42 protein-coding genes and 4 pseudogenes (1 of these 46 running past the window's edge) are annotated in these 57,671 nt (G+C 59.8%); 24 read left to right on the plus strand and 22 right to left on the minus strand.

Annotated elements, in window-relative coordinates:
- Positions 1 to 34 precede the first annotated feature (34 nt).
- From YUO_RS0130335 to YUO_RS0130380, 6 genes and pseudogenes are all read left to right on the plus strand, one after another.
- On the plus strand, positions 35 to 262 hold the full coding sequence (locus tag YUO_RS0130335; RefSeq protein ID WP_028350619.1) for a hypothetical protein: 228 nt from the start codon (positions 35 to 37) through the stop codon (positions 260 to 262).
- A gap of 445 nt (positions 263 to 707) precedes the next feature.
- Positions 708 to 1,550 (plus strand): electron transfer flavoprotein subunit beta/FixA family protein, encoded by an 843-nt coding sequence (locus tag YUO_RS0130345; RefSeq protein WP_028350621.1) that lies wholly within the window; start codon positions 708 to 710, stop codon positions 1,548 to 1,550.
- Between the two features lie 17 nt (positions 1,551 to 1,567).
- Positions 1,568 to 1,970: pseudogene (locus YUO_RS46640) on the plus strand (electron transfer flavoprotein subunit alpha); the annotation flags it as partial.
- A gap of 80 nt (positions 1,971 to 2,050) precedes the next feature.
- Positions 2,051 to 3,352 (plus strand): FAD-binding protein, encoded by a 1,302-nt coding sequence (locus tag YUO_RS0130360; RefSeq protein WP_028350624.1) that lies wholly within the window; start codon positions 2,051 to 2,053, stop codon positions 3,350 to 3,352.
- 768 nt (positions 3,353 to 4,120) lie between these two features.
- Positions 4,121 to 5,596 (plus strand): M16 family metallopeptidase, encoded by a 1,476-nt coding sequence (locus YUO_RS42240; RefSeq protein WP_235782879.1) that lies wholly within the window; start codon positions 4,121 to 4,123, stop codon positions 5,594 to 5,596.
- A 59-nt stretch (positions 5,597 to 5,655) separates the two neighbouring features.
- On the plus strand, positions 5,656 to 7,023 hold the full coding sequence (locus YUO_RS0130380) for a M16 family metallopeptidase (protein ID WP_235782888.1): 1,368 nt from the start codon (positions 5,656 to 5,658) through the stop codon (positions 7,021 to 7,023).
- 1,035 nt (positions 7,024 to 8,058) lie between these two features.
- Here YUO_RS0130380 and tcuC read toward each other — a convergent pair.
- Positions 8,059 to 9,501, minus strand: coding sequence for an MFS transporter (gene tcuC / locus YUO_RS0130390; RefSeq protein ID WP_430649572.1), 1,443 nt, complete (start codon positions 9,499 to 9,501; stop codon positions 8,059 to 8,061).
- 322 nt (positions 9,502 to 9,823) lie between these two features.
- Between tcuC and YUO_RS0130395 the strand changes: the two genes are divergently transcribed.
- The gene (locus YUO_RS0130395) at positions 9,824 to 10,084 is read left to right on the plus strand and encodes a hypothetical protein (RefSeq protein ID WP_028350628.1); all 261 of its coding nucleotides are present in this window, start codon (positions 9,824 to 9,826) and stop codon (positions 10,082 to 10,084) included.
- A 336-nt stretch (positions 10,085 to 10,420) separates the two neighbouring features.
- Here YUO_RS0130395 and YUO_RS0130405 read toward each other — a convergent pair whose 3' ends face one another.
- The gene (locus YUO_RS0130405) at positions 10,421 to 10,744 is read right to left on the minus strand and encodes a hypothetical protein (protein WP_028350629.1); all 324 of its coding nucleotides are present in this window, start codon (positions 10,742 to 10,744) and stop codon (positions 10,421 to 10,423) included.
- Between the two features lie 1,931 nt (positions 10,745 to 12,675).
- On the opposite strand from YUO_RS0130405, the gene YUO_RS48080 reads away from it, so the two are divergent.
- Positions 12,676 to 13,359 (plus strand): GFA family protein, encoded by a 684-nt coding sequence (locus YUO_RS48080; RefSeq protein ID WP_235782880.1) that lies wholly within the window; start codon positions 12,676 to 12,678, stop codon positions 13,357 to 13,359.
- 37 nt (positions 13,360 to 13,396) lie between these two features.
- Positions 13,397 to 14,062: a 2OG-Fe(II) oxygenase family protein gene (locus tag YUO_RS0130420; RefSeq protein ID WP_035727989.1), complete on the plus strand. Its 666-nt coding sequence runs from the start codon at positions 13,397 to 13,399 to the stop codon at positions 14,060 to 14,062.
- Between the two features lie 607 nt (positions 14,063 to 14,669).
- On the opposite strand, the gene YUO_RS47325 is transcribed toward YUO_RS0130420, so the two are convergent.
- The 13 genes from YUO_RS47325 to YUO_RS0130490 form a co-directional block, all read right to left on the minus strand.
- The gene (locus YUO_RS47325; protein WP_235782881.1) at positions 14,670 to 15,968 is read right to left on the minus strand and encodes a preATP grasp domain-containing protein; all 1,299 of its coding nucleotides are present in this window, start codon (positions 15,966 to 15,968) and stop codon (positions 14,670 to 14,672) included.
- Between the two features lie 189 nt (positions 15,969 to 16,157).
- A complete protein-coding gene (locus tag YUO_RS0130430) occupies positions 16,158 to 17,693 on the minus strand; it encodes a class I adenylate-forming enzyme family protein (RefSeq protein ID WP_028350634.1) in 1,536 nt (511 codons plus the stop codon).
- Positions 17,694 to 18,746: 1,053 nt separating this feature from the next.
- Positions 18,747 to 18,968 carry a hypothetical protein gene (locus YUO_RS42255; RefSeq protein ID WP_235782882.1) on the minus strand — a complete coding sequence of 74 codons (222 nt, stop codon included), beginning with the start codon at positions 18,966 to 18,968 and terminating at the stop codon, positions 18,747 to 18,749.
- Between the two features lie 117 nt (positions 18,969 to 19,085).
- The gene (locus tag YUO_RS45285; protein ID WP_083754776.1) at positions 19,086 to 19,610 is read right to left on the minus strand and encodes a flavin reductase family protein; all 525 of its coding nucleotides are present in this window, start codon (positions 19,608 to 19,610) and stop codon (positions 19,086 to 19,088) included.
- 293 nt (positions 19,611 to 19,903) lie between these two features.
- The gene (locus tag YUO_RS42260) at positions 19,904 to 20,143 is read right to left on the minus strand and encodes a hypothetical protein (RefSeq protein ID WP_035727991.1); all 240 of its coding nucleotides are present in this window, start codon (positions 20,141 to 20,143) and stop codon (positions 19,904 to 19,906) included.
- Positions 20,144 to 20,162: 19 nt separating this feature from the next.
- Positions 20,163 to 20,357 (minus strand): hypothetical protein, encoded by a 195-nt coding sequence (locus YUO_RS0130450; RefSeq protein WP_028350636.1) that lies wholly within the window; start codon positions 20,355 to 20,357, stop codon positions 20,163 to 20,165.
- Positions 20,358 to 20,632: 275 nt separating this feature from the next.
- Entirely contained in the window at positions 20,633 to 21,451 is an 819-nt protein-coding gene (trpC, locus tag YUO_RS0130455; RefSeq protein ID WP_028350637.1) for an indole-3-glycerol phosphate synthase TrpC, read from the minus strand.
- 16 nt (positions 21,452 to 21,467) lie between these two features.
- Positions 21,468 to 22,481 (minus strand): anthranilate phosphoribosyltransferase, encoded by a 1,014-nt coding sequence (gene trpD, locus YUO_RS0130460; protein WP_028350638.1) that lies wholly within the window; start codon positions 22,479 to 22,481, stop codon positions 21,468 to 21,470.
- A 1,113-nt stretch (positions 22,482 to 23,594) separates the two neighbouring features.
- The gene (locus YUO_RS46650) at positions 23,595 to 23,771 is read right to left on the minus strand and encodes a hypothetical protein (protein ID WP_156434855.1); all 177 of its coding nucleotides are present in this window, start codon (positions 23,769 to 23,771) and stop codon (positions 23,595 to 23,597) included.
- A 138-nt stretch (positions 23,772 to 23,909) separates the two neighbouring features.
- Positions 23,910 to 24,452, minus strand: coding sequence for a hypothetical protein (locus YUO_RS0130475; protein WP_028350639.1), 543 nt, complete (start codon positions 24,450 to 24,452; stop codon positions 23,910 to 23,912).
- A 516-nt stretch (positions 24,453 to 24,968) separates the two neighbouring features.
- Entirely contained in the window at positions 24,969 to 26,576 is a 1,608-nt protein-coding gene (locus YUO_RS0130480) for an acyl-CoA carboxylase subunit beta (RefSeq protein WP_028350640.1), read from the minus strand.
- Position 26,577: 1 nt separating this feature from the next.
- Positions 26,578 to 27,081, minus strand: coding sequence for an acyl-CoA carboxylase biotin carboxyl carrier protein subunit (locus YUO_RS47330; protein ID WP_198028124.1), 504 nt, complete (start codon positions 27,079 to 27,081; stop codon positions 26,578 to 26,580).
- A 1-nt stretch (position 27,082) separates the two neighbouring features.
- Positions 27,083 to 28,558, minus strand: coding sequence for an acetyl-CoA carboxylase biotin carboxylase subunit (locus YUO_RS0130490; protein WP_028350641.1), 1,476 nt, complete (start codon positions 28,556 to 28,558; stop codon positions 27,083 to 27,085).
- A gap of 1,526 nt (positions 28,559 to 30,084) precedes the next feature.
- Here YUO_RS0130490 and YUO_RS0130500 point away from each other — a divergent pair.
- On the plus strand, positions 30,085 to 30,546 hold the full coding sequence (locus YUO_RS0130500; RefSeq protein ID WP_028350642.1) for an acyl-CoA dehydrogenase family protein: 462 nt from the start codon (positions 30,085 to 30,087) through the stop codon (positions 30,544 to 30,546).
- Here YUO_RS0130500 and hemN read toward each other — a convergent pair whose 3' ends face one another.
- Positions 30,547 to 31,899: an oxygen-independent coproporphyrinogen III oxidase gene (gene hemN / locus YUO_RS0130505; RefSeq protein ID WP_028350643.1), complete on the minus strand. Its 1,353-nt coding sequence runs from the start codon at positions 31,897 to 31,899 to the stop codon at positions 30,547 to 30,549. It lies immediately after the preceding gene.
- 946 nt (positions 31,900 to 32,845) lie between these two features.
- Between hemN and YUO_RS0130515 the strand changes: the two genes are divergently transcribed.
- The gene (locus YUO_RS0130515; protein WP_198028125.1) at positions 32,846 to 33,733 is read left to right on the plus strand and encodes a DMT family transporter; all 888 of its coding nucleotides are present in this window, start codon (positions 32,846 to 32,848) and stop codon (positions 33,731 to 33,733) included.
- A 309-nt stretch (positions 33,734 to 34,042) separates the two neighbouring features.
- Here YUO_RS0130515 and YUO_RS42270 read toward each other — a convergent pair whose 3' ends face one another.
- Together YUO_RS42270 and YUO_RS0130530 are read right to left on the minus strand one after the other, a co-directional pair.
- The gene (locus YUO_RS42270; protein WP_083754779.1) at positions 34,043 to 36,073 is read right to left on the minus strand and encodes a DUF885 domain-containing protein; all 2,031 of its coding nucleotides are present in this window, start codon (positions 36,071 to 36,073) and stop codon (positions 34,043 to 34,045) included.
- 869 nt (positions 36,074 to 36,942) lie between these two features.
- Positions 36,943 to 37,392 (minus strand): VirK family protein, encoded by a 450-nt coding sequence (locus YUO_RS0130530; protein WP_028350646.1) that lies wholly within the window; start codon positions 37,390 to 37,392, stop codon positions 36,943 to 36,945.
- Positions 37,393 to 39,008: 1,616 nt separating this feature from the next.
- Here YUO_RS0130530 and YUO_RS0130540 point away from each other — a divergent pair.
- The 9 genes and pseudogenes from YUO_RS0130540 to YUO_RS48090 all read left to right on the plus strand — a co-directional run.
- Entirely contained in the window at positions 39,009 to 40,211 is a 1,203-nt protein-coding gene (locus YUO_RS0130540) for a cytochrome P450 (protein WP_028350648.1), read from the plus strand.
- A gap of 91 nt (positions 40,212 to 40,302) precedes the next feature.
- Positions 40,303 to 41,592 carry a cytochrome P450 gene (locus YUO_RS0130545; protein WP_028350649.1) on the plus strand — a complete coding sequence of 430 codons (1,290 nt, stop codon included), beginning with the start codon at positions 40,303 to 40,305 and terminating at the stop codon, positions 41,590 to 41,592.
- A gap of 1 nt (position 41,593) precedes the next feature.
- On the plus strand, positions 41,594 to 41,902 hold the full coding sequence (locus YUO_RS0130550; RefSeq protein ID WP_028350650.1) for a ferredoxin: 309 nt from the start codon (positions 41,594 to 41,596) through the stop codon (positions 41,900 to 41,902).
- On the plus strand, positions 41,889 to 42,734 hold the full coding sequence (locus tag YUO_RS0130555; protein WP_028350651.1) for an SDR family oxidoreductase: 846 nt from the start codon (positions 41,889 to 41,891) through the stop codon (positions 42,732 to 42,734). Before YUO_RS0130550 ends, YUO_RS0130555 begins: the two co-directional genes overlap by 14 nt.
- Positions 42,734 to 44,077: a cytochrome P450 gene (locus tag YUO_RS0130560; protein WP_028350652.1), complete on the plus strand. Its 1,344-nt coding sequence runs from the start codon at positions 42,734 to 42,736 to the stop codon at positions 44,075 to 44,077. Before YUO_RS0130555 ends, YUO_RS0130560 begins: the two co-directional genes overlap by 1 nt.
- Before the next feature lie 149 nt (positions 44,078 to 44,226).
- The gene (locus YUO_RS0130565) at positions 44,227 to 45,225 is read left to right on the plus strand and encodes a polyprenyl synthetase family protein (RefSeq protein WP_028350653.1); all 999 of its coding nucleotides are present in this window, start codon (positions 44,227 to 44,229) and stop codon (positions 45,223 to 45,225) included.
- A gap of 241 nt (positions 45,226 to 45,466) precedes the next feature.
- Positions 45,467 to 47,017, plus strand: coding sequence for a hypothetical protein (locus tag YUO_RS0130570; protein ID WP_028350654.1), 1,551 nt, complete (start codon positions 45,467 to 45,469; stop codon positions 47,015 to 47,017).
- On the plus strand, positions 47,014 to 47,916 hold the full coding sequence (locus tag YUO_RS0130575; RefSeq protein WP_028350655.1) for a terpene synthase family protein: 903 nt from the start codon (positions 47,014 to 47,016) through the stop codon (positions 47,914 to 47,916). The genes YUO_RS0130570 and YUO_RS0130575 overlap by 4 nt, the downstream gene beginning before the upstream one ends.
- A gap of 28 nt (positions 47,917 to 47,944) precedes the next feature.
- Positions 47,945 to 48,163: pseudogene (locus tag YUO_RS48090) on the plus strand (type 2 isopentenyl-diphosphate Delta-isomerase); the annotation flags it as partial.
- Between the two features lie 222 nt (positions 48,164 to 48,385).
- Here the strand turns inward: YUO_RS48090 and YUO_RS46660 are convergent.
- Positions 48,386 to 48,562 carry a hypothetical protein gene (locus tag YUO_RS46660; RefSeq protein ID WP_156908832.1) on the minus strand — a complete coding sequence of 59 codons (177 nt, stop codon included), beginning with the start codon at positions 48,560 to 48,562 and terminating at the stop codon, positions 48,386 to 48,388.
- Positions 48,563 to 49,622: 1,060 nt separating this feature from the next.
- On the opposite strand from YUO_RS46660, the pseudogene YUO_RS48095 reads away from it, so the two are divergent.
- Positions 49,623 to 49,818 (plus strand): annotated as a pseudogene (locus YUO_RS48095) (IS5/IS1182 family transposase); the annotation flags it as partial.
- A 196-nt stretch (positions 49,819 to 50,014) separates the two neighbouring features.
- On the opposite strand, the gene YUO_RS0130590 reads toward YUO_RS48095, so the two are convergent.
- Complete coding sequence (locus YUO_RS0130590) at positions 50,015 to 50,434, minus strand: hypothetical protein (protein ID WP_235782884.1); 420 nt, start codon at positions 50,432 to 50,434, stop codon at positions 50,015 to 50,017.
- Between the two features lie 576 nt (positions 50,435 to 51,010).
- A complete protein-coding gene (locus YUO_RS0130595) occupies positions 51,011 to 51,874 on the minus strand; it encodes a hypothetical protein (RefSeq protein ID WP_028350658.1) in 864 nt (287 codons plus the stop codon).
- 781 nt (positions 51,875 to 52,655) lie between these two features.
- On the opposite strand from YUO_RS0130595, the gene YUO_RS0130610 reads away from it, so the two are divergent.
- The 3 genes and pseudogenes from YUO_RS0130610 to YUO_RS46670 all read left to right on the plus strand — a co-directional run.
- Entirely contained in the window at positions 52,656 to 53,531 is an 876-nt protein-coding gene (locus YUO_RS0130610) for a hypothetical protein (RefSeq protein ID WP_028350660.1), read from the plus strand.
- Positions 53,532 to 54,919: 1,388 nt separating this feature from the next.
- Positions 54,920 to 55,339, plus strand: a complete 420-nt coding sequence (locus tag YUO_RS49065) for a DUF7694 domain-containing protein (protein WP_156908833.1) — start codon at positions 54,920 to 54,922, stop codon at positions 55,337 to 55,339.
- 1,314 nt (positions 55,340 to 56,653) lie between these two features.
- Positions 56,654 to 56,787 (plus strand): annotated as a pseudogene (locus YUO_RS46670) (IS5/IS1182 family transposase); the annotation flags it as partial.
- Positions 56,788 to 57,197: 410 nt separating this feature from the next.
- Here the strand turns inward: YUO_RS46670 and nopM are convergent.
- Positions 57,198 to 57,671 carry the final stretch of a T3SS effector NEL-type E3 ubiquitin ligase NopM gene (gene nopM / locus YUO_RS0130635; RefSeq protein ID WP_028350662.1) on the minus strand. The gene runs 1,266 nt beyond the window's last position, so only the last 474 of its 1,740 coding nucleotides appear in the window; the start codon falls outside the window, past its right edge; it ends in the stop codon at positions 57,198 to 57,200.

Below are 57,671 nucleotides of genomic sequence, written 5' to 3' on the forward strand. Positions count from 1 at the left end.
CCGCGTCGGTGCCCTGCACTCAGGCGGCATAGCCATGCACGTCAACAAAGTTCATGCCGTCTTCACAATCGGTCGCGTCGCAAACGACCTCGGCGAAGACGAGGACTGGCTCTGGGACGTGGCCAACGGAATGGACACAGAGGACGGCGTTATCTGGGTTTATGGCATAGGTGACGACGGCGTCATGGCGTTCACCGACTTCGGCATCGAGAACCTGATCGAGCTCATCAGGATACACAAGGAAAACCCCGAGCCCCAATAGGTGATCCGCTCTCCGCGGCTTAGCTCGGATGGATACGCTGCGCGATGCGGCGCCTGCGCTCGAAAGCGACCGCCATGTGCCTCGCGATCGCAGGCGCCGCAAGCTTATTGCGGCGCTGATGCGAAGCATAGTCCCGTGCAAGTCGGCTCAGGGCTCCCGTGAGCGCAGCGGCCGCTGCGAAGACTCGGGATCGCGTATGGATCAACTCAAGCAAAGCGCATCTCGTCTTTGGGCCGCTCTCCTTGATACAATTAACGGCAGATCACGCCGCGCCAACCTGGCTGTCGTAGTCACGACGAATGTCGCAATTCCGTCGGCGAACGTCAGGCTACAGTGACATCAAGCATCCCAAAAGCCATTAAATTGCTGCCTGATTTTGAAAGTCGCGCAATGGTACGACACTTGCTGTTCTCTTCGCCAGCCGTTGCAACGTCTGGAGAAGCACATGCACAACGTCGTCTGCATCAAGCAGGTTCCCGACTCCGCGCAGATCCGCGTGCACCCCGTGACCAACACAATCATGCGTCAGGGCGTGCCCACCATCATTAATCCATACGACCTCTTCGCGCTCGAGGCCGCGTTGGAGCTGCGCGATAAGTTCGGCGGCGAGATCACCGTCCTTACAATGGGGCCGCCATCAGCCGAGGACTCATTACGCAAAGCGCTGACCTTTGGCGCCGATCGCGCCGTACTGCTCACCGACCGCTGCTTTGCGGGCGCTGATACGCTGGCAACGACTTACGCGCTGGCAACCGCCATCCGCAAAATCGGCAAGGAGTATGGCCCGCCGGATCTCATCTTCACCGGTAAGCAGACCATCGACGGCGATACCGCGCAGGTTGGGCCCGGCGTCGCGAAGCGGCTCGGTGTGCTGCAGCTTACCTACGTCGCAAAGATCAGAGCCCTGGATCTCACCGCACGCACAATTGAAACGGAACGGCGCTCCGAAGGTGGCGTCCAGGTGCTCCGCACCAGGCTGCCGTGTCTCATTACCATGCTGGAGGCAACCAACCAGATACGCCGCGGCGCCATGGCCGACGCATTGCGTGCCGCCCGGGCGCCGATCGTGAAGTGGAGCGCGCAGGAGGCCGGTGTCGAGGACATCTCCAAATGCGGTCTCAAGGGCTCGCCGACCGTCGTCAAGCGTGTCTTCGCGCCGTCCGCGCGCGCTGAGAAGGCGGTGCTGGTAGAGGCCGGCGAGCAGCCGGCGCAAGCATTGATCGATGCCATCTTCAAGCACCAGCCCAAGCTTGAAACCGACCTTGCGGCGCTAGCCCGCGATGCCTGATCTCAAGGGTCTTGGCGATGAGCGATGTGATGAGAGCTCCCGTGTTGCCCGCGGAACGGCGCGCCGTCAAGAAGGCGCTGCCGGGACATTTCAGCGCTGACAAGCATGTCTGGGTCTTCATCGTACAGGAGCCCGGGCAGGTGCATCCAATTTCCTGGAAGCTGACGGGCGCGGGCCGCAAGCTCGCCGAGAAGCGCAAGCTTGATCTCGCGGCGGTCGTGATCGGTCCGGAGGGCGACGCAGCGCCGCGGTCGAATTCTTCTCCTACGCCGAGACCTTGTCCATCTCGTCGCCGACAACATGCTCGCAGATTACCGTAACCAGTCCTACAGCATGGCGTTGACCGATCTTGTCAACACCCACAAGCCGGAACTCCTGCTGTTGCGAGCCACGATCTTGGGCCGTGAAGTCGCCGCCTCGAGCGGTCACTGCATTCACGCGAGCACGTCGCAGGCGAGCGCACGTTTTGAGGACATGCGCACTAAACAAAGGAGAGGCTCATGATCGAAGAGAGGTTCGATGCCATCGTGGTTGGCGCAGGAATGGCCGGCAACGCGGCGGCGCTGACCATGGCCAAGCGTGGCATGAAGGTACTGCAGCTCGAGCGCGGCGAATATTCCGGATCAAAGAACGTGCAGGCTGCCATGCTCGATGCCGACATCCTGGAACAGCTGACCCCCGATTTCCGCGAGGACGCGCCGCTCGAGCGCCGCCTTGTCGAGCAGCGCTTTTGGTTAATGGATAGCCGCTCCCATATCGGGCTGCGATACCGCTTCAACCACTGCAACGATGAGCGACCGAACCGGTATATCGTTATCCGCGCGCTATTCGATAAATGGTTCTCGGGGAAGGTGAGGGAGGCCGGCGCCACCGTCTTGTACCAAACTACCGTTACGGAGCTGGCGCAGAACCGCCACGGCCGCGTCATTGGGGTGCGTACCGACCGCCAGGATGGCATAATCCACGCCGATGTAGTGGTGCTCGCCGAGGGCTTCAATGGCTTCCTCGGGACGCGTGCGGGCTGGCGCGAGCGGCCGAGGCCCGATCAAGTTGCGCTGCAGGTCAAGGAAATGCACCTTTTGCCGCGCGAGACCATCGAAGCCCGTTTCAACCTAAATCGCGACGAAGGGGTCGTGATCGAGGCCGCCGGCTCCATCTCTCGCGACATGACAGGCATTGGTTTCATCTATGCGAATAGGGAGTGCATCTCAGTCGGCATCGGCTGCCTCGTCTCCGATCTCCAGCGAACGGGCGAAACGCCTTACGGGCTACTCAATCGCTTCAAGCGTCATCCGTCAGTGGTGTCGCTAATCAACGGCTCAGAGCTTAAGGAATATTCCGCGCACCTCATCCCGAAACGCGGCTACAGCACCATACCCCAGCTCTACGGCAAGGGCTGGGTGGTGGTTGGGGATGCCGCCGAACTCAATAATACTAGCCATCGCGGGCATCTGAACGTTGCGATGATCTCTGGACGAATTGCCGCGGAAGCGATCTTTCGTGTGAAGTCGCGCGGCGGTCGCAGCACCTCGAATAGTTTTTCACTGTACAAGAAGATGTTGCATGAGTTGTATGAGGATCTGAAGAAGTACAAGTATATGCCGGCGCTGATGCACACGCAGCCGGACAACTTTCTCCTCACCCATCCCCAGCTCGTCTCGAAGGCGATCCTGAACTTCGCGCGCACTGGTGGCAGGCCAAAGGCGGGGGAGCAGAAGTCGGACTCAAAACCCTTTGGCGATGTGTGGTCATGGACCGGACTCTTCGGCGATGGGTTCCGCTTGCCGCGCGCCTGGCGCTGAATCAGCACTGGCTCAAGCGAAAACATGGACGCCAGAAACATGAACTTCGAGCATTCGGTGGTACGCTATCCGGCGTAGGCCGCAGGCTGATTGGATTAATCGGGCGACCAGCGCCAGCCAAGTCGGATCTTCTTTGTGCATCCGGACGAGCTCGATCAGGTTTTCGATTCCGAAGTCGGTGAAGTCCAGGGCGCTGTGTTCGCCGGCGCCATAGACCCAGACGACGCCGTCCTCGGGATTTGGTCACTCCGGCCCCTGAAACCGGGAGGCCTGTTTAGGAAATAGTCTCGCAAACGCTTTCTCCGCATATTGATCGACCGAAACGATGATCGCTTGGACATGCTGGTGGCAGGCGTCGAAGCGCGGCCGGGTACTCCTGGTACGCCGGCGCCGCGACAAGCTATGGATGTTTCCTGGCGGGCGCCGGCGCGGCCGCGAAACAGCGGAGCAGAGCCTCTGGCGCGAGATCAAGGCTCTACGCGGTATGTCGCGTCGCAGGATTTAGCCAGCGCGAGGCGGCGAGTTGTCGTGGGTTTTCGTGTGCAACGTCGTGTTCGCAACATGTTGGCGGATACTGAGCAAATGCGGCTTTGGCTTTCGGGGAGAAAGAACGCGCGGCGCTTCGTTTTGCATCCAGCTGCCCGTGCGCGGAAGCATCAGGCGATTGGCCCGGCTTTTGCTCCTTGTTTGCCAACGGCGTGCGTCTCTCTGCTTTGTCAGAATCGTGCGCTGCAGAATGTGGATCTCTATGCGACCAAAGGCGATGCCATGAAGAATTGGAGTTCGGTGACAACCAGGGTGCTAGGCACGGCAACTATTGCAATGGCCTTGATGACGCCCACCGCGCTGGCGGTCGAACACAAAGTCGAATACAAAAAGGATAATAGCAGCAATCCCAGGCTTCGAGACGTTCCTGAAAACAGGAGCGTCCTAGCCCAGATCGCAGTCGCTTCGGAGCGACCTGCAAGCTTCACGCTTGCGAACGGCCTGCAAGTGGTAGTGATCCCCGATCACCGCACGCCCGTCGTAACGCAGATGATCTGGTATAAGGTCGGTTCCGCCGACGAAACGCCGGGCAAGTCGGGGCTTGCGCATTTCCTCGAACACCTAATGTTCAAGGGCACGGCCAACCATCCGGCGGGTGCCTTCTCCCAGACCTTGCTGCGCGTTGGCGGCGACGAGAACGCCTTCACCTCGACCGACTACACTAGCTATTACCAACGCGTGCCGCGCGAGCAGCTGACGAAGATCATGGAATTCGAGGCCGACCGCATGACCGGTCTCGTTCTCCAAGATGAGAACGTGCTGTCCGAGCGCGATGTTGTGCTCGAAGAATTCAACATGCGCGTCGCCAACAATCCCGATGCGCGGCTCACCGAGCAGATGATGGCGGCGCTTTACCTCAACCACCCCTACGGCCGCCCCATTATCGGCTGGCGCCAGGAGCTCGAGAAGCTCGACCGCGTGGACGCGCTCGCCTTCTATAAGCGCTTCTACGCTCCGAATAACGCGATCCTGATCATCGCCGGCGACGTCAATCCCAATGAAATCCGCCCGATGGTGGAGAATAATTTTGGCGACATTCCCGCACAGCCTTCAATCTCTGCAAAACGCCTGCGGCCACAGGAGCCGACGGCGGCGGCCCCGCGCACGGTGACATTGTCCGATCCGCGCGTCGAGCAGCCGACCCTGCACCGCTATTATCTCGTGCCGTCGGCTTCAACTGCGACCGCCGGCAAGAGTCCTGCGCTGGACGTGCTCGCGCAATTGATGGGCGGCGGTGCCAACTCCTATCTCTATCGTTCGCTGGCGATCGACAAGCAGCTAGCCATCAGCACCGGCGCGAGGTACGAGGGCACCTCGCTCGATTCCTCGCAATTCATGATTTGGGCCACGCCGAAGCCCGGCGTCGAGTTCTCTCAGCTCGAGGACGCCATCGGCAAGGTGATCGCCGATCTCGCGCAGAACCCCGCGCGCGCCGAGGACCTTGAACGCGTCAAGACCCAGCTGATCGCAAGGGCGATCTACTCGCAGGACAATCAGGTAATGCTTGCGGTCCGGTATGGCGGCGCGCTCACCACGGGGCTCAGCGTCGACGACATCCGGAGCTGGCCGGATCGCATCCGCGCCGTCACCGCCGAGCAGGTGCGCGAGGCGGCGCAGAAATGGCTCGACAAGAAACGTTCGGTGACCGGTTACTTGATCAAGGATGTTGCGCCCAAAAGCGAGGAGAAGCGCTCGTGACCAATTTTCTGACACGGCGTTCGGTTCTGATCGGCGGCAGTGCGCTCGCGCTGACGACGATGCTCGCTTCCCGGCCGTCGCAGGCCGCAATCAAGATCCAGCGCCTAGTCTCGCCCGGCGGCATCGAAGCCTGGTTCGTGCAGGACGCCACCGTCCCGCTGATCGCGATGGAATATGCCTTCGGCGGCGGCGCCACCCAGGACCCCGCCGACAAGCCCGGCGTCGGTCACCTGGTCGCCGGCCTGCTCGACGAGGGCTCTGGCGACCTCGATTCCAAGTCCTTTCACGAGCGGCTTGACAGTCGCGCCATTGAGCTGAGCTTTCATTCGACCCGCGACCAGTTCGGCGGCTCCTTGCGCATGCTCAAGGACAACAAGGACGATGCCTTCGACCTGCTGCGGATGGCGCTGACCTCGCCGCATTTCGACGGGCCGGACGTCGAGCGGATCCGCGCGCACGTGCTCTCGAGCTTGCAGCGCGAGTCCACCGACCCGAGCTCGCTCGCCAATCGCAAGTTCCTCGAGGTGGCGTTCGACGGCCATCCTTACGGGCGGCGTTCTCATGGTACGCTGGACAGCGTCCCGAAAATCGACATAGCCGATCTCAAGGACTATGTCCGCCGAGTGATCGCGAAGGACACGCTCAAGATCGCCGTCGTCGGCGATGTCGATCCGGAGGCCCTCGGCAAATTGCTCGACAAGACCTTTGGCAGCCTGCCGGCCAAGGCGGAGTTGACACAGGTAGCCGATGTGGTCGCGGCAAAGCCGCCGCAGCTCGTTGTCGTTCCGCTCGACGTGCCGCAGACGGTCGTGACATTCGGCGGCCGCGGCGTCCGCCGCAGCGAGCCGGATTTCATGGCGGCCTATGTCGTCAACCACATCCTCGGCGGCGGCGGTCTGTCATCGCGGCTGTTCCGCGAAGTCCGCGAGAAGCGCGGGCTCGCCTATTCCGTCCATGAGACGCTCTTGTGGATGGATCATTCCGCCCTGTTCGTCGGCAATACCGGCACCCGCGCCGATCGCGCGGGCGAGACCGTGGAGGAGGTCGAAAAGCAGGTCCGTCGCATGGCTGAGGAAGGCCCGACCGAACAGGAACTCGATGATGCCAAGTCGTACCTGAAGGGCTCGCAGATGCTGGCGCTCGATACCTCGTCAAAGCTTGCGCGGGCGCTGCTGCAGTATCAGCTCGACAAGCTGCCGATCGACTATATTGAAAAGCACAACGCGCTCGTCGATGCGGTGACGCTGGAGGATGCCAAGAAGGCGGCGCAGCGGCTGTGGGGCCAGGGTTTGCTCACTGTCATCGTCGGCCGCTCCCCACTGGCCGCAGCCCAGTCGACCACCGCGCCATCGGGCGCGACGCCGCCGCCAGCGGCAGGGCAGCCAGGCGCCACGCCATCCGCCGCAACGCCGGCAACACCCAATTAGCTTTGTGTTCGTGAGGTGACTTTCGGTACGCTAAGGACAAGCTGTCCTACAGCCGTTATTTGCGGACGCCCGACCTGCCTACATCAAGGTGCGGCCTCACGAAAGTCCGTCACTGCAGTCGCTCCTGCTGAATGCTGTTGCCACTCCGCTACGTGTCGAACACCAAGGCCGAGACTGCCGCTGACGGTCGCATCGAATGCGGCCCTCCCGGGTCACCGGCGAACCGCGCCCGCGACACCGAATGGAGCTAGCGACATTGGCCGCTATAGCGAGCTATTCAAGTTTCGGTGACGATTGGGCAGTTGCCATGGCGCCGCTAACAAGGATCTTCGTTGGTTCGATCCATCTGGCCGCGCACTCCAATCCCGCTCCCCCCGTCGCGCCGTTGCGGCAAGTGAAGCTAAAAAGATGTTTAGCCCAACTTTTCGCAGAAATTGGTCAATGTCCTTATTCGGGAGCTGTTTGGCCGCTCTGCTGAACTGCTGGAGTGGTATGATCGGGCATTTTGTCATCGTCGCCTGAACGGGAAGCGAAGCGGAGCGAACCGCTACGAATATGTTTGCCAGTTCAGCTGCCATCACAACACTGCGCTCGGCATTGTTGGCATGGCCACGTGGCTCTTCAATAAGCAGGCGAGGTTGAGAGAGTTGGCCGAGCTGAAAAAGAAGCTCCATGATCTTAAACCCTCTCACCTGAACACCAGTTAGCGCACCTTACACTTCAATGTCATAGAGCATGAAGTTTTTCTCATTTCGGCTCTGGATCAAGCGACCATAGCGGGAGCGCCCATCACAACGGCGATGACTACACTGTGATCATTCTGGTGGTGCCGGAAATCACAACTGATCATGTGTAAGAACTAGATCGAATACAGCCATTTTAATCTCGTCGTCGAGCCGCACCTTTCGTCAATGAAGTAGTCCGGCCGTACTCCCGCCCTGCCAGCAACGAATGCTGGCAGGGGCACCGAAGACAAGGAGAACGCGATGTCACAGAAGCTCGACGCTTCGCCCGGTCAGCGGTTCGGACCGCCGGCTAGTGCGGTGTGGCTTGCACGCCTAAAACGCTGTTGGGCCGCTCAGGCCGCGACGGCTTCGCAACTCTCGACGGCTTGGCGGTCCCGGGATAGACGGTGAGTGCCGCGATGATGCCGAGCACGGCTGCGAACATCAGCCAAAAGCCGGGTGAAGCCTTATCATCGGTCCGGTCGATCAGCCAAGTCGAGGCCAGTGGCGTAAAGGTGCCGAACAAGGCGGCCGCGAGTGCGAAGGCCAGGGAGAAGCAGGTTGTGCGCACATGCTTCGGCACGATCTCGACAAGAGCGCCCAGCATAGTGCCGCTATAGATGCCGAAGTAGAACGAGAACATCATACCCACCACGAGCATCTTGCCGAAAGTAGGGGAGCTTACCAGCCAGTGCAATGCCGGATAGGCGGTCACTAACGCAAGGCCGGCAATTGCTAGCAGAACCGGCTTGCGGCCGATTCGGTCAGAGACGGCGCCGCCAATTGGATTCCATATAAAGTTCGTAACTGCCACCAAAAGCGTCACCAAAAGCGCATCCTGGGAGGACAGCTTCAACATGTTCTTGCCGAATGTGGGCGTGTAAACGGTGACGAAATAAAAGGTCGTTGTGGTCAGGATCGCCATCATCATGCCGAGGATGACGATCCGCCAGTTGGCGAGTGCCGAGGCAAAGACCTCGCGGGCCGTGGGATGCTTCTTCATCGCTAGAAATTCCGGCGTTTCCTCCAGCGTGCGGCGGAGGAAAAAGATAAGCGGAATGATTAGGCAGCCGAGAAAGAACGGGATGCGCCAGCCCCAGGCGGCTACTGTTTCGACCGGCATCGATTCGTTCAGCACATAGCCCACGATCGCCGCGACAAAGATCGCGACCTGCTGGCTGGAGGACTGAAACGAGGTGTAAAAACCGCGCTTGCCCGGGGTTGCGATCTCCGCCAGGTAGACCGAAACGCCGCCGACTTCGACGCCGGCGGAAAAGCCCTGTAGCAGCCGTCCGAGCAGCACGATAACGGGTGCGGCAATGCCAATTGTCTCGTAACTGGGACAGAAGGCGATGATTACGGTGCCGATTGCCATGATTGAGAGCGTGACGATCAGGCCTTGCCGACGGCCTATTTTGTCAATATAGGCTCCGAGCACGATCGCGCCGACCGGACGCATCAAGGCGCCCAGCCAGAACACGCCGAACGTGTTGAGCAGCGAAGCGGTTTCGCTCTCAGACGGGAAGAACGCCTTCCCAATGGCGCTGGCGTAAAAGCCGAACAGAAAAAAATCGAACTGCTCGAGGAAATTGCCGCTCGTCGCACGCAAAATCGCGCCGATGCGCGATTTGACCGTTGGTGCGTGCGGGATGAATGTTTGTGACACTGTGAGTTTCCTCCCCGTCTGAAATGGCCGGTTGCGGAAAACCTCACGCCAGCCCAACTGCAATTCAGGCCGGGAATCTGCCATCATGGACACTACCGACCAGCCGGAAAGCGCCTTATCTTTTCGGCATATTTTCGGCGACTGGCGGACTGTTGCACAGGTTTTCAGGGTCTGTTTTGCATGTTCAGCGAGGAGCCAATCGCGGAGCAATCGTGACCTTGACCGATCTTTCGGCGACAACATCCATCCGCCGGCAGCGCCATCTTCAGGGCTGCACGGGTAGGAACGAGAACGACCGCGAGTCGAATTGCAACATCCGCATCCATACCGCAGGATGCGACGCGAGCCTGCGAAAGGACGTCGTGCAGATAGGTCGCGCCGAGATTCTTGTAAGTCCAAAGACAAGCTCGTGATCCCGATCGGCGGCCTGGAGCGCTCGCATATCACCGCGATCCCCGCGCTCGCCTCCGGCGACGAGCTGACGACATCGACGCGCGTGCAGGCCGGGCGAAATTCATGGTTCACTACGTTCCAACCAGAAAGGATATGGTGCTGGATCGTAGATTCGAATGCGATCGGACCGATCCCTGGCGCCGATGTCGAGCACCCCGCCCAAGCCGAGCGGTATCATTGCCTGCGCAAGCGCTACACGAGCAGGATCGTGCTTTGAGGTTATAGCCAATACCGCATCCCACTGCGCTCCTCCATTGAAGGAAATGGATTGTCGGTAAATGGTCGCGCATTATTGATGAGGATCGCAACCATCCCGAGCTGCTCGGCCACATCGGTGGCAACCTGTTGGACTTCAGCGGCAGCAGAAGGCGCTCGCCGCATGTCCCTCCCGCCGAGTGGCCCTGACGACTTACTGCGCGGCTTCGAAATGGTCCGACAGTCGACGGACACATGCGCTCCGAGCGGTGCGAATTCACGCGCGAGCTCCTCCCGGCGTCCGAGGAAGAACCGATGACGAGCGCCACGTTTCCGATGAAGCCCGCCCCCGCCAAACTCATGGTTTGATGCGTTCCGTCCAGACCGACACTGTCTTGGATCTGCCGAGATACTTCTCGTAGAGTTCGTCGATCATTTCCTTGCCGACCACAGCCAATTCAGCTTGATAGGCCACACGATCCGTCACCTCAATGCGCTCGACATAATCCCACGGGCCGCCCGATAGGCCAGTTCCGGTTTCGGTGATGCGGTGCGTACAATAGTTGACAATAGTTTTCATCTTGGCGGCGGTGACATAGTCCACCTCGCGTTCGAAGCGTTCATAGTCTGCCGCGCTGACACCCGGCTTTAATGCGGCAAATACAAATCGGACAACAGCCATAATTCATCCTTCTCCTTGTTGTGACGGACCAGAAGTCAAGCGACCGGCTCTGACCCAAGATGACAGGCGACGAATCGCCCGGACGCGACCTCCTTCACGGGCGGTCTTTCTGCTCAGATGGGCTTCTCAAATGAGAACGCCCCCGCAGCCTGCATCCGGGCGCGGAATCCATAGAGTTTGGGATTCCGCCCGGCTACGGTGAAGTCGCCTCGCTTTGCCTCGCTATCGGGCACGCGACGGCGATCGGTCAGGCTCGCGTAAGGATGCAAGGCGTCGCGAACAATCGCGTGTGTTAGACATCTCCACGACGCTGCCGAGATACGTCACTGCAATGCGGCTCGCGAGGTACTTCATCCGCGACATCGTGCCAAAGCCCGTGCTGGGCGAACGACAGCGGCACCCGCGAAGGATGCTGCCAAGCTTCAATCGGCGGGACCGCACTCAACACGGCAGCGTCTATGGCATCGATTTGGATCGATCGAGCGAGTTTCATCTGAACTCCGAGGCCGTTTCTGCGAAACCGGCCGTGGTCGTAGTGTATCCCCACCGTGTCCCAGCAATAGGGGTGCCAAAAAAGGCGTTGTGCGAGCTTGGTGCAGAGGGGCGAAACCATGTGCTTGGCGACGCGCCGGTGGAATAATTGCGCCTTCCTGTCGGGTTCCGCACATAGACGTCTCCAGCCCGACGGCTGAAAACGACAACGCGCAGGCACGATGGGGGCCGACTTGATGCAGTACAAGCAGCGACTTATCGGAGAACCCGAGGAGAGCGGCCCCCCGCTCATTGCCATTTCTAGCGGCTGTTCCTGACCAGCTTGAGTCCTTCCACGAGATCTTGTCACACGAGGAGCCGACACCTCAACGTCGAGCAGGTAATTGATCTTACCGAGGCCGGCGAGATAGGCGAAAAATGGAGATGTCCGGCGAAAGGCGCAATCGCGATTTCGCCTTCCGGGCAATGATCAACACGTACTGGACGAATAGTCTTGCGCGCGTTCTTCGTCTGCGGTCTGCGTCTGAACTGCAGCGTGATGACGTCGCGAAGCCTGAGCCGGCCGGACTCCCTCGTTCCGCTCTTGGTCACGGTGAGAGGCGTTCCTCTTGTCCAGCGGGCCGAGCGCGGTGTTCTCGATTGCAGTCTTTAAAATCGCGCTCGATCTAAGCCAAGCTCCGGGCTGATCGGCGGGCGCGAAGCGCGATGCAATTGCGGCGGGCGTCATGCTTGATCAGCGCGATCCGCAACAAGGCAGCCGATCAATCGCCGCGATCCTGGCGTATCGGGGGCCCGACACGCGTAAGGTCAACGGCCGCGTCTCGAAAAGCAGAACATTATCGATTCGCTGCGTGATGGCATGCAAATTGCCTGACTGTGGTCAACAAATAGTATGCCGGACGAAGAACCGGTGAGTCTCTCTCTCTCTGCATGCCCGGGTTCGAATGACGTTGTCCCAAGCTTCTCCTTCTAAGCTGCAACAACCTTCAGAGATACCAGTTGGCGAGCACTTGGCTAGCCGAGCCCGGGCTCTGCTTGGTCCCCATCCGTTCGCTGCGGAGATGTCCAAAGATCGGGTTGCCAGTCTGCTACCTGAATACTTAGCGATGTCACAAGCGTTCCCGTACCTGCAGGCGGGATCGCAAAAGGATCTCATATTCGACGCAATACATCGCAATCGAGATCTCCCGAGGGACGTTGAGCTGACCAGTGTGGTCGCAAATTTTATCTGCTGGGATGAAACGGGAGGTCATAGTCGGGTTCTACAAGGCGGCAACGCTGCGCTACCCAGTATTCTGAACACAGAAAACTTCCACTCAAAGCTCTTTAAAAGAGATGCGTGGCGCCTACTTGGCCGAGCAGTACAGCCTAACTACAGCGCCACAACGAGCCGGTACTTGCGCGCGCTATATCATGGCTTGTCATCGAGAGACCCCATAATGCGCTGCGCCTACATGGTTGCCTTTGAGCTACATGCTGCGGCAATGATCCAGGCACTTTGGACCACTTTAGTCAGAACCTTTGATGCTCGATCTAACGATCTTGAGTATTTCCAGCTCCATGTCGGCGGCGAGGATCCTGCGGAGAAATATCACGGAGAAATGACAAGCAGGCTCATTAGCGAACTGGTCCCTGCCGACTGCAATAGCCGTTTCTTGGATGAATTCGACCGCGCGTATGGTCTCAGCCTAGAGTGGTGCCGCAATCTAGTCGGAATTGACTCGCTTGACGGAGATGATCAGCCGGAGGTTGAACACAGTGGCCGCTGTCACTGTGGGTCTGTGAAGTTCTACGTACGAGCGCCAGCAGAGATTTCTGCAGTGAAGTGCAATTGCTCAATCTGCGAGATGTCTGGATTTTTGCACATGCTCGTTGCCGACGACAAGCTCAGGATTGAATGCGGCGAAGAACTCCTCACTACATACCAGTTCAATAAGAACATCGCTCGGCATACGTTCTGTCGGGTTTGCGGCATCAAGCCATTTTATCGGCCGCGATCGAATCCTTCAGGATTCAGCGTAAATGTTCGATGCCTAGATGGAGCGACGATCGAAAGCATAAGAATAGATGATTTCGACGGCGAGAATTGGGATCTGGCGATCCGCTCGTTGCAGGCGGATTAGAAGAGTCGAATTTGAGTGAATCGGAAAGGCGCGCACAATGAGTGATACACTTGGTCTGCTTTCAGAGGAAGCCCTCGCAAAGTACCGCTCAGAGCTGGCGGATAAAGGTACGGTCCTGATTGCCCCCGAGACGCTGTTCACCAAAGACGAATTGACGAGGATCGATCAGCTGCAGTCCGACATTCCCGAAGAAAAGGTTCGGAAGGGAGATGCCGGTGATTCTCACAACATTGTTGTGAAAAGAGTGCGCCTAGATCACGCTGGCCGTAATCCGAGGAACGTGAATGGTACTGCTTCAGCGCAGCTCATCGAGCTACTTGAAAGGACAGAGCGGGTCTCTGCGCTCAGGAAGATTTTCGGAGCATCATCAGAGTACGTCATTCGCCGATGCCAAATGCATCGCATGCCGCCTGGTTCCTTCGTTGGCATCCATTTGGATGCTGAGAGCGACCCCGACTTCGAGTATTCTGTGATTGTTCAGCTCGCGACAGATTTCGAGGGTGGTGAGTTCGTCGTATATCCAACCGACCGCAAACGCCAAGTGTTTCGCCCAACCTTGGGAAACGTCCTTATCACCACATGTAGGTTCTGGCATGAGGTTAGGCAGGTGAACGCCGGGGAGCGTCGGTCACTCGTCTACTTTTGCTCAAAATACGGCGGTGCAAACCGCCGGATAATCGAAAACCATGCCGCTCGCGCATGAGGTCGGCTAGCTAGATGGCGCGGACTATAATGGCGTGCGAATGAGGTCTATGGATGCAGGCCGGCATTCTCTAGCTAGACGAAGCAGTATCGACACGAAGATACTTGTGGTCTTCGTCGCCCGTCGCTGTCCTCTGTTCAGTGATGCTGGACGTTAAGTTATCAGACTAAAGCTAGTTCTGCTGCTTGAAGAGGAGAGGGGAACGCGAACCACTGGCGCAATGATGGTAAAACTGGGCGCTCATATCCGGGAGAAGGTGTTCTGCGGCCAGCCGATCTGCCTAACTACTTTGATCAACTGAAGAACGGCGCCAATGCCCGCAGAGTTGGATGGCGCTCTGCATCGCTCCGGCATTCTGGTGCTCCGCGCGTCGAGGCACGTTTGCACGGTTGTGGTATAGGAACCGTGACAAGTTTGGTGCGCCGAACAACTTGGGTTTGGCATGGAACAATCGACAGTGCCGCGCCAAACCTGGAAGAGAGTGCTTTGCCATCTCCTTAGGGCACCTTGGCTTCAGCATATGGTTGGAAATAGGGATGTTCTTCAAGCTGGAACAAATGGACCGCAGAAAGCATCCTCAAGAGCCTACATAGGGCGGTGATCCAAATCAGAGCATCGTCAATAATCGACGCTCGAAATTCCGGCCCACCAGCCTGTCGCGCGCGATCACAAGACATTCCACCGTGCCTGCCTCTTGGTCGGCGGCAAGCGGAATAACGCCTTCCTTGTGTATGCTATCAAATAGCAATCCTTCATCCACAAAGCAATCAAGCGCCGTTCGGAGGGAGTTTAGTCGGACATTCCGCACAGATGAAATCACGTAGGAATGGGAATAGTCCGCTCCTAGCAACCGGTCAGCAATGCTGTGCAGTACCGAGCCTCCGCCCCACCGACCGTTCGCTTCATTAAACAGCAGCCGCCCGTCGATCGAGAAAATGGCGTCTATGTTGATCATTCCGCGGTAACCCAATGTCCGCGCAAGCTCCACAAATCGATAGGCGTGCGCGTAAGCGGTGGAGTGCTGCTCATTGCTCAGGTCGCTCGGAAGCTCTAGACCAGTCCAGACGAGAGCTCTTTCGGCCCGATCTTCGCTTCGATGCAGACGTATGTTTCCACTGTTGACGTATGCGATTGAACCATTTTCCTCGATTTCAAACTCGAGGTAGAACAGAGAACGAGCCACGTGGTATGATTCTACGACCACTATTTTACATGAGGCGGTTGTCATCTCAGACCAAAGTTGATCAGGATCAAACGACGGCCAAAGGACCCGCCGGGTCTCCCTTGCCCCAGGTAGTGGAGCGCTCTCCTTGCCAGTTAATATGACATTTCCAACCCCGCCAGCTCCATTATCTAACTTTACAATAACGCTGCCGGTTTCAAACTTTAGGGAGTTGACCGCTCTGAACAATTCTTCTGAGCTTGTTGCTATGCATCCACTGGGCAACGGAAGCGCGACGCTTGTTGCCAATTGACGGAAGTGGCTTTTGCGATTCAATAGATCAGGGCCTCGCTGCAGCGCGAAGTCGTTCCCGTTCTGCTTTATGCCGAGCATTGCCGCTAAGCGTGCAACGCCTTCGGTAGAATAGCAAGCACATAGTTCCCAATGCGTTTTCTCACGAATGTGGCGGCAGATTTGTTCAACAATTGTATTGGACTGCAGAGTGAAGTCACAAAGGACTTGGGTCTCGTGCGCGTTTTCTGGCGCGAGCACCAGGACAGTCGATGGGTCGAACTTTAGCGTCGCGCCAACGTAGTGAAGCAGGTCATTTGGGATCGCTACCGGAGAGACAATTAGGTCGCCCGCTTGTGCAAACCATACGGAGCGCCAGGCCGACTTGGCTGCAAGCGAAAGTTGGATTGCCGTCAGATCGGCACCCGACATTTGGGCGGTACCGGCGTTCATAATTAGGATCCGCGGCATCAACGAGCTCCGTGGTACTTGGCATATTGCGACGGAAGCGCAGCCCGCACTACGATGAACGTACGGCAGCGTATTCATGTAGAACAGTTGATCGAAACGGCTCAGTGGGCTTGAGACGGAAGATCGCCTGCGGGTAGCAAGGGAAATATTGCCAGACCCAATCCGCGATATTCATTTGGTGCCTCCCTGCTGGCTTCGCGCATCGAGCTCTTTCAGCATAAAGTGCTGGATCTTGCCCAACCCCGTTCGCGGCAATTCTTCCGTGAAAATGATTTCGCGCGGCACTTTGAAACGGGCGAGCTGCGACTGCATATGCGCGGTCAGTGCTTCCGCTTCAATCCGCGCGCCCGACCGCCTGATCACATAGGCGACTGGTACTTCATCCCAGCGCGAATCGGGCCGACCGACGACAGCGCATTCTGCAACATCGGGATGCTCCATAAGCACACGCTCGACTTCCGCCGGATAAATGTTTTCCCCACCGGAAATGATCAGATTCTTCTTTCGATCATGGACCCAAAAATACCCATCGGCATTGCGGCGGCCGATGTCGCCAGTGTGATACCAGCCGTTATGCAGCGCCTCGCGCGTTGCTTCTTGATTGCCCCAATATTCGCAGAAGACATTAGGCCCGCGAACGGCGATCTCGCCCAGGGTGCCTGGCGGCAGCTTGTTGCCCCCATCATCGATGATTGCCGCTTCGCAGAAAAGGCCGGGCAGGCCAGTCGTACCCTCACGTGAGAGATCACCGCCGAGCCTCGTATAGACAGCAATTGGGCAGGTCTCCGTCGATCCATACACCTGCAGCACCGGTACTCTGCGTGTGACAAAGCGTTCGATCAGGTGCTGCGGCACCATGGTTGAGCCGGTGGAAATTGCTCTGAGTGAGGTCAGGTCGGTGGTCGACCACTGGGGATGCTCGGTCAGGGCTTGAATCGTGGCAGGCACCAGCACGGCTAGAGTTGGCCGTTCGCGCTCGAACGCAGCAAGCGTCGCCTCTGGCGTAAACCGCGTGTGGATCGTAACCGTCGCGCCGTGATGCAATGCTGGCGTCGTCTGGATATTGAGGCCCCCCACGTGGAACAGCGGCAACACTGTCAAGACATGGTCAGCCGAGGTGAGGCCATGCATGTGCTGACTCATAACCCCATTCCACAGCAACGCCTCTTGGCGCAGCACAGCCCCTTTCGGCCGCCCTGTGGTGCCCGAGGTATAGACGATCAGAAGCGGGCAGGACAGGTCCGTGTGCGGATTGCGACCATCGCCGCGCCCTCGCTCTAGCAGGCCATCCCATTTACTTCCGCCGAGGGGCACAAAATCCAAGCCGACGACAAAGATATCCGGCAGTTGCTCCGCCAGCACCGGCAGGAGTGCCTCGAAGGCTTGTTCGACCACCAGCACCCTGGGGGCGGCGTCGGAAAGGATGAAGAGCTGCTCGGCGACCGCAAGCCTCCAGTTCAGTGGCACGAGCATTGCGCCGAGCCGCGCGCACGCATAGAGCAGCACCAGATGGTCAGGCCGGTTAAGGCTGAGGATCGCGACCCGATCGCCTCTCTCGACACCAAGCTGGCTTTTTAAGGCGCGCGCGACCTGCTCGATCCGTTGATTGAAGAGCGCGTAGCTTAAGGTCTCGCCCTCGAAATGGATTGCGGGCTTGTCGGGAGAGAACGCCGCGTTACGCTCAATCAGAGTGCAGAGATCAACCATTAGTCTTCCGTTTTCCCTGGCTTGCACAGTACTTTCCCTCCCGAAGCGGCCAATGAGAGCTCCTCAACGTCGCTCGAAAGGGGTCGATTACGGCTTTATTGTCTTAGATGAGGCGCATCCGGTATCTGCAAGAGTGCAGCTTGTGACGAAGCCATGGGGCAGATAGGGTGGATGTAATCCGGAGACTCAAAGTGTAGGCTCTTGCTCACGTACTTCAGTTTTGCTCGACAGGGGCTGCGTGCATCCGACAATGGTGATAAGCGAACCATGACGAGAGTTCGCTGCGCGATCTTCTCAGTACAGGCTCGCCACACATATAGGCGGCTCCGGCATCTCCATCTTTGAGGCCGACAATGGCCCGGCATTGGCCTTCAGCGTGATTGACTAGCAAGACCGTCCTGGAGCCGTCAGGTCTTTTCACATTGCCGCTCCGAGCTACGCCGGCAATCTCTTGCGATGTCGCGCCGATCGTAGTGAGCGAAATTTGCTCCTTGCTTCTGCAACCCAATCGACTTTCATGCGTTTGCGCGATCTTGTCGCCATACCAGCTCCCAGGGATCTGTGCGGACAAAAAACCACGCTTCTCGGATTGAGCGCGGCGCGGCCGGAAGCCGGCGCAACCTATTTTGAGATCTTACAATTTGACGCCACGTGCGATTCAAGTGCTTTTGGGCGGCCGTCGTGTGAATATGTTCAAACTCCCAAGCGGCCGGGAGCAGCGATGATACGAAAATTGAAAAATGCGCCGCCAGTTCCTCATAGGATCTGGTTCGGGCCGGGCGCGCTTTACTCATCGCCAAGGCCTTAAAGGCGCCGTCTTGGCGAGCGGCGCAGCTGATCGGTATAGAGTTGCCATTCAGGGCTGATCTTCTCGCCGCCATCATGCGGTTCGCCTCTGGGTAAGAAGCCGAGCTGCCAAAAAGAGCCGCTATCGAGACAGATAGGGGCGAGGGTGCATGCAGGGCACGAACTCAGGATGCGAGCTGCCTCGGATTGTTCTGATCAGAACCTTCTTTCGATATGTGCGCGAATCGCATTTGCTTTAGCGTAAATCTAGCCGCGCTCACGCGCGCTTGCGACCATCTTGGCGTAGGCGGCTTCCCAAGTTTCGTTGTCCTTGGGGAAGCCAGGCAGGATCGGCACTAAATCAACAGGCACCAGCGCATTGTCCTGGTCAACGAGCGTGATCCCATTCAAGTCTGACGGCTTAGCGGCATGCGTGCCCTTCAAGACGAGCTTGAACCCGCAAAAATCGAAGCGCTCCGCCAGTTGCACTTCCCCCTCCGGCGAGCATTCTATGATCATAAATCGGATCCTTCATTGCGGCTTTCAACATAAGCCTAGCCGTAGAGTTTTCGTTACGAATAGCGATGTTGCGGTGAAAACACGCACTCAGCCGTACAGTAACGTTCGAAGCTCCCCACGGAAGTTGATGAGTGGATTGCCTTGAGCTGATCGCGTTGCGACAATCCGGCCGACAAAGATGCCATGGGTGCCGACGACTTGGTAATGATGCAAGACGCATTCGAGCACACAAACTGCGCTTTGCAGAACCGGTACGTCAAGGACGCCCTGATCCCATGGCGCTGTATCGAAACGGTCGGCACCGTTTGCGCCGTGCCGGCCGGCAAAACGCAGTGCGAGGTCCTGCTGATTGCCGCCAAGAAGACTCGCGCCAAAAGTGCCGTTGGCGAGTATCGCGTCGTGAGTTTCGGAACTGGCATTGATGCCGACCAGCAGGCAGGGAGGCTCCATGCAGATCGAGGTAATAGAGCTGACAGTTAAGCCGCGCCGTCCGTCGGCCGTTCCGGTCGCTACAATGGACACGCCGCTCGCCAGATTTCGCATGGCTTGGCGAAACTCGATCGCCTCGATGGACCGAATATCGCTTCTACGGGGAGGCGATTGGCAGCTCATAGGCTAGCTCCAGAGTGGCGTTTGACTTCGAACCTTTGAGGCATGCGGAGATTGCGTTGCTTCGCGAAGTGGCCTCCGCGCTGTTCGCGTTTGGTCGCACCTGTAATCTGACTGATCTGGCGATGCAGCTGAACACAACAGCTGGCTCCGCTTGGATATTAACGTTCGTCGCGCCTCCGCGTCAGATCGAGTACGTTCTACTTCCTCGTGTCGTAGGGCGGGAACAGCGACGGGCAGGGTGCCAGTACGCCCGAAGGGCTGGCCCTTCGTGATCTGTCCGCGCGGGGCATCATTCACTGCAAATTGTTCCTCGGTGGTGACATGGGCGTCGCCCCCGCGCCATTTTGTCTGCCGATACTGTCGAGAAGGCGCTTTTTCCCGGAGATAAGACGCTCATCCAGCGTCGTGTGCAACGAAAGCCGCAGCTCAGGCGGGATCGAGTCGTCTGTATCGATCACTTCACGAAGCTTACGAAACATGAGTTCGATCACCGCGATCGATGCGAGTACCGTATCTGTCTGCCAAGACATCATTGTTTGCCTCTTTGGCGCTCTAGCGCGAAGCGCGAATCACCGAGCCGCCTATCTTTTCGATGATCTCGGTGGGGCGCTTCGCACCGGCTCTGGCGATCTGAGCGGCGGTCGATCTGTCCGGCGCCGCCATGGCCTCGATCAGCTCGGCAGGACTGATGCGGTTCGCATGCTGCAGCCCGAAAAGCGCGCTGCTCCGAGCATAGACCGCACTCATCTGACGAATCTCCGTCTCGATTTTTGAAAAGTTTCCATGATTCTACCGTTTAAAATCCCTGGGCTAGGGCACCGCTATTTCGTTCAAACGGTGCATTTCGCCTCTCCATCACCAGCTGCACTTATCGGCCCTCTCAAAGCAGGGGAGACCACGGCTCCGGGCTGACGTGATTGAGTTCCGCGGACCTTCTGAATGCTGAATAGCCGTCGTCGAACAGCGGCGACGCCGAGCAGTATTCGGAGCGGAGGGAGCTTGGCTGGGCGGTTTTGCGCGCATCACTGCGCTCCGGTTGAAACCGCCGCCTCGCGCGAGAGCAGCGCGCGGGTCGCCGCCCTCACATCAGCCTGCCGCATCAGACTTTCTCCGACCAGGAAGGTCGAAATGCCAAGCCGCGCAAGACGCAGAACATCGCCCTGTGAGCGGATACCGCTTTCGCCGACGATCACGCGATTCTTCGGTACGAGCGGCGCCAGCGCCTCGCTGATCGTAAGAGAGGTCTCGAAGGTGCGCAGGTTGCGGTTGTTGATGCCGATCATCGGCGAGCGAAGTCTTAGCGCCCGATCGATCTCGTCGACGTCGTTGATCTCGATCAGCACATCCATACCATGGGCCATGGCCGCAGCCTCTATCTCACGAGCGGCTTCGTCTTCGAGCGCCGCCATGATGATCAGGATGCAGTCGGCCCCCTGAGCGCGCGCTTCTGCCACCTGATAGGTGTCGAACAAGAAATCCTTGCGCAGCACCGGAAGATATGTTGCCGCGCGCGCCGCGACCATGAAATCAGGGTGCCCCTGGAAGAGGTGCGTGTCCGTCAGGACCGACAGACAGGCCGCGCCGCCCCCTTCATAGGCCCTGGCTAGCGAGGGCGGATCGAAGTCGCTCCGGATAATGCCTTTGGAGGGAGAGGCCTTTTTGATCTCGGCGATCAGCGCATATTCATCTGCTGCGTGCTTGTTGCAGATGGCGGCGAGAAAACCCCGCGGGGGCGAGGCCTGCCGCGCAAGCGCTTCGACCTCTGAAAGTGGCAAGGCGCGCTTGGCGGCTGCGATCTCTTCGCGCTTGTAGGTTTTGATCTTTGTCAAGATATCGGACATCGGTTAGGCTCGGCTGTTAAGCGTTGGATACTGCGATTAGGTGTTTCAATCGCGCCGCCGCGGCACCGCTACCAAGCGATTTCTGGCCAAGAGCGACGCCTTCCTTCAAGGTTTTGGCACGGCCGGCCACGATCAATGCCGCGGCCGCATTGAGAAGCGCGATATCGCGATACGGGCTTGGGGTGCCGTCGAGCACGTTTTGCAGCGCCACTGCATTGGCATCGGCATCGCCGCCCTTCAGTGCCCCGCTGGCGCAGCGGGGGAGACCGGCCTGTTCCGGGGTCACTTCGAAGGTGCGGATCTCGCCGGTCTCAAGCGAGGCAACAAAGGTCGGGCCGGTCAAGGTGAGCTCATCAAGTCCGTCCAAGCCGTGCACCACCCACACCGACTCAGCGCCAAGAGTCTTCAACACTTGCGCCAAAGGCAGCACCCACTGCCGCGAAAACACCCCAACTATCTGTCGCTTGACGCCCGCGGGATTGCACAGCGGTCCGAGCAGATTGAAGATGGTGCGGGTCGCAAGCTCAAGCCGGGTCGGCCAAACGTGCTTCATAGCGGGATGATGGACCGGCGCAAACATGAAGCCGATGCCGGCTTCACGCACGCAGCGAGCGATGTCTTCAGGGGCGATGTCGATCCTCACACCGAGCGATGCCAACACGTCAGCAGCGCCCGAGCGCGAGGACAGTGCGCGGTTGCCATGTTTGGCCACCCGCACACCAGCACCAGCGACGATCAAAGCGGCGCAGGTCGACACGTTGACCGAGCCCGAAGCGTCGCCGCCAGTACCGACAATGTCGACGCAATCGTGCGGCGCATTGACTCGCAGCATCTTACTCCGCATCGCGGAAGCGGCGCCGGCAATTTCGTCCACCGTCTCGCCGCGCACCCGCAGAGCCATCAGAAGTCCGCCCATCTGCGAGGGTGTGGCTTCGCCCGACATCATGCTGTCAAAAGCTGATGCCGTCTCCTCGCAGGTCAACGTGGCGCCACTGGCGACCTTGCCAATAATCGATTTGAAGGCGTCCATCGTGCTTTCGAACGTGGTTAGTTGTAGCTATTGCGAGCGTTTCGCCAGGGCGAAGGTAGCTCCCATGTTCCAGCTTAGTGACAAAGGCCGCGCTGTTTGTCGCACAACATGGGGTGAGGCTCTTCTTTCAGCTCTTTGCCCTCGTCGGATGCGAAATCGACAGGCGACATGATCTGCCAGCCGTCCGGCTTCATCAGCGGAAGGTCGATTCAATTGGCATTCATGCGCACGGCGACCCGGCTGGCGGGTCAGCCGGTACCCATGGCTTGCGTGGCGTAGGTTTGGTCATAATTGATTCCTACAACCTGACGCAGCGTCAGGTTCAATCCCTTTTAGTGGCTTGGCTGAAACAATTACGCCGTCCCAATATGCAATCTCGCGCCTTCCAGAGTGACGGGGACGCAAGCGATCAAGTGCAGCCCGCCGCCGTCTGAGAAACCACTTCCCAAGGTAGTTATCTGACATTGAAACACGGTCGGCGGGTGTTTCCAGGCCGACCAGGACGACCGAGAAATCTTGGCGGCCAAGGAGCGGGCCCGTGCGCGGCGGCCACGAGTGCAGCCGTCCCCGCGCAAATCGTGACGCTTTCCGACATTCATGCTGGCTATCGAACCGATCGAGATCGACGCCAAATTAAGCCTTCAGGACAGACTCAAGAACTCATCCTCCCTTGGGCTGACGAACATGGCTGGACGACTATCGCCGACAACAGCCGTACGGCCCGTACGTTAATAGTTATCCTAAGATGCTTCTCATCGAGATCGTCACGGCACCTAGCGTTGTCGTGCCAGATGGGCTCGAGACGAGGGTGCAATCGTCATCAGGAGCGTCCACAGACGATCGCGATCGCTTACCGGCTGCTCACGACAAAGATTCGGCACAGGCAGGCGCGAAGTCGAGAACTCGTAGCAGTCGCTAGGCAGTGTCTGGAAGTCCTTTAGCTTCTGGATCTCGATGCCACTCGCTCGACCTGCCGCTTCAGATCGGTGATAGCGGCGTGAAGCCTCGCATTACGATCACGCACCGCCTCGATAGTCCCCGTTTTTCGGCGCGCGGGATGTCTGGTCTGCGGGCTTAGAACGGTGTGGTTCATGGGCGGGTCAGTCTTCGTTTTCAGCTGCGCGTGATCGTTAGACCAGCATTCTCCAAGGCATCCAGGATCTTGCCCGCATCAGCCGGCGCGTCGTGTTGGTGCTCGCCAGTCAGGGCGCCGGCAATAACCGCGTACGCCTCCTCGCGCTCGGCCGGCTTGTGCACAGTATATTCGCCGCAGACATTGCAGGCGATCATCGGTCGACCGCTCCAGGGATCATGTGACGCGATTTCGCACCAGTCATCGGAGTTGCATTTCGGGCACTGCATGGGCGAGGGCTCCTGGCAGTTCTCAGCGAGCTCGGTTCTAGTCAAGTCCAAAGGCGGTTGGGCAGCTCATCTCTGCAGAAGCATTGGGAGTGTGGAGCTCGCCTCGGCCATTCCAGAAGCGAATAAAGCTAGCGAGGCCAGCGCGGAAATAAACGAACAGACGTGGCAAATGCGCGCGGCGTTCGCAGCGCGCAAGCGGCGCGCCTCTTGGATCCGTTGTGGCTCACAAGTCCTGAGCCTCGAAACCGCCATTTCAGCAGCGGCGCCGGCGAACATTGCAAGGAAAGCGAGCGCAGCCCCCAACGCGAAGTACATCGCTGCTGAAGAGAGGCCGCCGATAAGGCTCAGATCGATTGTGGCCCTGGTTGCTACGCCTTCGAGAGATGACAAGACTGCAAGCCCAGCTCCACAGTTGATCAATATCAGAGCGCGAAGCGCAACCGGGACTGAATCGAGGGCAGCCTCTCTGACAAATCTGCGAACTTGGACCTTGCGAGGGGCGCGCTGAGTATCTTCGCGGTTCAGGCCGTGATGCCATTTCCCGTCTTTTACCGCCTGCCCTTGATCGAAGTGTTCTTCAAATGTTGATTGTTTGTTGGACTTGTCCACTAGATGTGCTCCTCGGTCCGTTCGGGGCGACGAGAACGTCGCTTCGCGCGCTTGGGTCGCGGGATTCGATCCTTTGAGAGGCGAAAGCTAGTCGGGCCCCAAAGGCGATAGGCGCAAGCTGCGTGCTTGAGACAGAAAATCGCGTTCGCTCAAGGACAGATCTGCCTCGTCGGAAGCTCATGAATCCCATTCGTGTGATGACGGCGTGCTAGCACAGAACCGTTTCTGAAACCGGTCGGCCGTGCTTGCGTCAAACTTCGCTGATGCATCAGCGCCTCAGTGGTCGCCACCGGAGTTCGAATTCGGTCTCCTCTAGCTGCATCGAAAGTGTCGATACTGGAGCATATTGAGTTCAGATCCGGCTCTCATCGGCTGAAGACAGCGGCGAAGGTGATGCGTCTCACTTAATCTTCCTTTCCGTGAGTGTGGAGGTAGACCCAGCCGCCGATTTGGAAGCCAGTCAAATCGAAGGATCGGCATGATCAGCGCCTTCTCGCTTTGCGCCTGATCCGATCGCTACATTCTGAAGACGCCGTAACGTGGCGCCTCGATGGGAGTATTGAGCGAAGCGCTCAGGACGATTGCGAGCGCGTTTCTGGTGTCGACGGGATCAAGAATGCCGTCGTCCCAGATTTCGGAAGTTGCATAGTAGGCGCTCGATCGTTCCCGATACTCTTCGACAATAGGCTCTCGAATGGCCGTCAAATCTTGTTCCGATAAGCGTCCACCCGCCCGGGCCAATTGTCTTGCCTTGATATGGGTAAGCACGCCTGCCGCTTGCTCTGCACCCATCGCTGAAATCTGAGACTGCGGCCAGGAGAACATAAAGCGTGAATCGAAAGCTCGTCCCGCCATGGCGAATGTCCCCGCTCCGTGGGAGCGGTTGCAAATAACCGTGAATTTAGGCACCGACGCTCCAGAGACGGCCATGATCAGCTTGGCGCCATCCTTGGTGATGCCCCGCCGTTCGTATTCGCGGCCGACCATGAAACCCGTGATATTCTGCAGAAACAGCAGGGGCGTCCGATTCTTGTCGCACAATTGGATGAAGTGAGCGCCCTTCAGCGCGCTATCGCTGAACAGTGCGCCGTTGTTTGCAATAAGCCCCATCTGATATCCATAAAGGCGCGCGAAGCCGCACACCAAAGACTGGCCATAGCGAGGCTGGTATTCGTGGAATCGGCTGCCGTCGACCAGACGGGCGATAATCTCCCGCATGTCAAACTGCACTCGAGGATCCCTGGGAAGAATGCCGTACAACTCAGACGCATCGTAAGCGGGCGGCTCCGGAGCGACTCTATTGATCGAGGCTTTCGTAGCAGGATTGAAGCCAGCGACAATGTCCCGCGCGATGGCAATCGCGTGCATTTCGGAGTTTGCGAAATAGTCACTCGTTCCAGACACGCTGGTATGCATATGAGCGCCGCCAAGCTCTTCGACGGATACCGTTTCGCCCGTGGCCGCTTTCACGACTGGGGGCCCCCCTAGAAAAATCGCGCCCGTTCCCTCCACGATGATGTTGTAGTCGCTAAGCGCGGGGACGTACGCCCCTCCTGCGGTGCAATGACCCATTGCGATGGCGACTTGCGGCACTCCCATCTTCGAGAGAATGGACTGATTGCGGAAGATTCGCCCGGCGTAGTATCGATCGGCGAAGAACTCCGCCTGCAAAGGCAGAAATCCACCAGCACAGTCGCACAGATGAACAACAGGTAAACGGTTCTCGATCGCGATGTCCAAGGCCCGCACGATCTTCTTGACAGACAGGGGATACCATGCGCCGCTCTTCACGCTAGCGTCATCGGCGTGAACAATGACTTCGTGACCCGCTACGATGCCGATGCCGACGACCTGCGCTGCGCCAGGCACCTCGCCGTCGTAAGCCTTGTTAGCTGCTAGAGTCGAAAGCTCGAGGAACGGCGTTTCTGGATCGAGCAAAGCCTCGATACGATCCCGTACAAACAGTTTGTTCTGCCGGCGCAGGCGCTCAAGTTCCCGTTCAGTGCGGTTGAAGCGGACGGTACGTTGTCGTTCCTTCAATTCGGCCGCGAGTCGTTTGTTATGGAGTTGGTTGAGGCGAAATTCGTGGGATTTGACATCCACTGCAGAAGCGATTCGCTGCATCTCAACGCCCTTGCTCGCAGAGCGTAACCAGCACTGCGTCTTGCTCGAAGCTTTCGCCTTCGTTGAAGTGAATCCGGTCGATCACCCCGTCTCCTGGAGAGCGTATGATGGTTTCCAACTTCATGCTCTCGATTATCATCAGCGGCGTGCCTACGGAAACGGCTTGGCCAGGCGAAACGCTGGTCGTAACGACGAGGCCAGGCATCGGCGCGCGAGCCATCCGATGACGTTGCTTATTGTTCGCGCAAGCGAGCGTTCTCAACGCGTCGCGGTAGTGCAAAATGCGCGTCCTGCCGCGAATATGCACGTGAATAACATCGCCGTCGATGGCAAACCTAACCGGTTCGCTTTCGCCAGCGATGGTAAGGACGCCGCAACCCTCGGATTGCTGGGAGAGCGCGATTGGAGCAATCACTTCATTGCTCAAGCAAAGCCGATAGTCCTGTTGGCAACGTGAAAGCGATAGCTGATAAGCTACGCCATCAACTTCAAAAGAGTGGTTCACGTCAGTTTCTCCAGCTGCCCAGCGCTGCATGAAGCTCGGGCACGGCGTCTGCAGATTCGCGGACAGGTCTCGTCAGGAGGGCGGCTGTGGCGAGGAAGTCAGATAAGTCGGACGCGGGTTCGCCCGATGCAATATGCGGATTTTCCTCAAGATATCCGGTATGGACGTGTCCGCTCAGAAAAGCCTCGTCGCGGAGGATACGTGTGAGAAAGTGTGCGTTTGTCTCGCAGCCGAGAAGCACCAGCTCCCGCATCGCCCGATGGGCCTTCAGCGCAGCCTCCATGCGCGTGGGCGAATGCACGATGATCTTTGCGAGCATGGGATCGAACGCGGTCGTGATCTGCTGGCCTTGCACGATGCCACTGTCGATCCGTATGCCGTCGCCGTCCGGATACTCAAGAACAAGTACCTTGCCAGTCGTCGGAACATATCCGCGTTCCGGGGCTTCCGCATACAGTCTAGCCTCGATCGCGTGTCCTTTCGAGACAACATCGGACTGCGAAAATCCAAGTTCGCGGCCCGCGGCGACATAGATCTGTTGCGCAACAAGATCGATGCCGGTGATCATCTCGGTCACACTATGCTCAACTTGCAGACGCGTATTCATCTCAAGAAAATAGAACTCTCCGCCGCCGTAGATGAATTCGACAGTGCCTGCGTTCTGGTACTTGGCGGCACGCGCGATGCCCGCGGCGGCTTCGCAGATGCGCCTCTGCAACGTCCCCGATAGTGCAGGGGACGGCGCCTCCTCGATGACTTTCTGGAACCGGCGCTGCACCGAGCACTCTCGCTCGAAAAGATGGACCACGTTTCCGAAGGAGTCGCCGAGCACCTGGACTTCGATGTGCCGCGGGTTTTCGACGTATCGTTCGATGTAAAGTCGGCCATCACCGAAGTATCTCTGCGCCTCACTGCGCGCCTGCGCAATCGCGTCCTCCAAGTTAGCGAGGTCGCGCACGATCCGCATGCCCTTGCCGCCACCTCCAGCCGATGGTTTCACCAGCAAAGGAACGCCGACAGTTCGCGCCCTGAATGTGAATGTCGCTGGATCATCTTCTTCGATCGCCGACGGTGCAACCGGAAAACCGTTCCGCTGAACGAAGTTGCGGGCCCTGATTTTGTCGCCCATCAGTTCGATGCTTTCCGCAGCTGGCCCGATAAAAGCAATGCCCGCCTTTGTCACCGCCCTGGCGAATTCAGCATTCTCGGAGAGAAATCCATAGCCCGGATGAAGGGCGTCGGCGCTCGCCTTTTGGGCAGCAGCGATGATTTGCGGGATATCGAGATAGGCGGCAATCGGCGTGCGACCGCTGATCGCAATCGCCGTGTCAGCCATGGCGACAGCCGGCGTCCCCGCATCCGCATCGTGGTAGACAATTGCAGAGCGAAGCCCCAGCCCTCGCAAGGTCTTGATGATTCGTACGGCAATCTCGCCTCTGTTGGCGATCAGAATGGTCTGGAAAGCTAATTCACGCATTCGCCTGTTCGTCCAAGCAAGGGCCCAGCGCCGAGAATTCCGTCATTCGCAAGCGGTTGGTGCAGCCTCAATTGCCCGCGCCCTTTCATCTGTCCCCATTCGGCGTTGCCGTCCTGGAATTCAGCCCCAGGGGCTAGTCTCGAACGTGGGCAATCGAAGCCGCCGGGCTATCGGCGCTGGCTCATTTCGAGCTTTCCTTTCCCTTGGCAGAGTCTCGAAACGATATCACGTAGCGACATTGGTCACTCAGGTTTACGAACTTGGCTCTGAGACAGGCAGTGATGGCTCCTGCATCAGGTATGTGGCTGCTACAAAGGCGAAGCACGTCCGGTGTGCAAGCCTCTCGTTCCTCCGGTGTCGCCAGCCGATCTCGCGCACCCGCCTGTTCGGCGCATAGAACCGTTGTGGTCACAGCAGCAACAGCAAGTGATGCTGCACAGTGGTGTACTTTGAAAAACCAAGACCGATACGTTCGCTGCTTTTGATTCACGATATCCTCTTCAAGTCCATACATCCTGCGGTCTGTTCTTTCTGCGCGAAGCGCAGCATGACCTGTCTACCGCGAAGCAGGTCGGAACCATTCAAAGCATTGAAGGCCGCGGAAGCGCACTCGCGCATCTGCAAACCCACCGCAGAGGTGCTTCGGTCGCCTATTCGTAGATACCGTCACTTCCAAGCGCATGGAGGCGGCTAAACGGCCGATGAGCCAGAGCCGCCAACGCCGAGCCAAACAACGGTTGCGAGCCGGCTAGACGAAGAGAAGTTGCGATCGCGGTAAGATATACCTCGGGCAATTGTGGATTGAGCTACCTCCAACATGCCCCCGAAGCTGCACCTGGTTGCGGAGAGAGAACCAGGAGCGGTCTGTAACAGCCGGGGCTATCGCCCACATGCTGCGAAGATCGGGCCAAATTCTCATCCGGTTCCGGGTGCAACGTTGCCAGTTTGCGATGAGGCCGATAGATCACTTCGCTTCGGGTGAGTGCTCGAGCATCGTGATTTTGCGACGTGAGCTCACGAGTGTGGGACATTAGGAATTCTCATCACTTGGCGGGAAGCTTTGAGATGGTCAGAGAGGGCGCCACCTGTTGTTTAAGACTGTACAATCTAACGCTACGTGCGATTCAAGCCCTCGCTAGGACTGCTCGTGTGGATATATCTAAAACTCGCAAACCCAAGAGCCATCTGGCGCGAATTGATTGAGGGGCCTTTCACTGGCAAATCTCAGTTCCATTCCCATCTAGTCTGAGCGGAGCCGTGGACGTAATCGAGAGCTCCAGCACGGCTGATCCCTTTAAGCCGGCAAGTGGAGAGATCGAAACATTGAATAGGTTTGCGATGCTTGTCAGCGTACACTGCGCGCCGCGATAGCAGGAAAGCGAAGAGCGTCTATTCCCGAGATGGCTGGCGCTTTAGATGTGCCGCCTTTACACGTTTCGTCCTGGAAGAAACTTGACCAAGCGCGCCTTCGAAGGAGATGGTGGCGCCTACGGTCGTAGCTTGCTGGCTCCGGCTGCCAGCCGAGTGTGTCAGGGCATAAGCAAAGCAAGTATCAACAGCTCAATACGTGTGCACCCGCTTCGTTCGCGCTCGGGCTCGCACAGAGCGCGTTCGAAAAAGCGCTGGCATTCGTGAAGGAGCGCAGGCAATTCAGGCGCCCGATCGCCGAATTCCAGGGATTGCAGTGGATGCTGGCCGACATGGCGATTGCGCTCAACGCGGTAAGCCTGTCGCTGCATCAGGCGGCGCTCAGCGCCGATCCCTTTCCCGACCCGCTTCTGGTGGCGCAGGCGAAGATCATCGCTTCGGAGAGCGCCAACAACGTGACCAACCAGGCGCTGCAACTGTTTGGCGCCAGGGGCTATTCGCGCGATTATCCGCTCGAACGCATGGTCGCCTCGAGGATTCTCGACACAAAGATCCCGCAGACCCGTGATGAATATCGGGAGGCTGTTCAAACGCGGCTCGCTCGCGGCAAAGTGAGCTGATCAGACCGCCCGACTGTGCGTTGCCGCGGAATTGGCAAGATGCGCATCGAATGCCGATGCGACGCTGCGAACCAGGAATTCCGCGCCGTCGCTGATTGAAAGGCGATCGTTGGTCATGGTCACCGCCCCGTCGGCGATGAGGCTTTCGATCCGCGATCGATCGACGATGGCGGATTTGAGGTCACGGCCGTGCACCCTGGATATCCGCGATAGATCGACGGCAAGATCGCACATGAGCCGCTCGATGATGTCAGCACGGAAACGATCTTCCGCGGTGAAACGATAGCCCTTGGCGATCGCGAGCCGTCCTTTGGCAATGCGCGCGAGATAGTCGCGCGTCGCGACGATGTTCTGAATGAATCCTTGCGGCATGCGGCCGATCGCACTGGTACCAAGGCCAATCAGCGTGTCGGCGGAATCGTCGGTGTAGCCCTGGAAATTGCGCTTCAGCCGGCCGTCCTGCCGAGCGATGGCCAGATTGTCGTCGGGAAGAGCGAAATGGTCGAGGCCGATGCGGATGTAGCCGGCGTCCAGCAGAGCTTCCGCAATCTTTTCGGACTGCAGGTGGCGCTCGATGCTGTCGGGAAGGGCATCTTCAGCGATCTGGCGCTGATGCTTCTTGAATGTCGGAACATGCGCGTAGCCGAACACCGAGAAGCGATCCGGGCGAAGTGCGACGCATTTGGCGACGGTGTCGAGACAGGAATCCACCGTCTGAAGCGGAAGGCCATAGAGCAGGTCGAAATGGAGTCGCTTGATGCCAACACGGCGCAGGCGCGCGACCGACGCTGCGGTTTGCTCGAAGCTCTGCATGCGATTGATGGCGCGCCGCACGGCGGGATCGAAGCTTTGGACTCCCAGGCTCGCGCGATTGACGCCGCAATAGCCGAGCGCCTGCGTCATCTGTTCGGTCAGCGTGCGCGGATCGATTTCGACCGCGATCTCCGCATCGGGCAGGACGAAATATGCATACCGCAGCGCGCCGACGAGGTCCGCGAACATCCCGGGCGACATGATTGTCGGCGTACCGCCGCCGAAGTGAATATGGGAGATCGGCAGTCTCTGGCCGATCGTTTCGGCTACGAGCCCCGCTTCGGTGCGCAGGCCCGCTGCATAGGTTGCGATCGGCTCGTCGCGCTTGGTGACCGAGGTGTGGCAGCCGCAATACCAGCACATCGACCGGCAGAAGGGCACGTGCAGGTAGATCGACGCCGGCTGCTGGAGCGATACCGACTTCAGCCAGCGGCGGTAGTCCTCCTCGCCGATCGCCGGCGAGAAATGCGGAGCCGTGGGGTAACTGGTGTAGCGCGGCAGCCTGTCCTGCCCGTAGGATTGCGCCAGATCCGATCGCATCTGCATTTTCTCCTTCACCCCTCCGGATCATGTAGCGGACCCCGGGCGGAAGGACTTTGTTCTAGCTCAACCCGCCGGTCTGTCGCCGGCGGCTAGGGCGCGCACTCAGAAATCCTCACTGTATCAGCTTGGCTCGACCCGCGCTCAGATGAGGCCGGAGGCGCACCGGTTATCAGGACTGCCGCCATCGATGCAAATTGAGTTGACGGCTGGGCCTGGTGACTTCCGCAATTAGCCCAAGCCAATCGCGCCACCCGGCTTCACTCCCTCCTGGATATAAATTGGATCGAATTTGCGAATTTGCGGGGAGGGCGACTACGTAATGATACGGAGGGCAGGTGTCGCACTTTCTTCATGTACGAAGTGCATCTCATCTACATGAAACGCAAAGATCCGTTCTACGATCCCAAATTCTGGCGAGGCCGTGCGGAAGCGACGCGGACGAAAGCGGTGTCGTTCCCTGAAGGCAAGTCCAGAGATAGGCTCCTTAAGATCGCCGAGGAATACGAGAAGCTAGCTCGACGCGCAGAGGAGTGGCCGACGCTCAAAGAGGATAGCCGCTGAGAGTCTAATCGCAGTTGGTGATGCTTTGCCGGCTTCTCGATAAAATCTCAGATAGCTTTCGGAGCGGCTAGTGTGGTGTTTTGCTCGATGCGACTAATTTGCTGCGTCGCGAATCGTAACACATGCCGGTCGATTTGGATTGCTTGGCCGTTAGCAACTCGCTAATCGGGCGCGCGATAAACCTCACGATTAAACGAGCGATGCCCAACGTTAGCACCTTGGCTCCTTATCTCGCGGACCCGGTATCATCCAGAACCTTGGCCGCTATCTCTGGGGGAGGCTGATTCCGACGTGTCCTCCAACCATGGAGTTCATCCGCGGCTGCTGATTTATTGCACGAATTTGGGCCTCACACGGCCTGATGCAAGCGGAAAGCCATCCGATGAGCCAGCCTAGCCGTTTCGTACCGCTTCTTTGCGGAACCCTTGCGATGGTCAGCTGGAGTATCGGCAACGTCCTGTCCAAGGCCGCGCTCTGCTGCATCGAGCCGCTCTCGTTGTTAACAGGGCAGTTGGCTGTGAGTGCCGCAAGCCTTTTCGTACTATCCATCTGCTCAGGCGCGCCGCCTCGCTTGAGGGATTGGCCTGCCGGCCTTCCCGGGCTCCTGCAGCCAGCGCTTGCGTCTGGTTTTTCGACCTTCGGCCTGACGATGCTGTCGGCGTCTGTGGAAGCGATCCTGTTCGCAGTTGAGACGCCAATGATTATACTCCTCGCGTGGTTGATTCTAGGCGAGATCCCCAACCGGGGTGTCGGCTTGCTCTGCTTGTTGGCCTTTGCCGGAGTTGGTTTGCTGAGCTGGACCTCTGAACCCGATCCCTACGCAACGCGCGGACTGGGAGTCGGCCTCGTGCTCGGCGGTGTTCTATTTGCCTCGCTCTACAGTATCACAGTCCGTTTTATGTCGGTTCGGATCGATGCGCTGCGGCTTACGACATTAAGCCAAAGCGTCGCGTTCGCAGCAGTAGGATGTGTATGGATTGGTATTCGTCCATTGCCGGCGCTCGCGCCAACTATCACTGATGTTATTTTGGTGGTCGCATCCGGATTGCTGCTCATGTCAATTCCATTTCTTCTCTACGGCGTTGCGCTGGAGCGTATGAGCGCGACCGCAGCCGCGCTGTTGCTGCCGCTAGTTCCGATGTTTACATCCATTTTCGCATCTCTTTTTCTTCAGGAAGCCCTGACCGCAACACAATGGCTAGGGGCGGCTACGGTTCTCGTATCGGCGCTTGGAATGCCCTTGGCCCTTCGTTCCAAGCCGCACGATTGACCTGAATCAACTTGGCGCAGGCCACGTCGTCTCGCCCGCGGCCCCTGGAATCAAAAATGCCGCGGCTTCCTCGGTCGCGGCCAAGTTGCGGGCGGACAGCTCCTACAGATGTTTGGAGCACGAGATCCGAATTTCTATCGATTTAACTCTCTTTCGCGGGCGGCCCGCACGATCGTCGGCGACCAGATCCTTTTGGATCGTCGGCACTTAATCCCATCGGAAGATGGCTCCTCGCTTCTCATCCCGGCCCAGATGACGCGACAGAAGCTGGATCTGATCGTCCCGCCTTGTATCTTCGCCCCTCACACGCTAGCTGCGAGGAGTTGCGCCAGGGCCTTTGCTCGCAATCCAGCGATCGACGAGCTCGCTGAGGAGTCCGAAGGGAAGTGCACCGCTGCCGAGAACGACATCGTGGAACTCGCGCGTGTCGAACGCCCGGCCCAGCTGAGAGCTTGCCTTGCTCCTCAACGCGAGCAATTGCTGCATGCCCACCTTGTACGCAGTAGCTTGGCCCGGGATGACGACATAGCGTTCCACCTCACTTATGATTTCGGACAACGGATTGGGCGTTACCTTGCGTAGGTAGTTGATCGCTTGTTGGCGCGTCCAGCGACTGGTGTGGATGCCGGTATCCACCACAAGCCGCGCGGCGCGCCACAGCTCCGCCGCGAGCCGTCCGAAATCGGACATCGGATCGCGGTACGCACCCATGTCCTTGGCAAGCGACTCAGCATATAACGCCCACCCTTCCGCATAGGCGGTGTACGAGCCGAACTTCTGGAACGCGGGAACTCCGGTCAGTTCTCTCGCAATCGCAATCTGCATGTGATGACCCGGCACGCCCTCGTGGTAGGCGAGAGCTTCGAGCTGGAACGTCTTCAGGATCTCCATTCTGGACAGGTTAACATAGTAGACGCCGGGCTGGCTGCCGTCAGCCGTCGTTCGCTGATAGAAGGCGAGGGCTCCAGAGTTCTCACGGAAGGGCTCGACACGCCTGACAACCAAAGGAGCCTTGGGAAGCCTGCCAAAAGAATTGCCGAGCTTGCGGTACATCGCATCCAAAATGCGTGACGTTTCGCTGAGGTAGGTGCTCCGTCCCTCCTCGGTATCGGGATAGACAAACTTTGGGTTTGTCTTGATGTGCTTAAAAAAGGCCGCGAGGTCGCCGCCAAAGCCAAGCGAGTGCTTTATCTTTTCCATCTCTCCGTGGATCCGGCCGACCTCCTCTCGTCCGTACTCGTGGATTTGGGCGGCCGACAGCTCCGTCGTGGTTATGTGCCTGAGCGCCTGCGCGTAGAACTCAAGTCCGTTGGGGTGCTTCCAGGCGCCATCGTCCGTGCTGGACGTGGCCTCGAGCCGGGCCGCCGCTGCAATCAAATCGACGTAAGCCGGTTGGACGAACCTGATCATCGCTTGAATGGCTGCTTCAGTAAGCTTGGGCTTCTTCGCGTAAGATATGGGCAGCGCGTCGAGCTTGGCGCGGAAATCCGCAAGCCACGTCGAGTCCTTTCCTGAAGCATGAAAGGGCACGCCGCTCAGAAGATTGCGACATTCCCGGATGATCTTGTCGTAAACAAACCTGGGAGCGAAAATACCGTTGCGAGAACGCAATTCGACACCATCAATGATTTGTGCGACCAACCTGCGGATTCCCTCGAGGCGAGAGATGTAGGCCTCGGCATCTTCGACAGCGTCGATGGGATGATGGTTGAGCAGAAAGGCCGGAATGGACGATTGCCAGCCACCCATTTGGTTTAGCGGGTAGTTGTAATGCCGGAACTCGTCCGCTTCTAGGGATGTCACGCAGTTGCTCTCGAACAGCCGATAGCTCAGCTTGGCCGCGTCCGGCAACGTCTGCGGATCGAAGTTCGCGCGCAGTCGATCAAGATCCTGCCGAGTCTCGCGAACCGCTTGGTCCCGTGCTGGTTCGTCGATCTCGTCCCATAGATGCTGGCGATCTTTGCGCCGCAGCAAGGCGGCCTCTCTCATCGGGCTCCGTCGGATTTGCCGTTCGAACGCCTGTTCGAAGAAAACACCAAGCGCCTCGGTTTGCGGTGCGGCCGTAACCGACTGAGGCATGGTAGGTTTGTTCATGGTGTTCAAGGTCCTCAATTGAAAACTGCGGCGAGTCCGCTCTTGAAGATCACCGCACTGCTGTTGTGAGGATGCGGCGAATGAAGCAAGCGGCGTGCCGAATTGAATTGCAGGTTTTTGACGGCACTTCGTAAGTGTGTGTAGCGTCAAGTTGCTGACATGGTTCGAAGGCTGACAATCGTCGCTGCTGGTTGTCCGACAGGACGTTGCGCAGCGGGAAGCCGCTTTTTCGAAGAAGTTTCCCATGACGTACTCAATGTGCGCCTTTGCAGGAGACGACGGGGAGGCGCCGGGAGAGTACGCAGGACACCCGATTTGCCGAGATTTGACGGCGGGTTATGCTTTGCTCCTAGAAAATTTCCCCGCCCATAAACGAACTTACAGGGGCTACATGCACGCACCGGCGAGTAAGCCGGCTGTAGAAACATGGCCCTTTTAAGCGAGTACGGCCGCACGAAACGGAATTCGCGCCGGCATTCGGCCGAGCAAATCGCCGAGACCGCCGCATCTATCCGGCAATAGGCGGGATGATGCCGATCCTAGCCGCCGAACGATCAGGCTCGGCACGGTCAAAGCCAGATGCAGGAGATTTCATTAGCGAACTGCGGTTGATGAAATGTCGCCGCATGTTGGAGAGAACACTAGCGGCCGCAGTTCCGCAATCGATGGCGAACGAGAGCAGCGACTTCGTCCATCTTGTTCTAAGAGGCGCATGTCACTTCGAGGGTAGCGATGCTGAAATCGCCGCAGCCTTCGGTGCGCTTGGGAGCGCCTTCTCGACTTCCGCTACGGCTCGAGAGGGTTCGGTCTGCTCGGAATTCTCATGGTAAGGAGACGACGAGAATGACCACGCTCGCGGTCGCGGATCAGCTATGGCCGTCATTACGGACAGGCGGTCGGCCGGTTCTTCATACACAATATTGACCATTCAGTGTCCCTTGCGAACGCGGCCGAGTTCTTCAACAGTCTGAGGTCGGCACCACCTCATCGGATGCTGCTTCATTAAACGGTAAGTAACTTTGGCGCTTGGCCACCGGCTACGAAAAGACGGCCAGAATTGACCTGGCCGTCGTCACGATTTCGGTTACGGTGTTATAAAAACTGCACTCGAAAGGTCAGGGGAGCGAAGAAACGAACTTTGCGCCGTCCGGCAGTTCGCACACGAATTCGCCCTGATTCACTACTTGGGTCGCCCCGACGATCAGCTTGGAGGCCCGCACCGTAAGCTTGCCTTCGCGGCTGAGGCTGTGACGAATGTATTCCGTCACTGGCTGTCCCGAGCTATCCACGGTTTGATGGGCATTGGCAAAGCTGATGCCGTTCTGGGCGGTCACCCTGAAGGCGCTAATAAGCAGCCCCGCCTGCGTCGCTGGCCCGGGCTTGCCGCCATCGAGCGTAGTACAGCGGCTTAGGTCCAATATGAGCTTCACATTCTTGCCAGCCTGCAGAGCACTGAGCACCTCGGCGTATTTCGGCGAGGGCTCATCGGCCTTGGCGATCGTGCTCACGCTCACAGCCGAAAGCAAAGAAAACAGGATCGACAGGCATCTGCGACTAAACTTCATACGCTCTTCTCCTTCACAACAACACCGCATGCGACGCATGCGGCAATTACGATGTCGCGTCCGCAAACAGCTTGGCGGATTCCGGACAGCGTGCATGTGCGCTTCGCAACAACTACATGTGTCGCAACCGCTTGCAAGTCGTTGCGAAGGCTAATCCAACCTCACAAGCTCGTAGGTAAGGTTTGCGAAGTGGCGTCACGATTTGCGACATCCTGTGCACTGTTTGGTCCAAGGGTGGCAGCGTCCAAAGGAGGAACGGCAATAACGTAAAATGAAGGAGGCCGATATGAGCGAGAACGTGCAGGTTAGGACTCTCATATAAGCGTGAGCGGAACAGCTTCGAATGAGCAACGGGCGTTCTTGCCGCGCAATTTGTGTGGTCGCCTCGTCAGGGGACCGCTGCCGCCCGAAGGAAGGGTCCGGAATGGACGGGCGGCGAAACTGATACAATAGGAGGACGAGCAAAATACTTGATAGTTCAAGGTGTGTGTGTGAGTTGAGCTCGGTCTACCGAAACAAACCTGGCGGAATGTCAATGGCGCGACGGCAGCGTTGACTTCTTGACCACGCGCTTCGCGCGGCTCATGCAATGACGAGCTGACCCGCGTCGCTCCCGCTCAAAACGGAGCGTGAGATGCAAACTCGTTCGCTAGCATGCGGCGGTGCGTCGCGAGCTCATCTGCTTAGACGTTACGTAGATGTCCCTGCTGCGCAATCAAATGGAAGCTCATGCGTCGTCATGATTTGTGACGCAATAATTCTAATCCGTTCGGATACCCGCGCCCCTCTGGCCACACTGCGCAACGAAGTCTCGCCGACATCGAAATCCGGCGATCGTCCGGCCACTAAGGAGGAAATGGCCCATAAGTAGACGCGTCCTGCCGCAATTGAAATCCGTGCGCCCGACGCCGGCGAATCGACGCCGATCATCGGCACTATTTCGCGTGGCATATCATTTGCACGGGTTTGTCTGGGTTGGACGGCCAAGTGCCGCGCCATCCCCAACCGGCCCCACGCACCTTATACCCGGCAGTGTGCGTTGGGCCGGTGCTGTTGCAGCATAGGAGATCGACGCTCGACCGCATTCAGCGGCGTTAAGTCGGATGCAGCCGCTTGTGCGATGCCCGATACAACGGCCAAGAACGCTGCCCTCAAGCGCGCCGGCAGGATGGAATGGCAACGCGCGGGCATGACATGATCTAGCGCCTGCTCGCTGACAAACTGCCGCGCAACGTGCGCCTCGGCGCCGACACCAACGCGTTCGAGGGGGATTTCGACTGTGTGAAGAAGGAGCGGTTAACGCGCCCAGTGTACGGCGATAGAGAAATGCCGCAGCTGGCCCCTCCAACGTACAGGCGCGTGAGTTTTGCGTCGCTCTTGGTCGTCATCGCGATGCTATTTCAAGGCCAAGCATGCATTTTTTCGCTTTGAGCTTAGGGGGCTACTACAACATTCGGTAGTTGGCTAAAGCCAAATTGAGGCCCTAGGGTCTGGCCGCCTTCCCCGCCGATCATCGTCGACGAACAGAAGTGAACGCAAGCGCAAGTGAAGCCGCTGCCCGCAGCACCTGCCGGTCACCTTCCGCCCTTCCGTCGCTTAGAGAGTGAAGTGCCACCATGTCCGAACAACCTTTGCCGACGCTGCCGATGTGGCGCGTCGATCACATCGAGCCCTCGCCCGAGATGTTGGCGCTACGCGCCGACGGTCCGATCCACCGCGTGCGCTTCCCATCCGGGCACGAAGGCTGGTGGGTGACAGGCTACGACGAGGCCAAGGCGGTGCTGTCCGACGCGGCGTTCCGGCCCGCGGGAATGCCGCCGGCCGCATTCACCCCGGATTCGGTGATTCTCGGTTCGCCGGGGTGGCTGGTCTCGCACGAGGGGGGCGAGCATGCCCGGTTACGCACGATCGTGGCGCCGGCCTTCAGCAATCGCAAGGTGAAGCTGCTCGCGCAGCAGGTCGAGGCGATCGCCGCGCACTTGTTCGAGACGCTTGCGGCCCAGCCACAGCCCGCCGACCTGCGGCGCCATCTCTCCTTTCCGCTTCCGGCCATGGTCATCAGCGCGCTGATGGGCGTGCTCTACGAGGATCACGCCTTTTTCGCCGGGCTGTCCGACGAGGTGATGACGCACCAGCATGAAAGCGGCCCGCGCAGCGCGTCGCGCCTGGCCTGGAAAGAACTGCGCGCCTACAATCGCGGCAAGATGCGGGACAAGCGCCAGGATCCGGGCGACAACCTGCTGACGGATCTGCTCGCGGCGGTCGACCAGGGCAAGGCGACCGAGGAAGAGGCGATCGGCCTGGCGGCGGGCATGCTGGTCGCGGGGCACGAGAGCACCGTCGCGCAGATTGAATTCGGCCTGCTGGCTATGTTCCGCCATCCGCAACAGCGCGAACGCCTGGTCGGCGATCCATCCCTGGTGGACAAGGCGGTGGAGGAAATCCTGCGCATGTACCCGCCTGGCGCGGGCTGGGACGGCATCATGCGCTATCCGAGAACCGACGTGACCATCGCGGGCGTGCATATTCCCGCGGAGAGTAAGGTGCTGGTCGGCCTGCCGGCGACGTCGTTCGATCCGCGCCATTTCGACGACCCGGAAATCTTCGACATCGGACGCGAAGAAAAGGAGCACCTGGCGTTCTCCTACGGACCGCATCACTGCATCGGCGCGGCGCTGGCCAGGCTGGAACTCAAGGTGGTGTTCGGTTCGATCTTCCAGCGCTTTCCCGCGCTGCGCCTGGCCGTGGCGCCCGAAGAACTGAAGTTGCGCAAGGAGATCATTACCGGCGGGTTCGAGGAGTTCCCGGTGCTCTGGTGATGCGCGGACGCCGCCGGGGATCGCGATCTTCTCCGCAATTGCCGGCGCATGGCGCGCGCCGGTCAGATCAGCCAGCCAACAGGTAACCAAGATGGACGTGCAAGAAACCACGGCAGCATGCCCCGACGCCTTCGCCGAACTGGCCTCGCCAGCGTGCATCCACGACCCGTATCCGTTCATGCGGTGGTTGCGCGAGCACGATCCGGTCCATCGCGCGCCGTCGGGCCTCCTTCTGTTGAGCCGCCACTCCGACATCTACTGGGCGCTCACGGCCACCGGCGATGCGTTTCGGGGACCGGCGCCGGGCGAACTGGCGCGCTATTTCCCGCGCGCGGCGACCAGCCTGTCGCTCAATCTGCTGGCCTCCACGCTAGCGATGAAGGACCCACCGACGCATACGCGTCTGCGCCGGCTGATCTCGCGCGATTTCACCATGCGCCAGATCGACGACCTGCGGCCGGGCATCGCGCGCATCGTCGCCGCGCGCCTGGACGGCATGGCGCCCGCGCTGGAGCGCGGGGAGGCCGTGGACCTGCATCGGGAATTCGCGCTGGCCTTGCCCATGCTGGTCTTCGCCGAACTGTTTGGCATGCCCCAGGACGACATGTTCGGGCTCGCCGCCGGCATCGGCGCCATTCTGGAAGGCCTGAGCCCGCACGCCAGCGATCCCCAGCTCGCCGCGGCGGACGCGGCCAGTGCCAGAGTGAAGGCCTACTTCGGCGGCCTCATACAGCGCAAGCGCACCGATCCCCGGCACGACATCGTGTCGATGCTGGTCGGCGCACATGACGATGATGCCGACACGCTGTCGGATGCGGAGTTGATCAGCATGTTGTGGGGCATGCTGCTGGGCGGCTTCGCCACCACTGCTGCGACCATCGACCATGCGGTCCTGGCGATGCTGGCGTATCCCGAACAGCGGCACTGGCTGCAGGGAGACGCCGTGGGGGTGAAGGCATTCGTCGAAGAAGTCCTGCGCTGCGACGCGCCCGCGATGTTCAGCTCCATTCCGCGTATCGCCCAGCGCGACATCGAACTGGGCGGCGTGGTGATCCCGAAGAACGCGGACGTGCGCGTGCTGATCGCGTCCGGCAATCGCGACCCGGACGCCTTCGCCGATCCCGATCGCTTCGATCCCGCGCGGTTCTACGGCACCAGTCCAGGCATGTCGACCGACGGGAAGATCATGCTGAGCTTCGGCCACGGCATTCACTTCTGCCTCGGTGCGCAACTGGCCCGGGTGCAGTTGGCCGAGAGCCTGCCGCGGATCCAGGCCCGCTTCCCCACGCTGGCATTGGCCGAGCAGCCGATCCGGGAGCCCTCCGCGTTCCTTCGGACGTTCCGCGCGCTCCCGGTGCGGCTGCATGCGCAGGAGAGCTGAGATGCGCGTCGTGGTCGACCAGGATCTGTGCGGAACCAGCGGGCAGTGCGTGCTCACGCTGCCGGGCACCTTTTGCCAGCGCGAACCGGACGGCGTGGCCGAAGTGTGCGTGGCGACGGTCCCGCAGGCGCTGCACGCCGCCGTGAGGCTCGCGGCGAGCCAGTGCCCGGTCGCCGCCATTCGGGTCATCGAAAGCGACGCTGGCGATGACGAGCGCGCCAGCGCCGACCCTGCGCCTTCTCCAGAGGAGGCCGAGCGGCATGCCGCGAGAGACCAACGCAATCCAGGAGGACACGATGGGACGGTTTGAAGGCAAGGTGGCCGTGGTGACCGGCGCCGGCGCCGGCATCGGCAAGGCATGCGCCCTCGCCATCGCGCGCGAGGGCGGCAGAGTGGTGGTGGCCGACATTGATGGCTCGGCGGCTATCGCCTGCACCGCGCAGATCGGGGCCGAAGCGGGCCACGCGCTCGCCCTGGCGATCGACATCGCCGATGCGCAGGCGGTGGCAGCGCTGTTCGAGACGGCGGAGCGGCACTTCGGTAGGGTCGACCTGCTGGTGAACAACGCGAGCGCGATGCATCTGACCCCGCGCGACCGCGCGATCCTCGAGCTGGACCTGGCGGTCTGGGATCAGACCATGGCGACCAATCTGCGTGGCACGCTGCTCTGCTGCCGGCACGCCATCCCACGGATGATCGCCCGCGGTGGTGGCGCGATCGTCAACATGTCGTCGTGCCAGGGGCTCAGCGGTGACACCGCGCTGACATCCTACGCCGCATCGAAGGCGGCGATGAACATGCTGTCGGCCTCGCTCGCCACCCAGTACGGTCATGCGCAGATCCGCTGCAATGCGGTTGCGCCGGGTCTCATCATGACCGAGCGTCTCCTCGCCAAGCTGGACGCGTGCATGCAAACCCATCTGCGCCGGCACCAGCTCCTGCCGCGCATCGGCCGTCCCGACGACGTGGCCGCGCTGGTGGCGTTCCTGCTCTCCGACGATGCTGCGTTCATCACCGGCCAGGTCGTGTGCATCGACGGCGGCATGCTGGCGCATGTGCCGACGTACGCCGACGGTGGCAACAGCCGCGCCGCGCGGCCTTCCGGCGAGACCGCCGAAGCGGACGCGTCGCCGCGCTGCTGATGGACATGCTGCTCAACCCGCTGAACCGTCGGCATCGGCTGCGGCACGACATCCCGGTCGTGCCCGGCGCTTTCCCCTTGGTCGGGCATCTTCCCGCCGTCGTCTGCGACCTGCCGCGCCTGCTGCGGCGCGCGGAACGGACGCTGGGCAGCCACTTCTGGCTGGATTTCGGCCCTGCCGGACACTTGATGACCAGTCTGGATCCGGATGCTCTCGCACTGCTCCGGCACAAGGACGTTTCCTCGGCGCTGATCGAAGACATCGCGCCCGAATTGTTTGGCGGAACGTTGGTCGCCCAGGACGGCATCGCGCACCGGCAGGCGCGCGATGCGATCCAGGCGGCGCTCCTGCCCAAGGGGCTGACCCAGGCCGGCATCGGCGAGCTGTTCGCGCCTGTCATCCGGGCGCGCGTGCAGAGGTGGCGCGACCGCGGCGACGTAACCATCCTGCGCGAAACCGGCGACCTGATGCTCAAGCTCATCTTCAGCCTCGTGGGAATCCCCGCGCAGGACCTGCCGGGATGGCATCGCAAGTACCGGCAACTGCTGCAGTTGATCGTCGCGCCCCCGGTCGACTTGCCCGGACTGCCGTTGCGGCGCGGCCGCGCCGCCCGCGACTGGATCGATGCGCGGTTGCGCGGGTTCGTCCGCGCCGCGCGCGAACATGCCTCGCGCACCGGGTTGATCAACGACATGGTGAGCGCCTTCGATAGCAGCGACGATGCGCTTTCCGATGACGTCCTGGTCGCCAATATCCGCTTGCTGCTGCTTGGTGGTCACGACACCACCGCCTCGACGATGGCCTGGATGGTGATCGAGCTGGCGCGGCAGCCTGGGCTGTGGGACGCCCTGGTCGAGGAGGCGCAACGCGTGGGCGCGGTGCCGACCCGGCACGCGGACCTGGCGCAGTGTCCGGTCGCCGAGGCGCTGTTCCGCGAGACGCTGCGCGTGCATCCGCCGACGCCGCTCCTGGTGCGTCGCGCACTGCGTGAATTGCGACTCGGCCAACGGCGCATTCCCGCGGGCACCGATCTGTGCATCCCGCTGCTGCATTTCTCGACCTCGGCGCTGCTGCACGAGGCGCCTGATCAGTTTCGGCTGGCGCGGTGGCTGCAACGCACCGAGCCGATCCGGCCGGTGGACATGCTGCAGTTCGGTACCGGCCCACACGTCTGCATGGGCTACCACCTGGCATGGCTGGAACTGGTGCAGTTCTGCATCGCCTTGGCGCTGACCATGCACGAGGCCGGGGTGCGGCCTCGGTTGCTGAGCAGCGTCGAAAAAGGCCGGCGCTATTACCCGACCGCACATCCGTCCATGACTATCCGCATCGGATTCTCATGAGCTGGCATTGCGTGTCCCTGTGGCGAGGAAGCAGCGCCGGTGACGCGCGGCACTTCTGCACTCGGCGCGCGCGCTCGGTGCGACGCCGGCAACACCGCGGGGCTCGCCGCTCGACGTGGCCGTCTCCTGTCAGGAAGGACATGAGCAACATGCAGACCGGTTCCACGCTACACGACGACCGAACTGGCGTTTCCGCGCTCGGCGGATTGGGCGCGCAGGCGCGCGGCGCATCCGGCAGGCTGCTGCCGGAGATCTGGATGCAGGACGGCGCAAAGCGGGTCGAACAGGTGCTGGCGCGTCTTCTCTGCGCCGAACATGATGGTGAGACCGAGCTGATGGCGGCCATGCGCTACGCCACCTTGCATGGCGGGAAGCGCACCCGCGCCTTGCTCTGTCTGGCTGCCGGGGCACTGGCCGACACGCCAGCGCACATGCTCGACGATGTCGGCGCCGCCATCGAGATGATGCACGCTTGTACCCTGGTCCACGACGATCTGCCCGCGATGGACGACGACGTGCTTCGCCGCGGCCTTCCGACCGTGCACGTCAAGTTCGGCGAAGCTACTGCGATCCTGGTCGGAGATGCGCTGCAGGCGCACGCCTTCCTGGCCCTGGCGACCCTGGATGCGCCGGGCGACAACCGGATCGCGCTCGTGCGCGAACTGGCGCAGGCGGTGTCCGCCGAGGGTGCCGCAGGCGGGCAGGCCATGGATCTGTCGCTGGTTGGAAAGCACGTCGAGCTGGACAGGATCCTGGCGATGCACCGGATGAAGAGCGGAGCGCTCGTGCGCGCGTCCGTTCGCATGGGCGCGCTATGCGCCATCGCGGAGGATGCCGCGCACGCTGCGCTGTACTGTGCGCTCGATCGCTACAGCGCCTGTTTCGGCCTGGCGTTGCAGGTGATCGACGACATTCTCGACGTGACAGCGGATACCGCGACGCTGGGAAAGACCTCCGGCAAGGACGCGGCGGCGCAGAAGCCGACCTGCGCGTCGATCATGGGACTGCAGGCAGCACGCCAGTTCGCGCTGGATCTGTTGCGCGACGCCTGGGAGGCAATCGCCCCGCTGGGGCCACGTGTGGAAAGGTTGGCGCAGATGCTGCAGCGGGCCAACGCGTATCTGTTCAAGCACGCGCCATGCGCATGAGCGCGCCCTCCGCGTGGAGTCGCCCCTGTGCCGCTGCGATCGGCCGGCGGCAGCGGTGCATGCTGCACTGTGTCCGAATCCGCGGCGCCGGACCGGCGCAGCATCGGGGCGCGTCGCCGCGCCGGAGCAGGGCGGCCGTCCGGCGCTCCCCATGCGCCGGGCCGCAACGGGACTGCGGCGACGTGCGCGGCGTCTGCCCGATCCTGGTTCTCGTCGACCGTCTGCAGAAGGAACATCCCGCGTGAACGCGCTGTCCGAACAGATCCTTTCCGAGTTGCGCCACCTGCTGAGCGAGATGAGCGATGGCGGCAGCGTCGGTCCGTCCGTCTACGACACGGCGCGAGCTCTGCAGTTCCACGGCAACGTCACCGGTCGGCAGGACGCATACGCGTGGCTCATCGTGCAGCAACAGGCCGATGGCGGATGGGGAAGCGCGGATTTCCCGCTGTTTCGCCATGCGCCCACGTGGGCGGCGTTGCTGGCATTGCAGTGTGCCGATCCTCTTCCCGGCGCTGCCGACGCAGTCCAGGCTGCAACCCGATTCCTCCAGCGCCAGCCCGATCCCTACGCGCATGCGGTGCCGGAAGACGCGCCGATCGGCGTGGAGCTGATCCTGCCGCAGTTTTGCGGCGAGGCCGCATCCTTGCTGGGCGACGTGGCGTTTCCGCGCCACCCGGCGCTGTTGCCGTTGCGGCAAGCGCGCTTGGTCAAGCTGGGAACGGTGGCGACGTTGCCGAGCGGCCATCCGTTGCTGCACTCCTGGGAAGCCTGGGGGACGTCGCCGACCACCGCATGCCCGGATGATGACGGCAGCATCGGCATTAGTCCGGCGGCCACCGCCGCGTGGCGTGCGCACGCCGTGACAAAGGGGAGCACGCCGCAGGTCGGGCGCGCCGACGCGTATCTGCAGGCGGCATCGCGGGCGACGCGTAGCGGTATCGAAGGTGTCGTACCTAACGTCTGGCCGATCAATGTGTTCGAGCCATGCTGGTCGCTGTACACCCTGCATCTGGCCGGGCTGTTCGCGCATCCCGCGCTCGCCGAGACGGTGCGCGTGATCGTCGCGCAGCTCGACGCCCGCCTGGGCGTGCGCGGTCTGGGCCCGGCCATGCACTTCGCAGCCGATGCGGACGACACCGCCGTTGCGTTGTGCGTCCTGCGCCTTGCAGGCCGCGACGGGGCGGTCGATGCGTTGCGCCATTTCGAAATCGGCGAGAAGTTCGTCACCTTCCCCGGCGAGCGCAATGCCTCGGTGTCGACCAACATTCATGCCCTGCATGCGTTGCGACTGTTGGGAAAGCCCGCCGCGGGCACCAGCGCCTACGTCGAGGCCAATCGCAACGCGCACGGTCTATGGGACAACGAAAAATGGCACGTTTCATGGCTGTATCCCACCGCGCATGCGGTCGCTGCGCTGGCGCAAGGCGAGCCCCAGTGGCGCGACGAGCGCGCGCTGGCGGCGCTGCTGCAGGCGCAGCGCGACGACGGAGGCTGGGGCGCCGGTCGCGCGTCCACATTCGAGGAAACCGCCTATGCGCTGTTCGCGTTGCACGTGATGGACGGCAGGGAAGAGCCGACTGGGCGCCGGCGCATCGCGCAGGCGGTGGCGCGTGCGCTGGAGTGGATGCTCGCCCGCCATGCGGCGCATGCATTGCCGCAGACGCCGCTGTGGATCGGCAAGGAACTGTATTGCCCCACCCGGGTCGTGCGCGTGGCTGAACTCGCCGGGTTGTGGCTGGCGCTTCGTTGGGAGCGGCGCGTCCTGGCCGAGGGAGCAGGAGCGGCGCCATGATCCAGACCGAAAGCGCGCTGCAGCAGGTGCTGGAGTGGGGGCGTTCCCTGACCGGGTTCGCCGACGAGCATGCTGTGGAAGCGGTCAGGGGCGGCCAGTACATCCTGCAGCGCATCCAGCCGAGCCTGCGCGACACCAGCGCCCGCACCGGCCGCGATCCGCAGGACGAAACGCTGATCGTGGCGTTCTATCGGGAACTGGCGCTGCTGTTCTGGCTCGACGATTGCAACGACCTTGGCCTGATTGCGCCGGAGCAGCTCGCCGCGGTGGAGCAGGCGCTGGGGCAGGGCGTGCCGTGCGCGCTCCCCGGATTCGAGGGCTGCGCTGTGCTGCGCGCTTCGCTGGCCGCGCTCGCCTACGATCGTCGCGACTATGCTCAGCTTCTCGACGATACCCGCTGCTACTGCGCGGCGCTGCGCGCCGGACAAGAGCAGGCGGCAGGGGCGGAACGCTGGTCCTACGCCGAGTACCTGCACAACGGCATCGATTCGATCGCCTACGCGAACGTGTTCTGTTGCCTGTCGTTGCTGTGGGGGCTGGACATGGCGACCTTGCGCGCGCGTCCGACGTTTCGCCAGGTCCTGCGCCTCATCTCCGCGATAGGGCGCCTGCAGAACGATCTGCATGGACGCGACAAGGACAGATCGGCCGGCGAGGCCGACAACGCGGCGATCCTGCTGCTGCAGCGCTATCCGGCTATGCCTGTGGTGGAGTTCCTCAACGACGAGCTGGCCGGCCATACGCGCATGCTGCACCGGGTGATGGCGGAAGAACGCTTTCCCGCGCCGTGGGGACCGTTGATCGAGGCCATGGCGGCCCTCCGCGCGCAGTACTACCAGACCTCGACCAGCCGCTACCGCAGCGACGCTGCGGGGGGAGGCCAGCGTACGCAGGCCTGAACGCGCGGGAGGCGGCGGCGTGCGCGCGCTGCCGTCGGTCCGATCCGACGCAACGCCGTCGCCCGATGCGACGGATGGAGCGAGCGGGAGCGACACCGCCCTGAGCCGGCGCAAGGACAACCATCTTGACCTCATGCTGGATCGGCGAGCGGCGCCGGCCACGGTCGCCGCCGGCTGGCAGTACATCCGGTTCGAACACTGCGCATTGTCCGAGTTGGACCTGACGCGGATCGAGTTGCGCGCCTCGGGTCCGTCGGGCGCAATGGCGATGCGTATTGCGGCGTCTGGCGTTGGTGACCCATAAGTTGGCTAATCCACCCGGCGTGCTACGTACGTGCCTCCAATATTCTTGCGGCCGCGACCCGCTGAGAAAGGTCAGTCGATGACCACAGGTGTGTATGCAAGATTGCGCTTGCCAACGCGTCCATCCTTGTGGCGCTAATTTGGCTGCGTTGGCACGCCGTCTCGCTCACAAGAACGCGTAGATGAGCCAGCAGATACCGACCCACAGGAGCGCGCTGAGGAGGAACGCCGCAAGCGGCCAGGGGTTCCACACCATCCGCGGCTGCGAAGTATCAGCATGCAATGCGCGATCGGCCTTGCCGCCTTCAATCACGCGCGGTTTTGGTTTGATCCGGTGGGTCATCCGTATCCCATGCTTGCGCTGGCTTAGTCGACTAGGGTCCCAGCAAATCGAAGATCACCAAGTCAAGCGAATGTCGCGATCCCGATGCTGACAGGGTCACGGTCGTGAGGCTGGCGAGGCTGATCGACAGCCTTGTCGACTGCCAGATGCCAGCCCCGACCTGCGGTCGAGGTCTGGCCCTTCGAGCACCTAATCATAGCGCTCAATGATCACGTGAGCCTCAGGCCCTTTGGAGATCGATGAACCCAACCTTGGTTCGCGGTCGGCGCTGCTCTTCAACGGCTGCGCAACGTTGCGTGATCTGGTTGTAGCATCGTCCATTCGCGCCCGAGCTCACAGCTGCTTCGCGAGCAGCCGTCCGATTGATGCTCGAGGCTATTTCCTTGGTCGGCGCGGCTAAGTTGGCGGGCGACGGCAATATCAATGTCTGCCGGTCGTACAGTTACGACTAGCGTCAACGCCACATTGATCAAGATCAATCGAACAAGTCTCATTGTGAATTCCTAGGTCGGTGACCGGCGCAGCGCTCTTTAACTGCGGCAATCCTCATCACAGCAATCGGCGTGCCACACGCCGAAGTGCTCTCCACGTCCCTTGAAGAAGGAAAAACCACGCGCGCGAAGCAGAATCTGGGGAATGATTTAGCTGCAGTAGTCGGATTCTCCACATCAACGTCCCCAACCGAACACGACAAGATGGAGAGCAAATGACGCCGCGAAGGCAGCAACAATGCTTTCGCATTTGGGTTCAATCAGGCCCCTAGCCGGCTAACGTCAATCCGTCACGGACGCGAACGTATTTCCCTCAACAAGGTGAGCAGTTGGGGTGCATCTGCAGCACGGCTGATCGCCTCAAGGGGCAAGTGCAAACTCGAGATATGGGGTTACATTGGCATGGCAGCCAGTCAACGTTGGTAGAGCATGCTCTCAATAATAGTTAATTACGTGCCGCTAACCGGGAGGGCATCCCAAGCCGCTCCAGAATAGGACTGCTGCTGCTCAAACCATCTACGGCCTGTCCGAAGGGGGGTGTGCGATCGCTTGGTCTACGACCCGTATTCCACACGCTCGGCGATGCCGTTGATGCAACAAGAAACTCACCGGCGGCACAGTCGAGCGCGCGTATGTGGTTAAGGGCTATCGCGGCCACACAACCGCCAACCCACGCCGCGTCTTCATCTCGGCCAGGAGCACAGGGTCCTGGGAGTCATCGAACGCGAGCTTCGCCCCCGATCCGCTATCGAACCCGTGATCGGTAGAGAAGACCGACGGCCGCTAGTTGTCGCTTATCGGGCCCTCTTGCGCACTGCGGCGCCAACTAGCCTCGGCGCACCGGTTCCCCTGCGGCGGGCCGACCCTTTATCAGCGAGCCTGCGCCGGTCCCAATGCAACCTCAAGTGATCAGAGGGAGCGCGCCAACCTAGAAATTGGCCACGTTCCTGTTGAGCCACTCTCATCCGATATCTTTCGCATGAGGAATGTTGTCTCCGAAGCCGAAGTCCGGAAAGCGCGTGACGAGCGCGGTTTTCAAAAACTGGATATGCCTGATAGTGACTTCTAGCTCGTTCAACCGCCTTTCCCCCTCCGCAATTTCACTACCGAGCAAATTCTGATAGTGGTTATCTTGCGGATCGCGCGTAAGATATTCGTCGGAATCATTGCCCAACGTTACTGCCGACCGCGCCAACGCCTCATCGACACTCGATTTTAGGTTAGCTTGCTCGGCCATTGCGCCTTGCAGCGCGTCCTCTATCGAACGATAGATGGACGTAGCACGGGCACGATCAGTTTCGGCATCACGACTAGTCGATCGGGCCTTGAAATAGACAACGCTGCGCGCCTTTAGCAATCGTTGAAACATCTTCTTCTCCATGCCTAATCGAAGTGGCCGCCGAGTCTTCACACCCAAATCAGCACGAATGCGAAAAGTGAGGCCCACCGCCCCGCGCAATAGGCTAATGCTAATGCTCACAGAAAATCTCGCCGCATCTCACCGATGATCACTGTGGTACATCCGCAAAGTCGGTGCCGTAACAAAGCCGTTTCCTCCTGGTCAGCAAAGTTCGGGACCAACGACATCGGCGTGAGTACGATGTGCTCGCCAGAAGCAGACCGAAAGCTTTCTGCGCTAGCAAGGCTTTGGGCGTAACTCGGCCTCCCAAGCAATCCGGCGGCAAAATCGATTTGATGCCGCCATGGCGATTGTCACCGCATTGGTTGGGCGGCCTGAGCATCGCGCCAAGCTTAAGGGGTCGAGACGAGCTTGGGGGCGCCGAATTGCGCTAAGCGTCCAAGAACCAGCCGAGACGGTTGATAGTCGCCACTGAAGGCCCTTGTGCCACGGGAGCCGTCACATATGCGATCCAGCCTAAGGAGGATCGCTGCATAGGAACCAAGACACGGTCAGATCCGGTCTTCTCCGTCGCGACTCCACAAGATCCCGTCCAATCTACATAAAGTCATCCTCGTAGGAGTACGTGGCGGGACTTGCTGCACTCTCGATATTACTGCTGTCACCGCCCGCAGCTTTGGAGAGATATAATGGAAGTTTGTTTTTACGCTGCCATTCACCGGCAGTGTTCTTTATCCAAATGTCGGGGGACTGGGCAGGGTCAAGAATCATATTGTTCTCGTCAACCGCAACGAATCCCATCTTCGCTGCACGGGCTTTTGACTCTTGATTGGCAGCACGCCAATTGAGCAGCGGTCGTTCGCCGTCGAGCCGAAGTTGATACTCCAACAGATTATCACCTGCGTTCTCGACAAGCGGGTGAGTAACCTGAAGATCTACAACGGATGTGATTTCAGTTCGCCCAGGAAACTGTTCGCGCCACTTGTCGCCTTCGAAATCAGTCATGCTAAATCCGCCTTCCGTTCTTAGAAGTCCGACACTCTGCTTTCCTAATTGATAGCTGAAATATCGCGCGCGCTCGCTATCTTTAGTTGTGCCGTATTTCTCGGCGACCTGAGCGATGCGCTTGGCTTTTTCGGATACGAAATCCGAGTACTCTTGTGGATTATCGGCTATGTGCTTGATTTCATCGTCATAAAAGCGCTTCGCTTCTCTCCTAAATAAAGCCTTGTCGATCTTCACCACTGGAGGTCTGGGAACGAGGGAATAGAACGGCGTTTCTGCCGAAGATGAGCCATCGTTAGAATCCGGCGCGGCTAAGTGCATCTCTGCGAACATGTCCGCGAGCCTTTGCCTGTCCGCATCAGTTTTCTCGGCGCTACTTGCTGACGGTCTCGTTTCGTCACCCTCGCCAAGGAGAGCGTACTGAATATTGGACGAGCCGCTGATTCGGCTATACATGGCGTTCCGCGCTCTTATCGGATTAGTGTTTCGCACTGAGTTCAGGCTGGCCAGAACCTGCGGCTTGATAGTCAGCCAAGCTGACGACAGGCTGACGCAGGCGTCACTCGTCTGCGTGCGCTCTTACGGAAGGATCTGCCCGGCAGAAGAAGCGCTCGCGCGCATGATGGCGTACAAGAGAAAGCCGATTATTGACACAGTGCATACGATGAAGAATTGATCAGTCCTGATCTCTGTTCGCAGGATAGACGGCCGTGTCCCCTCAAGTGACCCGACGTCGGTTGCCTCAAGTTACTGCCGATTATCCGGCGATGGCGGCGACATAGAGCTCCTGCCTTCAGCTCAAAACGGACATTGTCATTTGCCGCACCGCTGTTTGGTCGCGTTCGTCGCAATATCCAATACCGGTGATATTGCGCGCCGGGCGAGGCTTGGATCAGCCGGGTCTCGACGCGATCAGCAAGACCGAGCGCCGCATTGGTCCAAGCGCCCAGCAACTTCGCCGCAAGAGCAATCGAATAGTTGCCGATCACGAAGGCATCTGGACGCCGCGCCTACAACTCCTGGGCCATGCAGAAATCGCCACGTAGGCGGCTAGAATCTCCCGCGAATCGCAATAAGCGTTGCTGGAAAGCCAGCCGCCCCTCGCCGTGCAGCACCGGGCTAGGATGATGCACCCCGCCTGTGCGTCAGCTTATTGTCAGCTCGCGCGCCTATCATGTCTACAGGTCTTCGAGTGGGCCAGTACGGTGCAATTTTTGCGATAGGGAGAGCGAACCGCATGGATAGCAGAATCACTGGTTCTTCCAGTCAATTTCCAAGCGCGAGCCAGGCCGATGAATCGGAGCCATTAGCAGATGGCCGGAGGTTTACGGAAGCGCTTGCAGACACGGCGCCTGGTTCGTCCTCGGAGGCGACACGGCCGTACTCCCTCGTTTCCGTACCTCCCATCGATGAGATCGACAGGAAGTCATTCAAGAAAGAGCTGAGAAAGTTTTACGGTGACGACATCAAGCACATAGCCGATAATCCGCTAGAATACTCGGATTTCGTTTCCAACAAGGCTAGGCAAACAGCGATGCTCGCCAGAGCCGGATCCACCGTACAGGATTCGGATGATGCGCGATATTTCAGCTACCAATTGGGTGACAAGAGTGTCGGGCTTCTAAAAACCGAAGGTCGAAGTCGCATGGGAGGGGAGGCGTGGGAGCGGAACTTTCCTGGGCGAAAACACGTCTCGTCCGTTGTCGCTCTCCGGGTTACCCATCCGCTCGTTGAGAACGCAGGCGATGTTCTGCTGGAACATCAACTTCGGCTTGACGGCAAGCGGGCGTTGGTCATGTCGCGTCCTGCCACCGATGAGGTGCAGCCCCGTCTAGAACAAATGGGCTTTGTTTACGTGGGAGACAAGGAAGATGACAATGAATATGTGCTTGACCCTAGGCAGCATCCCGACAAGTGGACGCTGAACGAGCAGGGAAAATGGCAGCGGGTGGACAAACCTCAGCTATATCTCTCCAAAGCTGAGAGTAGTGATGACGAAAACGAAGGAAGTGTCGAGGAATATTCGGGCGAAGAATACATCGAAACGGATTCGTCGGGGGACGATCCGTCTTGGTACTTCGAACAGCTCAATTTAGGCCCGGGGACTGGCTAGCAGACGTCCCGACGGGTGCGGCTTGGCCTCAAAGTGGCCGACTTCTCGTAGCGGCATGCACCGGGAAGGGGCGCTCCAACGGAGCGCCCGCCACGCGCGGGTGTGCTCCCGATGCGGCGCGCGAGCGGATAGAATCCCTAGTCAGCTGCTCTGAGCTGCTTCTTGCGTCATCTGGCAACTCTCTGGGATTTGAACGCTCCACAAGCATGGACGTATTGCGCGATTCTGGAAGGGCGCTTCGCTGGACGATCAATTGAGGTGTGCCTCCTCATGACCGAGCAATGGGCCAAGCCGAATGTCGCTGCCGCCTGTACGATCTGCGGTTTCAACGACATTAAGCCGGCGCGCTACGGAAGGAGCAAGGGATGAATCAGCCTGGTCTATATCGATGAAAAACACCCGCGCGTGATGCAAACCAGATCGCGCTGTTCATTGATCGATACCGCCAATTGTCTGGAGACTTTCGTCGTCGAGCCGAAGAGGGGGCGCTGCTCGGAGCTCCGCTTACCGCGCCTCATCCGGACCTCATCTTCATGGATAGCGAAATGTCTTGCCGTCGTTGCTGATCTTAGTGCTTGCCAGGATGACCATCCGACGCAAGCGGGGGGCGATTGCCGACATGTCACAGCCTACCGCCTGTGCATTGGCGCGGCTGCTCGTTAACCCCTTCACCAGCTGTTTAGCGCTTGGATCACGAGCGATTTCCGACCGAGGCTTTGGGGAGCCTGTGGCTCGTCCGGCCACTTGCTGAACCGTTCACCAGGTTCGCGGGGCTGCGCTGTGCAAAGAGAGAGGGCCGTCTAGAAAAAGTCGGCCTTCTGATCATCCGATGGTCGCATTCTGCTGCGCGGGGATGCCTGCCCATTCCAAACGAGAAGGCCAGCATCGAAAGAGTTCCTGAATTCGACGGCGGGATCAAGCTCCGAAACGGTCGCCTTGTGATCCAGGCGTTCAACGGGGCTCATTCCATCTGCCGGCCGGGACTGTACTGGAAGAGCAACTGCTTCCGACGGCGCGTTTGCCGTCGTCAAGGGTTCCTAGCCTCGCGAGGCGAGCCGCAGCCGTGGGTTTGCGGCAAGCTTCGAAAGGAACCGGGGATGTAGTGAGCTAAAAAAGGAAAGAGCTGGTGCTGAAATCAAACTCGCAAGCTGGAAAATACCCTTGTGACCTCATCCGTACGGAAACGTACGCGTTTTTCTCAATAAAGGTGACGGAGATGGCTGAAAGTTTATCCTGGCCTCACGGGGAGATGCGTTACCGGCTCGACGAAAGCCGAGCGTCCGCTTGCATGTGTCATTGGAAGCGGGAAGAAGAGAGATGATCTGCATCTGCGGTTTGTTCAGCAGTTTGTTCGAAACCAAATTCATCAGCGAGGCAAAGCAGGGGACGTGAGAGCACAAGTTCTAGAAAAACTCGAGGCCGGCCGCGTACGACACGGCCAATTCGCCAGCGCGCCGGGATCAGGTCCTTGCGGCCTTTTCTTTGTTCAGGGCCCTTGTGGGTGCAGACTCAGGATAGTCGGACTTGTTCGCCCAGGGTGGGAGCATGTCTCCGTCTCCACGCCGCGACGTTGTCCGAACTGGGAGGAGATGTGCTTCGTCAAAGACCTGTTTTGGGATGAAGAGGAGTGCGTGATGCAACTGCATCCGCCTCATTCGCAATACGTAAATAACAGCCGGTACTGTCTGCATCTCTGGAAGCCGACTCGTCAGGACATTCCCGTGCCACCGGCTAGCTTCGTAGGCGTCGTCGGGCTTGGACCCTCTGAAACGGCGATATTTCTTGCACAGATTGGCGGGCTATCGTGAAAGCGGTTTTACTACAACGAATCGGCGCCTCCAACATGGGGCGCCGCCGCACGTATCCGGTACGAACGACGACTGCAATGCAGGGAAAACTCTCTTCAAGACATCTAAGAGGTTTGTTGGGGTTCGTTGGGGAAATTTTCCAGATCTCTTCGGCTGATCAACAATGCCCGGAACTCACGCGAAACGATATCGTTGCCGTCGGGAAACTCGTCAGCTTGAGGTCAGCTCGCATCCTTAGGGTGCCGATCCGTCAATCGGCGCTGAATGATAACCTTATCACGCATCGAGAAGAGCAGCGAGTTATAGCGAGCATGTCTGGCTCTACGGAGGACACGGCACGTGTGGATTGGGTGCCGTTCTGGTTGCGATCGGTCTTGGATGTAGCCGCATTGTGCTGTGTGGCGTGCCTTTTGATGACGACCGTTATAATGACGAGCCTTTTTGGTGGCGTACTGCTTTTGCTTCATCTGAGGCGGCGGGCTCGGTCGGTGCAAATCGCAACGTCTATTGTGGAAGCTGGACCAGATCGCTTTCGAGCGAAAAATGAGAAGCATGTCGGACCGCACCAAGAAGTGGTTGGGTGGCGCACACAAACGCGACCCGCGGCCTCAGGAGATACGATCGAGTAGGACCCGCAGTAGTCGACCGTTTGAAAACAGCGACCGCGCCACATGAGATGCGCTCCTGTTTTAGTTTCAACTTGCAAGAACGGGGAAACGGGTTCGGTCCTCTGGACCGGCCGATGTCGTTGCACTGCATCAATAAGGCGCGCCTGAGGAGGACAGCGCCCCTCAAAGCAGAGAGTATACTCATCGCAGTGTGCCTCAACACTGAGTACCATCAAGATCAATCCGGCATACGGCAATGATCTAGCGTGTGGCTGCCTCGCGGGCGCTGACGCAGTCGCCAATCGACGATGGAGTACAACGAGCCGTTCCCCGTGGGCGCCGCAGCCGGCCTATTTGCCAGCCCAAAGTGTCAGTCAGTCGACCCGCCATTCTGGGATAAAAACTTCGAGGCACATACCTCCGGCCGGGCAGATCAGTCGTCTTACGAGCTGGGTCCGCTGCCGAGTATGTCTTTATACCTTCCCCTGGAGTGGCAGCACGGCGCACAGTCGGTGCCGGAAGACCTTAAGGAGGGACTGCGCTTGCAAAACGTGCTGACAGGCGCGTCTCAACCGGGGACAAATCTCATCCTTCAGGGCGTAATTACACCGCCACCATTGGGCCGGCAAGCTATGAGAGTGATGTTTTTCTGCGCCCAACCGAATAAGGGGATGACAATCTTCGAGAGTGGGGCCGTTCAATGACCGACCGGCTGCTGGAGGGCGACATCGCGGCAAAGTTCTGCCGGTGGTGCTGGCGCAGCCCAAGGTTAAGAAGCTTCTGTCGAGCGATCACTTCTCGGGCGATGGCACGGTGATCGAGGCCTGGGCCTCGAGTAAGCGCGACTAGCCGGTCGTTCGGCGGGAAGCGGGCTCGCTTGCTGCGAGCCCACGTCGAACAGCAACTCCCTTGCTCAGACCTGGCCACATCGCGTCACGAGCAAAACTCGGCAGTCCACAACTGGACCGTCCCAAGCCTGCGAGCTAATGCTGCAAGTCTCTTGAGCCGCGTTTATTGCTCCCGCCGCGTGCCCTTCGATCACCATTTCTGCCCACTCGACTCCTGCCCATCGCTCTTGAGCGGGCCGAAGGCTCTCTATGGCCCGGCCAGCGTTGTTTGACTCCGCTGACGAAAGTCGAGCGCCAAGCGGCAATCGTCAGCGGCAGTTCGAAGATGATATCAATTGCACGTTCGATCTTTAGGTAGCGCCACAGAGCAATGAAATATCCCTGCGGGAGTCTTGGGAAGTCTCATTGTTCGAGGCCACGGTCTGCGAGCAGCCGGTGCATGACCTCGCGTTTGATCTCGCCAGCGATTTGGTTTCGGACTTGGGCTCCGAGTACCCGCTCGGCATCCGCATCGCCTAGCAGACCATGCTCGGCCAGCCGCTGATCGAGGCGGCTTTGAAACTCCTCGCCCATAGCTTCGACGAGCCGGTCTTGCATCGCTGCATATTCGTCCGGAGCGATGCGCCTCAGCACCGTCTCCCAGGGTTGCCAGCGGGTTGCCATGTAGTCGCTGAACTGGTTCGCTTCCCGCTCCCGGACCAGGTCCAGCGCCTGCGCCGCATCATCCTCGCTTACGTGAGAGACCGCCAGGAAGCGCATGTCAGGGGCGAAGTGACTGAGCTCCAGCGGCTCCCGCAGCAGATGTTGATAGGCGAGGTAGACTTCGATGTCGTCTGCGTTCGGGTCGTCGCTGACGAGCGAGTTGACCCTGTCGCG

It is taken from the genome of Bradyrhizobium murdochi (genome assembly GCF_000472965.1).
GTDB classification, from domain to species: Bacteria; Pseudomonadota; Alphaproteobacteria; order Rhizobiales; family Xanthobacteraceae; genus Bradyrhizobium; species Bradyrhizobium murdochi.

Bases quoted from the DNA above. Each gene is read 5' to 3' on its own strand.
- trpD (WP_028350638.1), bottom strand. From the start codon at position 22,481: ATGGACGCCTTCAAATCGATTATTGGCAAGGTCGCCAGTGGCGCCACG.
- YUO_RS0130590 (WP_235782884.1), bottom strand. From the start codon at position 50,434: ATGGAGAAGAAGATGTTTCAACGATTGCTAAAGGCGCGCAGCGTTGTC.
- YUO_RS0130595 (WP_028350658.1), bottom strand. From the start codon at position 51,874: ATGTATAGCCGAATCAGCGGCTCGTCCAATATTCAGTACGCTCTCCTT.
- YUO_RS0130565 (WP_028350653.1), top strand. From the start codon at position 44,227: ATGCAGACCGGTTCCACGCTACACGACGACCGAACTGGCGTTTCCGCG.
- YUO_RS42240 (WP_235782879.1), top strand. From the start codon at position 4,121: ATGAAGAATTGGAGTTCGGTGACAACCAGGGTGCTAGGCACGGCAACT.
- hemN (WP_028350643.1), bottom strand. From the start codon at position 31,899: ATGCGATCGGATCTGGCGCAATCCTACGGGCAGGACAGGCTGCCGCGC.
- YUO_RS0130480 (WP_028350640.1), bottom strand. From the start codon at position 26,576: ATGCAGCGAATCGCTTCTGCAGTGGATGTCAAATCCCACGAATTTCGC.
- YUO_RS48080 (WP_235782880.1), top strand. From the start codon at position 12,676: ATGCGCTGCGCCTACATGGTTGCCTTTGAGCTACATGCTGCGGCAATG.
- trpC (WP_028350637.1), bottom strand. From the start codon at position 21,451: ATGTCCGATATCTTGACAAAGATCAAAACCTACAAGCGCGAAGAGATC.
- YUO_RS0130575 (WP_028350655.1), top strand. From the start codon at position 47,014: ATGATCCAGACCGAAAGCGCGCTGCAGCAGGTGCTGGAGTGGGGGCGT.
- YUO_RS0130530 (WP_028350646.1), bottom strand. From the start codon at position 37,392: ATGAAGTTTAGTCGCAGATGCCTGTCGATCCTGTTTTCTTTGCTTTCG.
- tcuC (WP_430649572.1), bottom strand. From the start codon at position 9,501: ATGATGGCAGATTCCCGGCCTGAATTGCAGTTGGGCTGGCGTGAGGTT.
- YUO_RS0130550 (WP_028350650.1), top strand. From the start codon at position 41,594: ATGCGCGTCGTGGTCGACCAGGATCTGTGCGGAACCAGCGGGCAGTGC.
- YUO_RS0130345 (WP_028350621.1), top strand. From the start codon at position 708: ATGCACAACGTCGTCTGCATCAAGCAGGTTCCCGACTCCGCGCAGATC.
- YUO_RS0130335 (WP_028350619.1), top strand. From the start codon at position 35: ATGCACGTCAACAAAGTTCATGCCGTCTTCACAATCGGTCGCGTCGCA.
- YUO_RS0130450 (WP_028350636.1), bottom strand. From the start codon at position 20,357: ATGAGTGCGGTCTATGCTCGGAGCAGCGCGCTTTTCGGGCTGCAGCAT.
- YUO_RS0130515 (WP_198028125.1), top strand. From the start codon at position 32,846: ATGAGCCAGCCTAGCCGTTTCGTACCGCTTCTTTGCGGAACCCTTGCG.
- YUO_RS45285 (WP_083754776.1), bottom strand. From the start codon at position 19,610: ATGAGCTGCCAATCGCCTCCCCGTAGAAGCGATATTCGGTCCATCGAG.
- YUO_RS0130545 (WP_028350649.1), top strand. From the start codon at position 40,303: ATGGACGTGCAAGAAACCACGGCAGCATGCCCCGACGCCTTCGCCGAA.
- YUO_RS42260 (WP_035727991.1), bottom strand. From the start codon at position 20,143: ATGATGTCTTGGCAGACAGATACGGTACTCGCATCGATCGCGGTGATC.
- YUO_RS0130610 (WP_028350660.1), top strand. From the start codon at position 52,656: ATGGATAGCAGAATCACTGGTTCTTCCAGTCAATTTCCAAGCGCGAGC.
- YUO_RS0130555 (WP_028350651.1), top strand. From the start codon at position 41,889: ATGGGACGGTTTGAAGGCAAGGTGGCCGTGGTGACCGGCGCCGGCGCC.
- YUO_RS0130540 (WP_028350648.1), top strand. From the start codon at position 39,009: ATGTCCGAACAACCTTTGCCGACGCTGCCGATGTGGCGCGTCGATCAC.
- YUO_RS0130490 (WP_028350641.1), bottom strand. From the start codon at position 28,558: ATGCGTGAATTAGCTTTCCAGACCATTCTGATCGCCAACAGAGGCGAG.
- YUO_RS46660 (WP_156908832.1), bottom strand. From the start codon at position 48,562: ATGACCCACCGGATCAAACCAAAACCGCGCGTGATTGAAGGCGGCAAG.
- YUO_RS0130420 (WP_035727989.1), top strand. From the start codon at position 13,397: ATGAGTGATACACTTGGTCTGCTTTCAGAGGAAGCCCTCGCAAAGTAC.
- YUO_RS0130560 (WP_028350652.1), top strand. From the start codon at position 42,734: ATGGACATGCTGCTCAACCCGCTGAACCGTCGGCATCGGCTGCGGCAC.
- YUO_RS0130405 (WP_028350629.1), bottom strand. From the start codon at position 10,744: ATGGCTGTTGTCCGATTTGTATTTGCCGCATTAAAGCCGGGTGTCAGC.
- YUO_RS0130360 (WP_028350624.1), top strand. From the start codon at position 2,051: ATGATCGAAGAGAGGTTCGATGCCATCGTGGTTGGCGCAGGAATGGCC.
- YUO_RS42270 (WP_083754779.1), bottom strand. From the start codon at position 36,073: ATGGGAAACTTCTTCGAAAAAGCGGCTTCCCGCTGCGCAACGTCCTGT.
- YUO_RS47325 (WP_235782881.1), bottom strand. From the start codon at position 15,968: ATGAACGCCGGTACCGCCCAAATGTCGGGTGCCGATCTGACGGCAATC.
- YUO_RS0130430 (WP_028350634.1), bottom strand. From the start codon at position 17,693: ATGGTTGATCTCTGCACTCTGATTGAGCGTAACGCGGCGTTCTCTCCC.
- YUO_RS0130380 (WP_235782888.1), top strand. From the start codon at position 5,656: ATGCTCGCTTCCCGGCCGTCGCAGGCCGCAATCAAGATCCAGCGCCTA.
- YUO_RS46650 (WP_156434855.1), bottom strand. From the start codon at position 23,771: ATGATCGCCTGCAATGTCTGCGGCGAATATACTGTGCACAAGCCGGCC.